This window comes from Enterobacter sp. Ag1 (assembly GCA_000277545.1).
GTDB lineage: Bacteria > Pseudomonadota > Gammaproteobacteria > Enterobacterales > Enterobacteriaceae > Cedecea.
In genome coordinates, this window is sequence record AKXM01000057.1 from 115344 (window position 1) to 164770 (window position 49427).

Annotated in this window: 50 protein-coding genes (1 of these 50 only partly in view); 24 read left to right on the plus strand and 26 right to left on the minus strand. The window is 57.7% G+C overall.

All coding sequences use genetic code 11. The features are described 5' to 3' along the window. Nucleotides 1–1277, plus strand: partial view of a phenylacetate--CoA ligase PaaK gene (paaK, locus tag A936_RS21220; protein ID WP_008461419.1) — the 3' portion only. The gene continues 40 nt to the left of window position 1, outside the view; the window shows 1277 of its 1317 coding nt (coding positions 41–1317); its start codon lies off the left edge, out of view; its stop codon occupies nt 1275–1277. 69 nt (nt 1278–1346) lie between these two features. On the opposite strand, the gene A936_RS21225 is transcribed toward paaK, so the two are convergent. The 9 genes from A936_RS21225 to A936_RS21265 all read right to left on the minus strand — a co-directional run bounded on the left by A936_RS21225 (nt 1347) and on the right by A936_RS21265 (nt 10189). Further along, the gene (locus tag A936_RS21225; RefSeq protein WP_008461420.1) at nt 1347–2438 is read right to left on the minus strand and encodes an alkylhydroperoxidase domain protein; all 1092 of its coding nucleotides are present in this window, start codon (nt 2436–2438) and stop codon (nt 1347–1349) included. Next, entirely contained in the window at nt 2435–3481 is a 1047-nt protein-coding gene (locus A936_RS21230; protein ID WP_008461421.1) for a putative FMN-dependent luciferase-like monooxygenase, read from the minus strand. Before A936_RS21230 ends, A936_RS21225 begins: the two co-directional genes overlap by 4 nt. Continuing rightward, a complete protein-coding gene (locus A936_RS21235) occupies nt 3478–5097 on the minus strand; it encodes a dipeptide ABC transporter ATP-binding protein (protein ID WP_008461423.1) in 1620 nt (539 codons plus the stop codon). Before A936_RS21235 ends, A936_RS21230 begins: the two co-directional genes overlap by 4 nt. Then, nucleotides 5094–5954, minus strand: a complete 861-nt coding sequence (locus A936_RS21240) for an ABC transporter permease (RefSeq protein WP_008461424.1) — start codon at nt 5952–5954, stop codon at nt 5094–5096. Before A936_RS21240 ends, A936_RS21235 begins: the two co-directional genes overlap by 4 nt. Continuing rightward, on the minus strand, nt 5951–6895 hold the full coding sequence (locus tag A936_RS21245; RefSeq protein ID WP_008461425.1) for an ABC transporter permease: 945 nt from the start codon (nt 6893–6895) through the stop codon (nt 5951–5953). The genes A936_RS21240 and A936_RS21245 overlap by 4 nt, the downstream gene beginning before the upstream one ends. A gap of 9 nt (nt 6896–6904) precedes the next feature. Further along, nucleotides 6905–8530, minus strand: coding sequence for a TIGR04028 family ABC transporter substrate-binding protein (locus A936_RS21250; protein WP_008461426.1), 1626 nt, complete (start codon nt 8528–8530; stop codon nt 6905–6907). Between the two features lie 118 nt (nt 8531–8648). Then, a complete protein-coding gene (locus A936_RS21255; protein ID WP_008461428.1) occupies nt 8649–8888 on the minus strand; it encodes a DUF2554 family protein in 240 nt (79 codons plus the stop codon). Nucleotides 8889–9206: 318 nt separating this feature from the next. After that, on the minus strand, nt 9207–9530 hold the full coding sequence (locus tag A936_RS21260) for an AzlD domain-containing protein (RefSeq protein ID WP_008461429.1): 324 nt from the start codon (nt 9528–9530) through the stop codon (nt 9207–9209). Continuing rightward, nucleotides 9530–10189, minus strand: coding sequence for an AzlC family ABC transporter permease (locus tag A936_RS21265; protein ID WP_008461430.1), 660 nt, complete (start codon nt 10187–10189; stop codon nt 9530–9532). The genes A936_RS21260 and A936_RS21265 overlap by 1 nt, the downstream gene beginning before the upstream one ends. 106 nt (nt 10190–10295) lie before the next feature. On the opposite strand from A936_RS21265, the gene A936_RS21270 reads away from it, so the two are divergent. After that, nucleotides 10296–10844, plus strand: a complete 549-nt coding sequence (locus A936_RS21270; protein WP_008461431.1) for a helix-turn-helix domain-containing protein — start codon at nt 10296–10298, stop codon at nt 10842–10844. A 42-nt stretch (nt 10845–10886) separates the two neighbouring features. Here A936_RS21270 and A936_RS21275 read toward each other — a convergent pair whose 3' ends face one another. Beyond that, nucleotides 10887–11216 carry an SMR family transporter gene (locus A936_RS21275; RefSeq protein WP_008461433.1) on the minus strand — a complete coding sequence of 110 codons (330 nt, stop codon included), beginning with the start codon at nt 11214–11216 and terminating at the stop codon, nt 10887–10889. A 316-nt stretch (nt 11217–11532) separates the two neighbouring features. Between A936_RS21275 and nfrB the strand changes: the two genes are divergently transcribed. From nfrB to A936_RS21290, 3 genes are read left to right on the plus strand one after another with little or no spacing between them, the layout of a single operon-like run. Beyond that, the gene (gene nfrB, locus A936_RS21280; RefSeq protein ID WP_008461435.1) at nt 11533–13758 is read left to right on the plus strand and encodes a cyclic di-3',5'-guanylate-activated glycosyltransferase NfrB; all 2226 of its coding nucleotides are present in this window, start codon (nt 11533–11535) and stop codon (nt 13756–13758) included. Next, nucleotides 13755–16139: an NfrA family protein gene (locus A936_RS21285; RefSeq protein WP_008461437.1), complete on the plus strand. Its 2385-nt coding sequence runs from the start codon at nt 13755–13757 to the stop codon at nt 16137–16139. Before nfrB ends, A936_RS21285 begins: the two co-directional genes overlap by 4 nt. After that, a complete protein-coding gene (locus A936_RS21290) occupies nt 16139–17053 on the plus strand; it encodes a DUF4434 domain-containing protein (RefSeq protein ID WP_008461439.1) in 915 nt (304 codons plus the stop codon). The genes A936_RS21285 and A936_RS21290 overlap by 1 nt, the downstream gene beginning before the upstream one ends. Nucleotides 17054–17091: 38 nt before the next feature. On the opposite strand, the gene A936_RS21295 is transcribed toward A936_RS21290, so the two are convergent. From A936_RS21295 to A936_RS21305, 4 genes are all read right to left on the minus strand, one after another. After that, nucleotides 17092–17379 (minus strand): YdgH/BhsA/McbA family protein, encoded by a 288-nt coding sequence (locus A936_RS21295; RefSeq protein ID WP_008461440.1) that lies wholly within the window; start codon nt 17377–17379, stop codon nt 17092–17094. Nucleotides 17380–17547: 168 nt separating this feature from the next. Continuing rightward, nucleotides 17548–17670, minus strand: coding sequence for a DUF2474 domain-containing protein (locus A936_RS23100; RefSeq protein ID WP_008461441.1), 123 nt, complete (start codon nt 17668–17670; stop codon nt 17548–17550). Beyond that, nucleotides 17670–18683 carry a cytochrome d ubiquinol oxidase subunit II gene (cydB, locus tag A936_RS21300; protein ID WP_008461443.1) on the minus strand — a complete coding sequence of 338 codons (1014 nt, stop codon included), beginning with the start codon at nt 18681–18683 and terminating at the stop codon, nt 17670–17672. Before cydB ends, A936_RS23100 begins: the two co-directional genes overlap by 1 nt. Then, nucleotides 18683–20077: a cytochrome ubiquinol oxidase subunit I gene (locus tag A936_RS21305; RefSeq protein ID WP_008461445.1), complete on the minus strand. Its 1395-nt coding sequence runs from the start codon at nt 20075–20077 to the stop codon at nt 18683–18685. The genes cydB and A936_RS21305 overlap by 1 nt, the downstream gene beginning before the upstream one ends. A gap of 156 nt (nt 20078–20233) precedes the next feature. Here A936_RS21305 and A936_RS21310 point away from each other — a divergent pair, with 156 nt between their 5' ends. After that, a complete protein-coding gene (locus tag A936_RS21310) occupies nt 20234–21016 on the plus strand; it encodes a chitosanase (protein ID WP_008461451.1) in 783 nt (260 codons plus the stop codon). A 39-nt stretch (nt 21017–21055) separates the two neighbouring features. Here A936_RS21310 and A936_RS21315 read toward each other — a convergent pair whose 3' ends face one another. Genes A936_RS21315 through A936_RS21325 form a run of 3 tightly spaced genes read right to left on the minus strand, consistent with a single transcriptional unit; the run spans nt 21056 to nt 23610 of the window. Continuing rightward, nucleotides 21056–21817 (minus strand): inositol monophosphatase family protein, encoded by a 762-nt coding sequence (locus A936_RS21315; protein ID WP_008461453.1) that lies wholly within the window; start codon nt 21815–21817, stop codon nt 21056–21058. Nucleotides 21818–21826: 9 nt separating this feature from the next. Continuing rightward, nucleotides 21827–22831, minus strand: a complete 1005-nt coding sequence (locus A936_RS21320) for a LacI family DNA-binding transcriptional regulator (RefSeq protein ID WP_008461455.1) — start codon at nt 22829–22831, stop codon at nt 21827–21829. Nucleotides 22832–22839: 8 nt separating this feature from the next. Further along, the gene (locus A936_RS21325) at nt 22840–23610 is read right to left on the minus strand and encodes an MBL fold metallo-hydrolase (protein ID WP_008461458.1); all 771 of its coding nucleotides are present in this window, start codon (nt 23608–23610) and stop codon (nt 22840–22842) included. 161 nt (nt 23611–23771) lie between these two features. Between A936_RS21325 and A936_RS21330 the strand changes: the two genes are divergently transcribed. The 12 genes from A936_RS21330 (at nt 23772) to A936_RS21385 (ending at nt 35315) form a co-directional block, all read left to right on the plus strand. Beyond that, the gene (locus A936_RS21330) at nt 23772–24797 is read left to right on the plus strand and encodes an ABC transporter ATP-binding protein (protein ID WP_034810126.1); all 1026 of its coding nucleotides are present in this window, start codon (nt 23772–23774) and stop codon (nt 24795–24797) included. A 27-nt stretch (nt 24798–24824) separates the two neighbouring features. Next, nucleotides 24825–25964 (plus strand): ABC transporter substrate-binding protein, encoded by a 1140-nt coding sequence (locus A936_RS21335; RefSeq protein ID WP_008461460.1) that lies wholly within the window; start codon nt 24825–24827, stop codon nt 25962–25964. A 56-nt stretch (nt 25965–26020) separates the two neighbouring features. Further along, nucleotides 26021–26854, plus strand: coding sequence for an ABC transporter permease (locus A936_RS21340; RefSeq protein ID WP_008461461.1), 834 nt, complete (start codon nt 26021–26023; stop codon nt 26852–26854). Beyond that, entirely contained in the window at nt 26851–27666 is an 816-nt protein-coding gene (locus A936_RS21345; RefSeq protein ID WP_008461462.1) for an ABC transporter permease, read from the plus strand. The genes A936_RS21340 and A936_RS21345 overlap by 4 nt, the downstream gene beginning before the upstream one ends. 105 nt (nt 27667–27771) lie before the next feature. Further along, a complete protein-coding gene (locus A936_RS21350) occupies nt 27772–28074 on the plus strand; it encodes a hypothetical protein (protein WP_052045593.1) in 303 nt (100 codons plus the stop codon). Between the two features lie 182 nt (nt 28075–28256). Continuing rightward, nucleotides 28257–29132: a carbohydrate ABC transporter permease gene (locus tag A936_RS21355; protein WP_008461472.1), complete on the plus strand. Its 876-nt coding sequence runs from the start codon at nt 28257–28259 to the stop codon at nt 29130–29132. Continuing rightward, complete coding sequence (locus A936_RS21360) at nt 29122–30009, plus strand: carbohydrate ABC transporter permease (protein WP_008461474.1); 888 nt, start codon at nt 29122–29124, stop codon at nt 30007–30009. Before A936_RS21355 ends, A936_RS21360 begins: the two co-directional genes overlap by 11 nt. A gap of 11 nt (nt 30010–30020) precedes the next feature. Next, nucleotides 30021–30845 (plus strand): glycerophosphodiester phosphodiesterase GpdQ, encoded by an 825-nt coding sequence (gene gpdQ, locus A936_RS21365; RefSeq protein WP_008461475.1) that lies wholly within the window; start codon nt 30021–30023, stop codon nt 30843–30845. Between the two features lie 5 nt (nt 30846–30850). Beyond that, complete coding sequence (locus tag A936_RS21370) at nt 30851–31924, plus strand: ABC transporter ATP-binding protein (protein WP_008461476.1); 1074 nt, start codon at nt 30851–30853, stop codon at nt 31922–31924. A 7-nt stretch (nt 31925–31931) separates the two neighbouring features. Beyond that, nucleotides 31932–33239: an ABC transporter substrate-binding protein gene (locus A936_RS21375; protein ID WP_442892833.1), complete on the plus strand. Its 1308-nt coding sequence runs from the start codon at nt 31932–31934 to the stop codon at nt 33237–33239. Between the two features lie 131 nt (nt 33240–33370). Next, nucleotides 33371–34798 (plus strand): aminotransferase-like domain-containing protein, encoded by a 1428-nt coding sequence (locus A936_RS21380; RefSeq protein ID WP_008461481.1) that lies wholly within the window; start codon nt 33371–33373, stop codon nt 34796–34798. Next, nucleotides 34785–35315: a GNAT family N-acetyltransferase gene (locus A936_RS21385; protein WP_008461482.1), complete on the plus strand. Its 531-nt coding sequence runs from the start codon at nt 34785–34787 to the stop codon at nt 35313–35315. The genes A936_RS21380 and A936_RS21385 overlap by 14 nt, the downstream gene beginning before the upstream one ends. 27 nt (nt 35316–35342) lie before the next feature. On the opposite strand, the gene A936_RS21390 is transcribed toward A936_RS21385, so the two are convergent. After that, on the minus strand, nt 35343–36215 hold the full coding sequence (locus A936_RS21390) for an MBL fold metallo-hydrolase (RefSeq protein ID WP_008461484.1): 873 nt from the start codon (nt 36213–36215) through the stop codon (nt 35343–35345). Between the two features lie 145 nt (nt 36216–36360). Between A936_RS21390 and A936_RS21395 the strand changes: the two genes are divergently transcribed. Further along, nucleotides 36361–37152: a polysaccharide lyase family 7 protein gene (locus A936_RS21395; protein ID WP_008461485.1), complete on the plus strand. Its 792-nt coding sequence runs from the start codon at nt 36361–36363 to the stop codon at nt 37150–37152. 45 nt (nt 37153–37197) lie between these two features. On the opposite strand, the gene A936_RS21400 is transcribed toward A936_RS21395, so the two are convergent. After that, the gene (locus A936_RS21400) at nt 37198–37626 is read right to left on the minus strand and encodes a TOBE domain-containing protein (protein WP_008461486.1); all 429 of its coding nucleotides are present in this window, start codon (nt 37624–37626) and stop codon (nt 37198–37200) included. A 281-nt stretch (nt 37627–37907) separates the two neighbouring features. On the opposite strand from A936_RS21400, the gene patD reads away from it, so the two are divergent. The 4 genes from patD to A936_RS23105 all read left to right on the plus strand — a co-directional run bounded on the left by patD (nt 37908) and on the right by A936_RS23105 (nt 40962). Then, on the plus strand, nt 37908–39332 hold the full coding sequence (gene patD, locus A936_RS21405; protein WP_008461490.1) for an aminobutyraldehyde dehydrogenase: 1425 nt from the start codon (nt 37908–37910) through the stop codon (nt 39330–39332). Between the two features lie 67 nt (nt 39333–39399). Beyond that, nucleotides 39400–39846, plus strand: a complete 447-nt coding sequence (lysM, locus tag A936_RS21410) for a peptidoglycan-binding protein LysM (RefSeq protein ID WP_008461492.1) — start codon at nt 39400–39402, stop codon at nt 39844–39846. A gap of 131 nt (nt 39847–39977) precedes the next feature. Continuing rightward, nucleotides 39978–40706 carry a YnfC family lipoprotein gene (locus A936_RS21415; RefSeq protein ID WP_008461494.1) on the plus strand — a complete coding sequence of 243 codons (729 nt, stop codon included), beginning with the start codon at nt 39978–39980 and terminating at the stop codon, nt 40704–40706. Between the two features lie 82 nt (nt 40707–40788). Continuing rightward, entirely contained in the window at nt 40789–40962 is a 174-nt protein-coding gene (locus tag A936_RS23105) for a GhoT/OrtT family toxin (protein WP_008461495.1), read from the plus strand. A gap of 11 nt (nt 40963–40973) precedes the next feature. On the opposite strand, the gene A936_RS21420 is transcribed toward A936_RS23105, so the two are convergent. Next, nucleotides 40974–41957 carry a nickel/cobalt transporter gene (locus tag A936_RS21420; RefSeq protein ID WP_008461505.1) on the minus strand — a complete coding sequence of 328 codons (984 nt, stop codon included), beginning with the start codon at nt 41955–41957 and terminating at the stop codon, nt 40974–40976. 151 nt (nt 41958–42108) lie between these two features. Between A936_RS21420 and A936_RS21425 the strand changes: the two genes are divergently transcribed. Next, nucleotides 42109–43737: a dipeptide ABC transporter ATP-binding protein gene (locus A936_RS21425; protein ID WP_008461507.1), complete on the plus strand. Its 1629-nt coding sequence runs from the start codon at nt 42109–42111 to the stop codon at nt 43735–43737. Here A936_RS21425 and A936_RS21430 read toward each other — a convergent pair whose 3' ends face one another. From A936_RS21430 to A936_RS21455, 6 genes are all read right to left on the minus strand, one after another. Continuing rightward, on the minus strand, nt 43738–44553 hold the full coding sequence (locus tag A936_RS21430; RefSeq protein WP_008461508.1) for a sulfurtransferase: 816 nt from the start codon (nt 44551–44553) through the stop codon (nt 43738–43740). After that, nucleotides 44543–45538 carry an ornithine cyclodeaminase family protein gene (locus tag A936_RS21435; RefSeq protein ID WP_008461511.1) on the minus strand — a complete coding sequence of 332 codons (996 nt, stop codon included), beginning with the start codon at nt 45536–45538 and terminating at the stop codon, nt 44543–44545. The genes A936_RS21430 and A936_RS21435 overlap by 11 nt, the downstream gene beginning before the upstream one ends. Nucleotides 45539–45540: 2 nt before the next feature. Continuing rightward, a complete protein-coding gene (locus A936_RS21440) occupies nt 45541–46539 on the minus strand; it encodes a 1-aminocyclopropane-1-carboxylate deaminase/D-cysteine desulfhydrase (RefSeq protein WP_008461513.1) in 999 nt (332 codons plus the stop codon). Nucleotides 46540–46575: 36 nt separating this feature from the next. Next, complete coding sequence (locus A936_RS21445) at nt 46576–47910, minus strand: M20 family metallopeptidase (RefSeq protein ID WP_008461515.1); 1335 nt, start codon at nt 47908–47910, stop codon at nt 46576–46578. Next, a complete protein-coding gene (locus tag A936_RS21450; protein WP_008461517.1) occupies nt 47907–48821 on the minus strand; it encodes an ABC transporter permease in 915 nt (304 codons plus the stop codon). Before A936_RS21450 ends, A936_RS21445 begins: the two co-directional genes overlap by 4 nt. Beyond that, nucleotides 48821–49427: ABC transporter permease (locus A936_RS21455; protein WP_008461519.1), on the minus strand; the 607-nt coding region annotated here is incomplete at its 5' end. The genes A936_RS21455 and A936_RS21450, both read right to left, overlap by 1 nt.

The window sequence follows — 49427 nt, forward strand, 5'->3', positions numbered from 1 at the left end:
CATCGCTGGATGAGCTTCATGCCCTGCAGACGCAGCGCCTGAAATGGACGCTGAATCACGCCTACAGTAACGTCCCGATGTATAAGCGCAAATTTGACGCCGTGGGCGTGCACCCTGACGATTTTAAAGAGCTGAAAGATATTCGCCTGTTCCCGTGCACCACCAAGCAGGATCTGCGCGATAACTATCCTTTTGACACGTTCGCCGTGCCGATGGAGCAGGTCGTTCGCATTCATGCCTCCTCCGGCACCACGGGCAAACCTACCGTTGTGGGCTACACCCAAAACGACATTGATACCTGGGCTAACCTTGTGGCGCGTTCGCTGCGTGCCGCAGGCGGAACGCCAAAAGATAAAATTCACGTCTCCTACGGCTACGGGTTGTTTACCGGCGGGCTGGGGGCGCACTACGGCGCAGAGCGCCTCGGGGCGACAGTGATCCCGATGTCCGGCGGCCAGACGGAAAAACAGGCGCAGCTGATCCGTGATTTTAAACCAGACATGATCATGGTCACGCCGTCCTGGTGCCTGAACCTGATTGAAGAGCTGGAACGGCAGATGGGCGGCGACGCCAGCGGCTGCTCGCTCCGCGTCGGGGTCTTTGGTGCGGAGCCGTGGACCAAAGCGATGCGGGCGGAAATTGAACGTCGCTTGGGCATTACCGCGCTGGATATCTACGGCCTGTCGGAAGTGATGGGGCCGGGCGTGGCAATGGAATGCCTGGAATCCCGGGACGGCCCGACGATTTGGGAAGACCATTTCTACCCGGAAATCGTTGACCCGCAGAGCGGTGTCCCGCTGGACGACGGCGAGCACGGCGAACTGCTGTTCACCACGCTGACCAAAGAGGCGCTGCCGGTGATCCGCTACCGTACCCGCGATTTAACGCGGCTGCTGCCGGGCAGCGCTCGTACCATGCGCCGAATGGATCAGATAACCGGCCGTTCAGACGATATGCTGATTATCCGGGGCGTGAATGTGTTCCCGTCCCAGTTGGAAGAGGAGATCCTGAAATTCCAGCACCTTGCACCGCATTATCAGCTGGAGGTGCATCGTCGCGGGCACCTGGATACCCTGGCGATCAAGGTGGAATTGAAGGAAAGCAGCCTGTATCTCAGCCACGAACAGCGCTGCGCAGTTTGCCATGAGCTGCGCCACCGCATTAAGTCGATGGTGGGGATTTCAACGGATATCACCATTGTGAACTGCGGCAGCCTGCCGCGTTCAGAAGGAAAAGCTATCCGGGTGTGCGATCTTCGTCAGGCGGCGAATCATTAATCATCCGTGACGGTTTCACTTAAGCGTGCCGGTGGATCATAATTCCACGGCACGTTTGCCTGCCTGCAATCAGTTAAACGGCTCGCCCAGGGTCAGCATCAGACGGTTGGCCCATGCGAAAAAGGCCGTGGACTGCACCAAATCCAACAACTCAAGCTCGCTTAATCCCAGTTCCCTCAGGGCATGTATCTGTTGCGCATTGGCGCTTGCCGGAGTGGCGGATAATGCCGCCGAAAAGTTAATTTCCGCCTGCCAGCGAGGGGATTGCCCGTCGCTCAGCGTCCCGCCAGGTTCGATGGTCAGTAGACGTTCAATCGCTTCGTTATGTTTTGACAGCTGGCTGGCCTTGCGGGCGTGCACGGAGGCGCAGTAAATGCAGCCGTTGATCTTGCTGGCAACCGTGGCGGCAAGTTCGCGCTCGGCGCGGGGCAAACCGCCCGGCGTATAGAAAATGCCTTTATCGGTGAGCGTGCGCTGTTCCAGTACCGGCAGATTGCGGCCCAGCAGGCGGAAATAATCCGAGTCCTGGTGCCCAAAACGTTTCAGGGTTTCCTGCTCTTCCGGGGCGAATTCCGCGTAAGGCAGGGCGGCTATCCAGGGTTCCCAGTTAAGCTCGGCCTGGGTAAACGTCACCGGAGCGGATTTGCCGCTGGCGGTTAACGGCTGGCGGTGCCACTCGCCGGCGGCAGGAATGCGAACCTGTTCGCCGTTTGCCTGTTGGCCGCCAATCAGGCGCAGGCCGCGCAGCAGTCGGCTCTGGAAGGCCACAAAGCCAATAATTTGTGACAGTGTCACCACTTCTTCTTCGCTAAAGCCCGCCTGAATCAGCGTCTGGACGTCCTGCGGGCCTGCCTGCACCGGCTGGAAACTCAGTCTTTCGGCATGATCGAGCCAGGCGCTAAAGCGTTCGCTGGCGGGTTGGCCAGCCAGACGCTGGGCGTAATGGTCCGTGAGCCGGGCATCGTCGTGCCAGTCCGCCACTCGCCTCGCGAGATGCAGCCTTTCTGGCAGGCTCAGGCCACTTGAACTGGCCTCACCGAAAAGCGCCTCATAGCTGCCCTGCGCGTGGGCTGTGGCAGCGTCGCGGATTTCCCGCGCTTCCGCAAGCGCGGTGCCGGGAATAACGCCCGCCAGATGATTGAGCAAATCCGAATGACTCATAATGACTCCTTAGACAATGACGAGGTAGAGGTTGGGCGGGCGCTGCTGCGAACCCAGCCGAGCGCCGGGGCAACCTGCTGCGCCAGCAGTTCAATAGACCGCAAAATGTAGGCATGCGGCGGATCGATGGAGTGCACCTGGAACGAAAGGTCGGTCACGCGCTGGAGCGTGCTGTCGCGTGTCAGCGAGGCAATGACCTGCTGCGGCGTCCCCAGATGAACGTCAAACGAGGCAATATGGCTATCCAGCGTCTCGCCCAATACCGGATGCCCCTGCGCCCGGTGCTGCTCTGCCTGCTGGCGCAGCCCTTTGGCAGCTAGCTGCTTTGCCAGCTCGCCGTCGTCGGTGACAAACCCGGTTCTGGAGCCAAGGATGCGAGGCTCAACGCCCTCGGGCAAGGCGTCCAGATAGGCATCGATGATCGGGTTTTGTATCTCATCCAGCGGGGTATTCAGCGCGTCAGCCGGGCGAGGCTGAGTGCGGGAAAGCATCAGCCCGTCGCCCGCTTTTCCTGCCCGCGCGCCGCCGTCAACGGAAAAAGTCGCCTGCCAGATGCGGTTTTTTAGCTGCGGGGAGGCCGGGTAAAGATGGTTATCCGTGCCCACCAGCGGCTCGTCGTTCAGGGCTGAGCGCAGCAATGAGAGGTTGTCGGCGTAAATTTTGCCCCTTTCCGCGCTTTGTAACCCAAATGCCGGAAAGGAGCCCGGTGTGCCGCCGGAGCCGACGCCAAGTTCAAAGCGCCCGCCGCTCAGCAGATCCAGGACAACCGCGTCTTCGGCCACGCGCAGCGCGGATTCCATCGGCAGGGTAATAATCCCTGTGCCAAGGCGGATGCGCCGGGTATGGGCCGCCACGTGGCTGAGAAACACCAGCGGGGCGGGAAGGCCGCCTTCGGCTTCGTGGAAGTGGTGCTGCGCCACCCAGGCGGCATCAAAACCGTGCCATTCGGCGTGAATAATTTGTTCCGTTGCCAGCCGGTAGCGTTCGGCTGCCGGGGCATGGTCAAGCAGGCGGGTAAAAAAGCCCAGTCGTTTAATGGTCATGCAACGTCCTTATGGCCAAAGCCAATATCGGGAATAGCGTTTAGCAACTGCCAGGTGTAATCGCTGGCCGGGGCGTTAAATACGTCGGCAATCGGGCCGTTATCCACCAGTTCTCCGGCGCGCAGCACCGAAACGCTGTGGGCCAGCTGGCGCACGGTGGCGAGGTCGTGGGAGATAAACAGGTAAGTCAGGCCGAGCTGCTGCTGCAGGTCGTCGAGCAGGCGCAGAATTTGTGCCTGTACCGTGACATCCAGCGCAGAGGTGGCCTCATCCAGCACCAGAATTTGTGGCTCAAGAATCAGCGCGCGGGCTATAGCCACGCGCTGCCGCTGCCCGCCGGAAAGCTCACGAGGTTTGCGGGTCAACGCCTCCAGCGGGAGCGCCACGCGTTCGGTAATCGCCTCTACTTTGGCGCGCCGCTCGGCCTTCGACAGCTTGCCGAAGTTAAGCAGCGGCTCCTCGATGATACGAAAGAGCGTCTGGCTCGGGTCGAGTGAGGCAAAGGGGTTCTGGTACACCAGCTGAATTTTCTGCCGGAGCTGACGGCGCGCTTCCGGGCTGAGATCGGTGGTGTCGATGCCGTCGATCAGCACTTGCCCGCTGTCCGGCTTCTGGAAGCCAAGCAGAATGCGCGCCAGCGTGGATTTACCTGAGCCTGACTCGCCAACCAGCGCGTGGGTGGTGCCTTTGGCTACGGTAAATGACACGTTGTCCAGAGCCCGGAGCGTCTGGTCACTGCCTTTCCCCAGGGAGAAGTGCTGGCTTAGGTTACGGATTTCGATGGCCGCCGTTTGCGGGGCGCGTAAAGGCCAGGCTCGCAGCGTGCGCGACAGCCCTGGCGCATCGGCAAACAGCTGGCGCGTATAGGGGTTTTTAGGCTGTCGAACGACGTCATTCGTGGGGCCCGCCTCCTGGATTCGCCCGTCGCGGAGCACCAGAATACGGTCGGAACGCTGGGCGGCCAGCGCCAGGTCGTGGGTGACGAATAGCACCGCCGTACCGGACTCGCGCCGCAGAGTATCCAACAAATCAAGAATGCGTTTCTGCACCGTAACGTCCAGCGCGCTGGTCGGCTCATCAGCGATAATCAGCGCGGGTTTCAGGGCGATAGCCATGGCGATCAGCACCCGCTGCTTCATCCCGCCGGAAAGCTGGTGCGGATATTGCCCCGCGCGCTGCGCCGGGTGACTCAAGCCCACTTTTTCTAGCAGGGCCACAACCTGGCTTTCCCGCTCGGCTTTTGGCAACCGCGCGTGAAGTTTCAGTACCTCTGCCACCTGTTCGCCGATGGTTTTTACCGGATTCAGGGAACTGCCCGGATCCTGCGGGATCAGGCTGATGCTGGCTCCGCGCAGGGCATCGAGCTGGCGTTCAGACCAGCGGCTGATGGCTTCCCCGTTGAGCTGAATTTCACCGGATTCAATTACGCCGTTGTCGCCCAGCAGCCCAATAATCGACTGGGCGAGGGTGGTTTTCCCTGAGCCGGATTCGCCCACAATCGCCAGCACCTCGCCAGCGTTCAGGCTAAAGGAGGCGTTATGCACCACGCGTTTGTTACCGCCGCGCTGGCGCCAGGCGATGCTGAGGTCGGTGATTTTTAGCAGCGGTGTATTCATGACGATCTCCGGGCAAAAGGGTGGCTAAGACGATTGACGGCAAGCACGACGGCCACGACAACCACGCCGGGGAAGGTGGAAAGCCACCAGGCCGTTGCCAGATAGTTCCTACCTTCGGCAATCAACAGGCCCCATTCCGGCGTCGGCGGTGGCGTGCCATAACCCAGAAAACTCAGCGTAGACAGCGCCAGAATAGCGGAGCCGAACTGCAGCGCGGCAAAGGCGAACACGGAGGTCAAAGCATTCGGCAAAATATGGCGCCACAGCACCTGCAGGAAGGTGCCACCGCTGCCGACCGCAGCCTCGACGTAATCGCTGTGGCGAATACGAATCACTTCCGCGCGGGCCAGGCGGGTAAAGTTCGCAATAGACGTCACGCCCACCGCGATGGCGGCGTTTACGGTGCCGAATCCAAGCAGAATAATCACACTGAGCGACAACAGCAGACCGGGGATCGCCAGCAGGACATCCACGCCTCGCATGAGCGCGTGTTCCGTTTTGCCGCCGGTTGCCCCGGCCAGGACGCCAAGTGCAGTACCGACCACCAGCCCGAGCGCTACCGCGACCAGCGCGCCGGAGAGCGAATGCGATGCGCCCCAGACGATTCGCGCGTAGAGATCGCGGCCAAGCTGATCGGTGCCCAGCCAGTGTCCGGCCTGAGGTGCAAGACGCTGCGCGCCCGGGACGCCTTCGGTTGGGCTCCACTGAGTGAATAGCGCCGGGAACAGCGCCCAAAGTGTGACAATAATCAGCGTTAACCAGGCTAGCCAAAGACCGGGCTGAATGTTAGCGCGCAGGCCCGAAAAGCGGCTTACCGCACGGCGCGACAGCGGAGTATTAATATCAACGGTCGTCATGCGGTGACTCCCCGAATAGATTTAAGGCGCGGATCGAGCAGGGGATAAAGCACATCCACCAGCAGATTAATGACCACGAAGCTCAGGGCGGAGATCATCACCACCGCCTGCAGCACGGCGACATCCTGATTATTCACCGCCCGCTGCGTCAGCTGGCCCAGGCCGTTAAGGCCAAAGACGGTTTCGGTGATCAGCGCCCCGGCAATCAGCTCGCCCAGCAGCAAACCGGCCACGGTCAGCACCGGCAACAGGGCGTTGCGGGCCACGTGCCGCCACAGTACCCCGGCGCGGCTGCCGCCTTTTGCCCTGGCAACGGCGACGTACGGCTGGGTCAGCACCTGGTCGATATTTCGCATCAGCAGCTGGGCCAGCGGGGCGCTAATGGGCACCGCAAGCGTGGCGACTGGCAAAATCAGCCCCTGCCAGAAACCGGGATTGATCACCGGAATCAGCCGCCACTGGAAGGAAAACAGCTGAATGAGCGCAATGCCGAGCCAAAATGTCGGGACGGCAATGAACAGCGCCGGAAGGTTGGCAAAGAGCGTTCTCAGCCAGCGAAGTGGGGCCAGCGTAGAGGCCGCTGAAATGCCCACGGCAAGAATAATTGCGGCGGCAAAACCCAGCCCGGCCAGCCGCAGCGTCGAAGGAAGGTTGGCGGCAATCAGCTGGCTGACGGACACTCCAGCCTCGATGGAGTAGCCAAACTCACCGCGCAGCATATGGCCGAGCGTCGTCAAATATTGCTGCCAGAGCGGGGTGCTTTCGCCATAGATCACCCGCATCTCCTGAATTTGCTCGGCGCTCAGGCCGAGATCCGGGTTCTGGAATTTGATCAGGACGGCATCGCCCGGCAAGAGCTGCAGAAGAATGAACGACACGCTATAGGCCGCCCACAGTACCAGTAACGCCTGGGCTATGCGCCCGGCCAGATAACGTGTCATGGTTGCCCCTTAGTGCTTTTCAAGCCAGGCGGCGTAGAACGACGGGCGTCCGACCGCTTCAAACGCCACGCCTTTCAGCCACGGTGCACCGGCAAAGACCTGCGGCTCTTCAAAGATCGGGATGACGTAGGCCTGGTCGATAAGGTAGCGCTGGGCATCGCCCGCCAGCGCCAGGCGCTTCTGCGGATCCACTTCGGAAGAGATCCCCACCAGCAGGGCGTTCAGCTTGTCGTCGGTAAACTGGGAGGCGGCGCTGAGGCCGCCTTTTTGCAGCAGGGCATCGCGGTTGGCCGGATGGAACTGGCTTTTGATCACGTCCGGGTCAGCGCGACCTACTTCGATGACGTTAACCCCGGTTTTATGCGGATCGTTGGTATCCAGCACCCGGCTACCGGCATCACCGGCGCGCACGCTCAGGCCCACGCCGATTTGCTTCCACTGCTGGGCAACCAGCTGTAGCACTTCTTTGTTCTGCGGCTGCGGCAGGGATTCGTAAATGGTCAGCGCTAGCGGCTTGCCGTCTTTCTGGCGAACGCCGTTGCTGCCTTTTTTCCATCCGGCTTCATCAAGCAGTTTGTTTGCCAGCGCCGGGTCATATTTCAGCTTGTCGCGCAGGTCAACATAGCCCGCTGCGGTGCTGGCGATCACCGACGTAGCAACCGGATAGTTGGCGGAAAACAGGGTGTCGACAACCTGCTGAGCGTTGGTGCCGTGCAGCAGCGCCTGGCGAACTTTAACGTCAGCGACCAGCGGGTTATCCGGGCGCAGCGCTATGCCGTCGTTCACGCCTCGGGTCGGGGCGGCGTAAAGGGGGAACTTCTGATCTGTGGCCTGTTTTTCGTCATAGGCCTGCACCTGGCGAATAAAATCCGCCTGGCCCGCCAGCAGCGCGCCGATGCGCACGCTGTCCTCCGGCGTCACCAGAATCTTAATGCCGTCGAGGTTAGCTGGCCCTTGCTGCGGGCTGTTTTTCGGCCCCCACTGGTAGTCTTTCCGTGCGACCAGATCGACTTCCCGGCCCAGGGTTTCGTTTTGCACCACGAACGGGCCGGAACCGATGATATTGCGGGCATCGCCCAGTTCGTCAAAGGTGCGCGACAGCGTTTTCAGGGAAACCAGGCCGGAGCCGATGGTTGCCGTGCCCTGTAAAAAGCCCGGCGACGGTTTTTTGAAGAAAAATTTGACGGTCAGCGGGTCAACAACCTCGCTATGGTCGTAGTTGTTGATCACCTCAGATACCGGCAGGCGCAGGGCTTTGTTGCCGAGACCGTAGGTATCAAAGTTTTTGGCCACGGCATTGGCATCCAGAGGGCTGCCGTCGGAGAAAGTCACGCCAGGGCGCAGCTTGAAGGTGTATTCGGTTTTGTCGGCATTGCTGGTCCAGGATTCGGCGATCCACGGTTCCACTTCCAGCGTTTTGGGGTTTTGCCAGGTCAGTTTGTCGGTAATTTGGTTCAGGATGCCGCCGTTCGGGTAAAAGCCCCCGGCCGGAGGATAAAGGTTAGTGTGAGCCTGTTGTTCCAGGTAGACCAATTCCCCGCCTTTTACCGGGGCGGCGCTGGGGCTGAAAGCAGCAAAGGCTGCTGCTAATGCCAGACCGCGAGCGATCGTATTCTGGCGAGGCGATGATGGCATGGTGTTATCCTTTATTGTCTGATTGTTAGCGGCGCACGCAGCGCCTTGAAACCCATAACAACTCAGGCAATAAAGGATGAGAACGAAGAAAATTTACTAACGATTGTTGAAAATCGACTTAACGTAAATAGGTGGCTGGCCGTCTGTGGGTGACCGCATGATGGTGTTCGCGAAAATCATCAGCGGAATCTTCTGCCGCCTGGCGCAGTTCGTCGCTGTCTGCCTGGTGGCTAAGCTGAATGTCCATCTCTTTCACCACGAAGTATTCATGTCCGTGACGTTCAGCCATGGTCTGGCCGGAGAAGAGTGCGGTAACAATTAATAACAGGATAATGTTGAGCGGTTGTTTTATTGCCATCTTGCCACGCCTCGTGGTTTTTTTTCTTGAGCCATTGTTGTTTGCGCCCCTCACCCTAACCCTCTCCCCAAAGGGGAGAGGGAATAAAAACCATGCGCAGTTTGTTTTCTCTCTCTCCCTTTTGGGGATAAGGCCGGGATGAGAGGCAGCGTCAGCACGCAACCTGGCTACTCTAGCGATAATCCCCGCGCGAAACTATTCGGTGAATCAAAAGTGATTTAAAGGTTTGTCAGCAAGGTAAAAACGGGCAAGGAAGGCGTTTTGTTGCGCTGCGGTTAAGGCGGAATATGCGAAGGGCCGCGCAAAAGCGGCAGCCCATCAGTGAAGACCGGCGAGGCGCAGGAGCGCGGTAACCAGCGCCGCGGCGATAATGACAAAAATCAATGGCACTTTGCGCCAGGCAAGGAATACGGCCACGGCAACGCCTGCAAACCTGGCGTATCCGGCGAAGTGCGCACCTTCGAAAAAAGTGGTTGCCAGCGCCACCGAAAACAGCAGGGTCGTTGCCCCGTCGTTAAGCAGCTTTTGCGAGCGTTCGGAAAGCGCCAGCTTGCTGCCGAGCTTTGCGCCACTGAAGCGCATCAGCCATGTTCCTGCGGAAAGCACTGCCAGGCCGGCAAGCACGGTGAATGTATTGGTCATTATTTTTTCCTCGCCAGCAGGCCCAGCATTGAAAGCAGTACCGGCAGGCCAACGGGGGCGAAAGGCGTGGCGGCAAGTGAAATGGCGGCCCCGGTCGAGGCGCGAACCAGGGTGGTACGGCTTTTAAACGCCGGGATCACCAGCGCCAGCAGGATAGCCGGGAATACAGCATCCAGCCCGATAACCTCCGGCGAGGGAAGCAGGCTGCCTACGCCTGCGCCAAGCAGCGTTCCTGCGGGCCAGAAGATCGCGACGCCAGCCCCGCAGAGCCAGTAGGCGGCTTTGCGTTTTTCAGGCGTGGCCTGGGACAGCCCGAACACCACGCTTTCGTCGTTCATGATATGGCAGCCCAACAGGCTTAGCAGGCGTGTGCCCACCAGTTCCCGCACGGCGACGCCAAACGGAATATGTCTGGCGTTGACCAACAGACCGGCCATCGCGGCGGCAAAAGGATTCCCGCCGCTGGCAATAATACCGATAAACATAAATTCGGATGCCCCCGCCAGCACAACAAAAGAGGCCAGAACCGGCAGCCAGAGTGGGAACCCGTAGGCCATCGCCAGCGAGCCGTAGGAGACGCCCACGACGCCGACGGCCAGGCAGACCAGAAATATCGCTTTTTTGGTGTCTCCGGGCAGGGTACGGAGATGTTCTCGCATCATCTTATGTTTTCCATATCGAACGAAATCGCCATTATAATGACCGCAATCTGTTACCATATCAAGCGAACGAATCGTTCATTTTAACGAACAGTGGGGGAGTTTTATGACCCAGCCAATAGACACCATCGCAAAAAGTTTGGTGCGTGAACGTGGGCGGACGGGGCTGTCGCTGGCGGAAGTCGCCCGCAGGGCCGGGATTGCGAAATCCACGCTTTCACAGCTGGAAGCCGGGAACGGTAATCCTAGCCTGGAGACGCTCTGGGCGCTGTGCGTGGCGTTAAATATTCCGTTCGCCACGCTGCTGGAGCCGCAAAGCGCCCGGACGCAGATTATTCGCCGGGGTGAGGGCAGCCGCATTGCCGCCGAACAGGCTAATTATGTCGCTATTTTGCTGGCAACCTGTCCGCCAGGCGTGCGTCGGGATATCTATCTGGTCGAAGCGCAGCCCGGCACGCCAAGGCTTTCAGAGCCGCATCCACCGGGTTCGGTGGAGCATATGATTGTGACGCAGGGGCGGGCTCTGGTCGGCCTGACGGAGTCTGCCGCAGAGCTGGGCGTCGGGGACTATATTTGCTACCCGGCAGATCAGCCGCATATTTTCCGGGCGCTGGAGCCGGACACGATGGCCATTATGGTGGCCGAGCAAAATTAACAGACCCGGGCTGCCGTGATAAGACAGCCCGGACGGCGCTCGTTAATGTGCAACGGATTTAGAAAAGAGGTTAATAACCAGCACACCGAGTATAATCAGCGCCATCCCTGCCAGGGCAGGCCAGTCGAGTTTTTGCCCGAGGAAAAGCCAGCCAATCATACCAATGAGCACGATGCCGGCGCCGGACCAGATGGCATAAATGATCCCGGTTGGGATAGTGCGCATGGTAATAGATAGCGCGTAAAATGCGACAGCATAAAAAAGAATCGTGACGACGCTTGGCCACAGGCGGCTGAAACCATCGGAAAGTTTTAACGCGGTGGTAGCAATCACTTCGGCAACGATTGCGAGAATAAGCCAGCTGTAGGTCATGTCGGTGTATCCAGTGAGAGACGGCGGTTGCGGAGCGCTATTCTGACCTGGTGCCGTATTTTTCGAAAGACGGCCAGGTAAAAAGGCGAACGCATCCTGATGAATGTTTATGAACTGTTTAATTTGTTAATTAAAGAATCTTGAGCTGGTTATATGGTTAATGAGCAGTGCCTTTAATGTTGAGGAAAGAAAATAGCAAAATATTATCCTTTGTAGGATTTTTCTGATCAACTATGATACCGGTAACATTTGAGGGTGACCGTATGCCTGCGATGTCGTGTAGTGTCGTTAACGATAAATAACCTCGGGGTGAGGCATGGACTGGTTAGTAGACTATTTTTCTACTTATCTGTATGGGTTGAAGGTCATAGCGATCGGGTTGGCGATTCTGATGCTTATCAGCGGAATCGACGATCTGTTTATTGATATTGTGTTCTGGCTCCGCCGCTTTTGGCGCGCCTGTACCGTTTATCGTCGTCATAATCATTTAGGCTATAAGCAGCTGTATGAACCGCAGGAAAAGCCGCTTGCTATCATGGTGCCGGCCTGGAATGAAACCGGTGTTATTGGCAATATGGCGAGCCTTGCGGCAAGCACGCTTGACTACGAGAATTACCATATTTTTGTCGGTACCTACCCCAACGATCCTGACACGCAGCGCGACGTCGATGAGGTGTGTGCCCGTTTCCCTAACGTGCACAAAGTGGTTTGTGCCCGCCCAGGCCCAACCAGTAAAGCTGACTGTCTGAATAATATCCTTGATGCGATTTTACAGTTTGAGCGTAACGCCCGGTTCTCCTTTTCAGGGTTTATTCTGCACGATGCAGAGGATGTTATCTCTCCGATGGAGCTGCGGCTGTTCAACTACCTCGTTGACCGTAAAGATCTGATTCAGATCCCGGTTTACCCCTTCGAGCGCCGCTGGACCCATTTCACCAGCCTGAGCTATCTCGACGAGTTCTCCGAGCTCCACGGCAAGGATGTCCCGGTGCGTGAGGCGCTGGCAGGCCAGGTGCCAAGCGCTGGCGTCGGCACCTGCTTCAGCCGCCGCGCGGTGCTGGCGCTGCTTGCCGATGGTGACGGTATCGCCTTTGATGTGCAAAGTCTGACCGAAGACTATGACATCGGTTTCCGCCTGCGGCAAAAAGGGATGGAGGAGATATTCTGTCGCTTCCCGGTGGTGGATGACACCGATCGTTCCGCAAGGCCGTTCGGCCAGCGTAAACGCACCGCAAAAGTAATCTGCGTGCGCGAATATTTCCCGGATACGTATACGACTGCGGTGCGCCAAAAGTCCCGCTGGATTATTGGTATCGTTTTTCAGGGATTTAAGACGCATCGCTGGAGCAATAACTGGGTACTTAACTACTTCCTGTGGCGCGACCGGAAAGGCGCCGTGGCTAACTTCCTGAGTTTTGCCGCCATGCTGGTGATGCTGCAGCTGGTGGCGCTGTTAATTTATCAGCGCAGCGTAGAAGGCGCCTGGCAGTTCCTGTCGATCTTTGTCGGTGGCGCATGGCTCAGCACTCTGCTGTGGATAAACTTTTTCCTGATGGCCAACCGAATTTTACAGCGAATTATCTTCGTCACCGGTTACTACGGCTTAGGGCAGGGACTGATGTCCATTCCACGCCTTTTCTGGGGCAACTTAATCAACTTTATGGCCAACTGGCGTGCAATTCGTCAGGTGATCCAGCATGGTGATCCGAGGCGCGTTGCCTGGGATAAAACAACCCATGACTTCCCGACAGTCAATACCCGCAACCGTGCTCTTCGTCCGCTGGGTGAAATTCTGGTCAGCCAGGGCGTTATCAGCGAAGAGCAACTGATGGAAGCGCTGCAAAACAGAGTACCTGGCCTCAAACTTGGGGGGAGCCTCGTTAATCGCGGGGTGATTACGGCCCAACAGCTAGCGAATGCTCTGGCGGAACAGGCAAGCGTGCCGATGGAAATCATCGACAGCCGTCGTTTAGATGAGGCGCTGGTTAAATCGGTGCCGGCAAATGTGGCGCTGCACTACGCGGTGCTTCCGCTACGCGAGGAGCAGGGGACGCTGATTTTTGCCAGCGAAAGTGCCATTGATCCCGTCTCTCTTGCTGCGCTGGGGCGCAAAGTTCAGCGTCCAGTAAGTTACGTTATCGTGCCGCGAGGTGAAGTTGTGGTGGGGCTACGTCGCTGGTATCTCCAGTCTGAAAACGACCCGTCGGAACTGCTCTCCAGAGCGGTCAATGCGGAAATGTTAACTTCGGATCAGGCCGAGGCTATCTGGCAGGAATATGTCTCCGGGCAAATATTGTTTGCCGAAGTGCTGATTACGGAAAGTCACCTGGATGAGGCTGTACTGAAAGCGGTACTGCTGCGCTATGAGCGCAGTGAAATGCAGTTTGGTGATTTCCTGGTGCAGGAACAAGTTGTCGACCAACACGCGGTCGATCGTGCGCTGGAACAGCAAAAAATACTCCAGCCTTCTTTAAATGGGCTGATGCATAAAGCCGGGTTGAGCAGCCTGCAAATCTCCAGCCTTGCAGGAGAAATAGCATGAAGTTCAGCCTTAAACCGTTAGCTATTTTGACATGCGGCCTGATGATCGCCGGGTATTCCCTGGCGGCCACCGAAGGTTCGAAAGAGGATCTGGGGTTAAGCGATTACCGCTACTTCAAGGTGTATCCACACATTGAGCGCGCGCAAAAGGCGCTGAAAGCCAACGATGAGCAGCGTGCCATCAGCAGCTTTCAGCACGCCCGCGAGCTGGCCCCGGATAGCGTCCGACTGACGCTCTGGCTTGCCGAAGCGTATCGCCATTTTCACCATGACGATAAAGCGGCTGCGCTGCTGAATGAGCAACTACGCAAAACGCCCGACAACGCGCAGGTCCGTCGGGCGCGGGACGCTATTCCCCTTCCTGCTAAAAATGTGACAACGCGTGAGCAACTGCTGGCGTTTAACGACGAATGTAACGCTTCTCCTTCCGTGGTATGCCGCGCCGAAGTGGGTAACTTTGCCGTTAAGCTTGGGGCGTTGGATATCGCGCTGCAGCAGTTTAACGACGATGCGTTTCGCACCTCGCCTGCGGGGCACACGTTGATTAACAACCTGACTCAGCGCGCTATTTATCTGCAGGACTGGCAAACAGCCGATCGCGGCTTTGCCCTGCAGGACCGGCTGGCGACGCTGAGTGAAGAGCAGTATCAGCAGTGGTTTGCCATCCTGCTTCATCTTGGGCGCGATCGCCGTATTCTGGATCTCCAGCAGCAGGGCGTCATGAACACGCCGGGTATGCAGCTGGCCTACGCGCAGTCCCTGGCGGAGCGCAAGAAACATCCCGAACTGGAAAATTACCTGTCCAGCCACAAGCCTGCCTTTGATACGGACAGTGAGAAACATAACTGGCGCTATCTGATGGTGACGTGGGGCGGGCTGAAGCTACCAGAGGCAACGCTGCCGGTTGTGAAGCCAAAACCGCTTTCCGCCGCTGAAATTCGTATGGCGCAGGCGCGCGTGCTTAAAGACCAGTGCGATAAAGTTATCACCATCCTGGGCGACATGTCGCCGCAGTACGATGCGCAGAGCTGGTCGCACCTCGCGGAATGCTACCAGCAAACCTCGCCGGGAATGGCGCTGTATGCCGCCCAGCAGGCTCAATCCCGCGATGCTAATCCTTACTACGCGCGGCAGGTGGCTTATCTGGCGTTTGCCGTAGAAGACTACGCGCTGGCGCAAAGTAGCCTGCGGAGCGTGCCGGTTAAAACGCTTAGCGATGAAGACATCCGTGCCGCAGCTCGCAGCGCCTGGCTGGCGAAAGACAACGCCGCGCTTGACTACTGGCGACAGGTGGCCTGGCAGCGAGCCATGCCGGAGCTGAACTTTGAGACCCCGCCGGAGCAGGATCACGCCACGCGCGGTTTTGCGCTGTTTAAAGCGGGAGATATGCCCGGCGCGCGCAGCGAGCTGGAGCAAGCGTTGCAAACCATGCCTGACTCGCCGGAAATCCTGCGACAGATGGTTTATATCAACCAGCGGCTGGATGACAAGCCTCAAACCAAACGTTACAGCGAACGCGTTGTGGATGATATCGACAACACGCTGACCCCGTCCAAAGGCTTAACCGACGCGCAGCAAAAAGAGCGCTTCGCCTTCCGCCGCGTGCACGAAGATAGCCAGCGGCGCTGGACGTTCTCCTTTGACAGTTCGCTGGGCCTGACTTCCGCCTCTAAAAATGAAGCGGGCGCAGGCGGCGGCGTCTCACGAGATAAAAGCAACCGTAGTTATGGCCAGGCTGAAGCTGAATACCGCATTGGCCAGAATCAAATTCTGGATGGCGATCAGCTTTCGGTTTATACCCGACTGTTTGGCGGCAGCGCAGGGCACAGCAATATCGCGCCTGTCTATCAGCCGATGGTGGGAATGGGCGTTCGCTGGAAGCCATTGCGTGAGCAGGTTATTTATCTGGCGGTGGAGCAGCAGCTTCCTCTCGATAAGGCGGACGATGCCCGGACGGATATGATGCTGCGAGCCAGCGCTTCGTTCCTGAACGGCGGGGAGTACAGCGATGACTGGCACCCGCTGGGTAAAGGCTGGTTTGCGCAGAACCTCTATCTGGACGCGGCGCATTTCGTGAAATACGACTATCAGCTGTACACGGCCGATTACCGCCAAAGCTGGCACCACAAGGTTTCGGCGCGACACACGATCGAACCTTACTGGCATGTGCAGTACAACAACCAGACGCGGCATTCACGCAGTATGGATAACAGGCTCGGCGGCGTAGGCGTTCGCTATAACACCTGGTTTGGCGAAACACATTATGATGCTTATCCCCACAAGGCGAGCGTGGGGCTGGAATACCAGCGGGTATTCGACGGCCGTAACCGCGATATAGATTCCAAAAACAGTCTGTTCCTTACCATAGGAGTGCGTTGGTAATGAAATTTACTCCGGCATTAACGCTGGCGGCCGTGCTGTTTTGCCCGGCGACTGCCTTTGCCATTAACGCGGTAATGTATCAGCCCCAGCTGCGTGATATGTCGATGACCGACCAGCAATGGACCACGATGCTGGCGCAGCTGAAGCAACAGGGCATTGATACTCTGGTCTTTCAGTGGAGCCGCTATGGGGACGCCTTCGCCGGCGGGGAACCGCAAAACTGGCTGGAGGGCAAGGCTCGCCTGGTAAAAAACAGCGGGCTGAAGCTGGTGCTGGGCCTGGCCGCGGACGATAAATTCTTCGAACGGCAAAATCAGCCGCTCACTGCGCTGGAAAGTTACTTTAACCTGCTGCGCGCCCAGGACGTGGCGGTTGCCACGCGCTGGACGCAGGTGCTCGGGGCTGAAAACATTGCGGGCTGGTACATCAGCAGCGAGCTGGACGACCGCCGCTGGCGAAGCCCGGATATGCAGCAGGCCGCGCTGGCATGGCTGACAAAAACCCATGAGTCTCTCGCCTCGGTGGCCGATAAACCGGTTGCCGTCAGCAGCTTCTTTGCCGGCAATATGTCGCCGGATGGCTACCAAAAATGGGTGACCACCCTGAGCCACAGCGGGGTGAAAATCTGGGTGCAGGACGGGGCCGGGACGGGCGTGTTAACGCCCGCTGCGCGAGCGCTGTACCGGCAAACGCAAAGCAGCGGTGAGGTGATCGAACTCTTCCGTCAGGATAAAAATACTGCTCACTTTAGCGCCGAGCCTGTTTCTACTGCCGAGCAGAAGCGCTTAATGTCTGTCAAACCCGCAGTGGGGCAGGACAGAGTGTATTTTTCGCTGCGTTATTTAGATGTTGCCGCTGGAATATTACAATATCGTAATGTGCCGCAGGCCAGTGTGAAAACAGAAGTGAAATAAAAATGAATGACGGCCCTGTTTTAGGGCCGTCTGGTTATTTATTTCTTAAAGACTTCGATATTAATATTTTTATGATTAGACTCGTCGCCGGTGGCGGCGATTATCACATAAAAGCAGTCGGCAGGCTTCACGTTGGACGCTTCACACTTTTGATTTACCTCTTTGGATAAATCCTTGTGTCCGACGGTCGGGGTCCCGTCTTGTTCCAGGGAAAGATCGCCAACTTTTGTATAACCAGATGATTCTTCATGAGTAATTTGTTTTGCCGCAAAAACAGGTGATGAAACTAACAGCGTTAAAGCCAGTGCGGGTAGCATATATTTCATCTTTGTCATCCTCTGAATGTTTCATTGAAATGGTTAACTGTTTTTCCTCATTAACGCATTAAAGAATTAGCACAGTTTTAAAGAAAATCAATTTCTTCACCATAGATTCAGAATGAGTTAGCGGGAAGGACTGAACATATTCCTTCCCACGACGCACGGCCCAGCGAATTAAGATTTAAAGCCTGCGGCGGTCATCAGCAGGCGAAATCCCATCCCCACTGCGGCCAGCGCAAATACGCTGACGCTCCATAGAATAACCATCCACATGACACGTTTAGCGGTCTCTTTCATCAATGGTAGCCCTCGCCAGGCTGCACCTTCCCTCGGAATACGTAATAGCTCCAGAAGGTGTAAACCAGGATTATCGGAATAATAAACAGCGCGCCAACCAGCATAAAGCCCTGGCTTTGCGGTGGCGCAGCGGCCTGCCACAGCGTGATGTCCGGCGGAATGATGTTTGGCCAGATGCTGATGCCCAGCCCGCTAAAGCCCAGAAAAACCAGCCCCAGCGTCAGCACAAACGGTGTGGCGTGCAGGCTGTCGGTTGCCCGCACGCTGCGCCAGAGCCACAGGCTGAAGAGCACGACAAGCAGCGGGACCGGCAGCAGGAACAGCAGATTTGGCAGGGAGAACCAACGCTCTGCAATATTCGCGTGGCGAAGCGGCGTCCAGAGGCTGATCGCCGCTATCACGGCCAAAAGCGCCAGCAGCAATGCTGGGGTCAGGCTCCGCATTCTTCTTTGCAGCGGATCTTCGCTTTTCATCACCAGCCAGGTGGCACCCAGTAAAGCGTAGGCTATGACCAGACCCAGGCCGCAGAACAGGTTGAACGGCGTCAACCAGTCAAGCTGGCTACCGGCAAAATGCCGCCCGCTGACTGAAAAGCCTGAGATAACGGCGCCGACGGCGATACCCTGGCAAAAAGTCGCCAGAATCGATCCCCCCAGGAACGCTTTGTCCCAGAAGGGGCGATGCGCCGGCGTGGCCTTAAAGCGGAACTCGAAGGCGACGCCGCGAAAAATCAGCCCCACCAGCATCAGCGTGAGCGGAATAGTCAGGGCATCGACGATAACCGCATACGCCAGCGGGAAGGCACCAAACAGGGCAGCCCCGCCCAGCACCAGCCAGGTTTCGTTCCCATCCCAGACCGGTGCCACGCTGTTGACCATCACATCGCGGTCTTCAGCGTCGCGAATAAACGGAAACAGAATACCAATCCCCAGATCGAAACCGTCCATCACGATATACATCAGGGTGGAGAAGACGATAATCACAAACCAAATAACAGATAAATCGATGCCCATTAGCGCGTCTCCTCAAGTGATTCAGCGACCGCGGACAGCGGGCGGGATGGGGTGCCTTGTGCCGGATGGTCGTCGAACGGCTGCGGGCCTTTTTTGATGAGCCGAATCATGTAGCCGTAGCCGACGCCAAACACCGACATGTACACCACAAAGAAAGCGGCCAGGCTGAGGCTCATTTGCAGCGTACCGTGGGCAGACACGGCATCTTTGGTGCGCAGCAGGCCATAAACGACCCAGGGCTGGCGGCCAACCTCCGTCGTAATCCACCCGGCGAGAATGGCAATCAGCCCCGAGGGCCCCATCCACAGCGCAAAGTGCAGGAACGGGCGGCTCTCAAACAGCCGGTCGCGGTAGCGAAGCCACAGGCTGGCGACGCCGAGCAGGATCATCAGCATGCCTAAGCCCGCCATCACGCGGAACGACCAAAAGACAATCGGCGAGTTAGGGCGGTCCTCTTTCGGGAACTCTTTCAGGGCAGGCACCTGTTTTTCCAGACTGTGGGTGAGGATCAGGCTGCCGAGCGCCGGGATTTCCAGGCCAAAGCGAGTGCGCTCCTGGTCCATATCCGGCAGTCCGAACAGCAGCAGCGGCGTCGGCTCGCCGGGACGGTTTTCCCAGTGTCCCTCAATGGCGGCGATTTTAGCCGGTTGATGCTGGAGCGTATTCAGGCCGTGCATGTCGCCGATCATTGCCTGAAGGGGGGCGACAATCACCGCCATCCACAGGGCCATTGAAAACATGGTGCGAATGGCTGGCGTGTTATTGCCGCGCAGCAGGTGCCAGGCGGCGGAGGCCCCAACAAAGAAGGCGCTGCTGAGGAACGCCGCCACGGACATATGCAGCAGGCGATAAGGGAATGAGGGGTTAAAGACCACCGCCAGCCAGTCCACCGGGACGACCTGTCCGTTGTGGATCTCAAAGCCCTGAGGGGTTTGCATCCAGCTGTTTGAGGCGAGGATCCAGAAAGTGGAAATGATTGTCCCGAGCGCCACCATGCAGGTGGCGAAGAAGTGCAGACCCGGGCCAACGCGGTTCCAGCCGAACAGCATCACGCCCAGAAAACCGGCTTCAAGGAAGAAAGCGGTCAGCACTTCGTAGGTCAGCAGCGGGCCGGTGATGCTGCCGGCAAACTGCGAGAACCCGCTCCAGTTGGTGCCGAACTGGTAGGCCATGACCAGCCCGGAGACCACGCCCATGCCAAAGTTGACGGCAAAAATCTTCGACCAGAAGTGGTACAGCGAGCGGTAAACCGGGTTTTTAGACTTAAGCCAGAGCCCCTCAAGTACCGCGAGGTAGCTGGCAAGCCCGATGGTGATGGCCGGGAAAATAATGTGGAAGGAGACAGTGAAAGCAAACTGGATCCTCGCCAGGTGAAAAGCGTCTAAACCGAACATGCAGAACTCCGCATAGCAAATTATTCGGCTCGATTGTAGGCCGCGCCACGTCTGGGATGTAGAAACAGAGGGGCACGAAAAAGGGATAACAGTTTGACTGAGAACTAATTCGAAACTTTCCAGTCTATATCGCGAATGCTCTTTTAGGGGAACAAGATGCTGTCATCGAAGTTTGGCGTATTTTTACTGATTGGACTCTGCCTGGCATCCCAGGCTTTTGCCCTGGATCTTTTGTCCCCCGCCAAAAGAGAGATCGCCATGCAGCTGGTGTCCAGCGCGGAAAACTCCTCGCTGGACTGGCGAAAACAGTATGCCTATATAGAAGATATCGACGACGATCGCGGCTATACCGCTGGTCTGATCGGTTTTACTTCCGCCAATGGTGATATGCTCGACGTTGTGGAGCGCTACACGTCAAAGCGGGCGGCCAACCCGCTTGCGAAGTATCTGCCAGCCTTAAAAAGGCTCGCGGAAGAAGAAAGCAGCGCCCATACCGGACTTGATCCTGATTTTGTCCGCGCATGGAAAAGTGCCGCCAGCGATCCCGCCTTCAGGGCCGCGCAGGATGAAATTCTGACGGAGCAGTATCTGGAGCCCGCCGTCGAGCAAGCGAAAGAAGACGGGCTGAGCACGCTCGGGCAGTTTATCTACTATGATGCGCTGGTGATGCATGGGCCGGGTGATCAACGGGAGGCGTTCGGTGGCATACGCGCGGCGGCAAGTAATGTTGCTCAAACACCCGCACAGGGTGGCAGCGAGCAGGCCTGGTTGAACGCGTTTTTAGATGCACGGGTGACGATTATGCGGGAGGAAAAAGCCCATGAAGAAACGTCGCGAATTGAGCTTGAACAGCGCCGCTTTCTCAGGGAACGGAATTACAGCCTGTCGCCCCCGCTGCGCTGGCGCACCAACGACGAAGACTTTGTGATTGAGCATTGAGAAGATAAAACCCGCGAAGTGGGCAGCGGGTTTTATCGTTTAGGCTTCCAGCAGCGCCATCAACCTCTCCTGCACGCTGGTGCAGCCGGCCAGTACCAGATTACCTTGCAACAGGCCGCCGTTGGCGAGAAATGCAGTGCTGCTGCCGCCCGCCTCGGTGATCAGCAGCAGCCCGGCCAGCGCGTCCCAGCTGTTCATATGCTCCTCGTAGTAGGCGTGGACCTGGCCCGCGGCAACGTGCGCCAGCATCAGCGCGCCTGCGCCAAAACGCCGGTACTCCATGCCGTCGTTCAGCACATCTTCTATAGTGCGCGCATAAAGTGGAACCGGCGCGCGGCTGGAACGGCCCAGGCCGATGACCACGCCTTCCGGGGACGGATCGTGAAGCTTGAGCGGTTTACCGTTCAGGAATGCGCCCGCGCCGTGGCGGGCAAAAAAGAACTCATCTCGGTCGGGGGCGTAGATAATCCCCAGCTCAATCACGTTCTGCCTGACGTAAGCGAGGGAGACGCACCAATAGTCCATGCCAAGAATAAAGTTAGTGGTGCCATCAACCGGATCGAGCACCCAGACGCCGCGTTCACCTTCCTCCAGGCCGCTTTCTTCCCCCAGAAAGCCGTCCTGCGGGCAATGCGTCCGCAGCCAGCTTTTAATCTCTTGCTCAACCAGAATGTCCGCCTGTGAGACGAAATCCTGGCGACCTTTTTTTTCCACGCTTAAGCCTGCATCGCGCAGCGCCTGGGCGCGGGCGCCGGCTTCGCGGATTAACGTGCATAACGCCTGTAGCTGTTGTTCGGTCATGTTTTGCTCTTAAGTAAGGGAGATTGACGTGTGTCGGTGAATCAGGTTGACCTTCACCCAACTGGTGCGTGAAGGCTGTGCAGGCGTTCGGGCGCGCTCCAGCAGGTGAGCCAGCGCCAGCCGGGAGATTTCCGCCACATCCTGGTTGAGGGTGGTGAGTCGGTAGCTGTACTGCGCCGTTTGTGGCGTGTTGTCGAAGCCGATCAGCTGAAAATCCTGTGGCGCATATTTGCCGCGCTGGCGCATCCCGTCGAGAAAGCCACATGCCAGCTGAGCGTTGGCGCAGAAAATACCGTCGGGGATCTGCGTTACAGCCGCTGCAGCCTGCCAGCCGCCTTCATAGCCTTCCTCTTCACAAAGCAGCGAAGCAAGGTTTTGCTCAACTACACCACGTTCGATCAGCGCCTGGCGGAACGCTTCGCCGCGCATTCTGCCGGCCCAGGTAGAAGAGTGATTATTGAGCCAGCCAAAATGTTTGCACCCGCTGTTGACCAGCTGTTCGGCGGCCAGCACCGCCCCGGCTGCGTTATCCGAACAGACGTAATCCACGCCGGGAATGTCGGGCTGGCGGTTGATGCCAACCACCGGAATATGCTGCTGCACGCACTCGTTCACCAGCGCTTCGGGAGGCTTGCCGGAGGTGACGATGACGCCGGAGACGCGAAACTGAGTGAAGTGGCGCAGCGTTTCCGCCAGCTCCTGCTCAGAGCGGATCTCTGTCACCAGAGCCTGAAAGCCGTTGCGCTGAATTTCGCCTAGAAGGCCGTCAAGCAGGCTGCTGCGAAACGGATCGTTGATGCGCGACACGATGACGCCAATCAGATGGCTGCGGCGGCGGTTAAGGCCCTGGGCAAGAAAATTGACCTGATAACCAAGCTCTTCGGCTACCTGCAGCACGCGTTCCCGTGTGGCAGGGGAAATACTGCCGTTGTTGCTCAGCGCCCGGGAAACCACGGCGCGCGAAACGCCCGCCCGGCGGGCCACATCTTCGGCGGTCACGCTTTGTTTATGCATCGACGAACTCAAGGCAAATAATCCTCAGTGTAAAACCGCTGCTGATGGAAGTCGTACTGCAGCCCGTCCTGGCTGACGAACAGCCCGGCGTGGGGGCGGCAGGCCAGCTTTAGCGCGGGCAAAATGGCATCGTTACAGTGATACAACCCCAGCGACGGCAACCCCAGCGATGTAAACAGTTTCAGGCAGTCGGGGAAGTCGCCGTGAGAGGAGTCTTCCGCCAGTTCAGACAGCGAGGCGCACTCCTGAAACGCCAGGTCCACGCCGGCCATCAGCGCGATGGAAGCTTCGGTGGGCCGCCCGTCGCCGCTATAGAACAAAGCATATTCCCGGATATCCACGCGCAGCGCCAGGTTGGCCATTTCATGGCGGGTTGGGGCGGTGCGAATCCGCCAGTGATGCCAGTGAAAATCAGCTTCGCTGTCGCGCCATTCGATGGGGAAACAGAGCGAAGGTTCTGGCCAGTTGGCGAGCGAGGCCAGCTGCATCAACACTTCGCGCTGTGCCGGCTGGCTGTAGATCTCCAGCGGCTTTTGGCGGGCACAACTCTTCCAGTGATTGAGCAGCGCCGTTAACCCGGTGCAGTGGTCGGGATGCACGTGGGTGAAAAACAGCACGTCGATGTCGTTGATGCCGCCGCCGCGCTGCCACAGCGCACGAGGAATGGTGGGGCCGCAGTCGACAAGCCATTGCCGGTTTTCGTCATCAACAATCCGCAGCGCGGAAGTATTTTGCCAGCGGGAGAAAGCGCTGCCGCAGCCAAGCACGTCGATTTTCATTGCCCCTCGCTAAAAATTTATCGCGGTTAATTAAAGTGTCACAAAGACACGCCACAGTAGGCTCACATCATCTCTGAGCGGCGTTTCATTTTTTTTACAGCGAAATGAACACGTGTTCATTCAGAGCAAAAAAGACGTAAACAAACATGTCGGATACCGTTATGAGCTACCTGGAAATGGCGCACCTGCAAATTAGTTACGGCGAAAAGGTGGTGCTAAAAGAAATTAATCTTGCCGTGAAGAAAGGCGAGATGATTGCATTGCTGGGCCCGTCCGGCTGCGGGAAAACAACGTTATTGAACGCGTTGTGTGGGTTTATTCCTGTTAAGCAGGGCCACATTGTTGTGGCCGGGAATAATATTACCCAAAGCCCGCCGGAGCAGCGAAATATCACCATGGTATTTCAAAGCTATGCGCTGTGGCCGCATTTAACGGTGGAACAAAATATTGGTTATGGCCTGAAGCTACGCAAGTGGCGGCGGGACGCGATTCAGGCCAGAGTGCTTGAGCTATTACAGATGGTGAATCTGACCGGCCTTGCCGGGGCTAAAATTACCGAACTTTCCGGCGGGCAGCGGCAGCGCGTGGCCCTGGCGCGCGCGCTGGCCATTGAGCCAGACGTACTGGTGCTGGATGAGCCGCTGTCGAATCTGGATGCCAAAGTCCGGCTGAACGTGCGCCACGAAATCAAGCAACTGCAGAAAAAGCTGGGTTTCACCTCGGTGATCGTCACCCACGACCAGCAGGAAGCGCTGGTGATGGCCGACCGCATTGTGGTGCTGAATAATGCCCAAATCGAGCAAATCGGCACCCCGGAAGAGATTTATCAAAAGCCCGCCACGCCCTTTGTGGCTGATTTTATGGGAGCCGATAACCGTATTACGGCGGAAGAAATAAATACCCTGGGCCTGGCCTCGATAAATAATAGCGGTGACCAGGAAATCTATTTCAGAAGTTCGGATGCAGCGCTTTCATCATTAAATAAATCTTTCCCGGAGGGTGGATTAACGCTTGAAGGGGTGGTTGAGCAAAATGCTTTTATTGGCCACAACTATCGTTACGCCATTCGCTATCGGCAGCGTCTTTTCCATGCCGACTCCGTTGATAATTTGCCGTTGAATACAAAAGTCAGGCTGCATGTGCCTGAGTCAGCCCTGCATATTTTTAGTTCGTCCCACACAGCTTGAACCAGTCTATTTTTCTGAGGGGTAATTATGTTTACTAAAACCAGACTTGCCGCCGTCACGGCGCTGTTTTTAAGTTATGGCGTACAGGCGGAAACCGTTTTAAACGTGGCCACCGCCGGTGACCAGAATATGGTGGATTACGTCAAAACCTGGCTGGGGCCAAAGTTTGAGGCCGCGCATCCGGGGGTGAAAGTGCGCGTGGTCGGCACCGGACCGGGGGACGCAGGCTCGAATAAAATCATCGAAAAACTGAGTGCTCAGCAGCAGAGCGGGGCCAAAACCTGGGATATCGACGTGGCGGTGGTTCACCAGAAAGTGGGCGGCGAACTGGTGGAAAAAGGGCTGCTGGAAAAATACCGACAGCACATCAAAACGGGCGAAATGGTCTCCGCGGATAACGCGAAAAATGCGCTGGGCGTGAACGTGGACGGCTATGTGATGCCGATGTTCCTGAGCCAGACGGCTATCGCCTGGAACAGTGAAACCATGACAGCGCCGCCGACCTCTTATGACGAGCTGGTTGAGTGGGCGGCGAAACACCCGCAGGCGTTCGGCTACAACGGCATTAAAAACGGCATGTCCGGCGTCAGTTTTGTCGTTGGCTGGATCTACGCCTACGGCACCGACGCCCAGCGTTTATCCGCCTTGCCTTACGATAAGAGCGTAGAGAAAAACTGGTCGCAGGCTTTTGAGAAGCTGAAAGCGTTTAATAAGAACGTGACCTTTACGCCGGGCAACGCCGGTACGCTGGATATGCTGACCCGTGGGGAAATCGCCATGGGACCGGTCTGGGTGGATATGTTCTACACCTGGAAAGATCAGGGCAAGCTGCCGCCGTCCATCAAGCTCGCTTTGCTTTCACCGGGCATGCCGGGGCAGCCGATGTACTACGTCACGCCGGCCAAAGCGGCACAGCCTGAACTGGCGCGCGAGTTCATTGCGCTGGCAACCAGCCCGGAAGTGCAGGCCGACGGGATCGTGAAGCAGTTCAACTGGTATCCGGGCATTGACGCTAAGTACGTTAAACCGAAGCTGGATGACGCAACCTGGAGCAAACTGTTTGCCGAGATTTCCCCGAAAGCGCTCGCCGATTACGGCAAAAGCTTCCCGATAGCGCCTTACTTTGACGACATCAAAGAAGGGTACGAAAGCCAGGTGTCTAACTAATCCTTTCCCGGCGCCCGGTTCAGGTCGGGCGCCACGCTCAAGTTCAAAGGTTTGCTATGCGCGTTTCGTTAAACTATCTGCTGCTGGTGAGCCCCGCCGCGCTGATGATTGTGGTGCTGTTTCTGTACCCGCTGGGATTTTCTCTGGTGGCTGCCTTTACTTCGGACGCCGGGGCGCTGACGTTACAGCACTTTGCCAAAGTCCTGGCGCTGTACTCCAACGATATCCTGTTCACGGTGTTTATCGTGCTGGTGTCGGTTGCGCTGCTGGCCACGTTATCGATAACGATCTCGGCGGTGATCGCGCTTTCTGCCTGCCGCCCTGTTATTCGGTTGCTGGGCATGCTTTACCGCCTGCCGCTGTTTATTCCGTTTATCGTTGCCGCGCAGATGATGCGCACGTTTCTGGCTAAAAACGGCCTGATGAATAACCTGCTGGTTGCCAGCGATTTGGTGCAGCCGCTGGACACGATCTCCTGGCTCGGCTGGAAAGGGATCATCATTACCTTTGTCTGGAAGCAGCTGGCGTTTGCCACCTTACTGATTTGTGGGGCGATGGCGGCACTGGAGCCTTCGCAGGTGCTGGCTGCCAGAAACCTGGGGGGTTCGCGAGTTCGCATTCTGTTCGACATTATTTTACCGCAGGTGTTACCGGCTATTGGCGTCGCGCTGGTGCTTTCCACGGTGACCATGATGTCCGTGCTGTCCGTGCCGCTGATGATTGGCACCGGAACGCCAACGATGCTGACCGTCGACATGGCATTCCGCGTTAACTCCTACAGCGATTATGCGGTGGCTAACGCGCTGGGCGTGATCTCCCTGCTGATTTGCGGGGCGCTGTCATGGTTTTATCTGCGCCACAGCCTGCGCCAGAAAGGAGGGGAAGCATGAGCCTGATAAAAGGCCGATTCGGCCTGCCGCTGCAGGTACTGCTGCTGGCCTTTATGCTGTTTGCGATGTTCGGCCCGTTGCTGAACCTGCTGATCTGGACGGTGGCGGAAAGCTGGTTTTATCCGCATACCTTGCCGAGCCAGTGGGGATTAAAGTACTGGTATCAGGTGTTTAGCCCGTACAGCGATGTTTCCGGCTCGCTGCTGACCAGCGTGTTTATTGCCGTGCTGTCGGTGCTGGTTTGCCTGCTGATTTCCGTTCCCGCCGGCTACGCGCTTTCCCGGCGCGCGATGCCGTTCCGGGTGGTGTTTATGCTGCTGTTTTTGATCCCTCAGGCGTTTCCAAACCTGACGGTGTATATGAACATCGCGCGGCTTTTCTATCAGTGGGGGCTGAACGGCACGGTAGCTGGCGTGGTGCTGGTGCACAGCGTACATGGCCTGATGTATTCAGTCTGGATTTGCGTAGCCGCGTTTTCGGCTGTTGACCCGCTGCAGGCGCGGGCGTCCCGTAATTTAGGGGCAGGGCCGCTGTTTACCTTCTGGCACATTGTGCTGCCTCAAGCTTTACCGGGGATCATGGCCGCCGGGATTTTCGTGTTCCTGGAATCGCTGGATGAGTTTACCGGCACCTTTTTCGTCGGCGCGCCGGATATCACCACGCTGCCGCTGCTGCTTTACAACGCCAGCATGTCCGGGAATTACCAGGTATCGTCGATTACCGCGCTGATTTTGCTGGTACCGTCGCTGCTGTTTATGCTGGTCATCCATAAGTTTATGCGGCCTGAGATGCTGTCGAAGCTGGGCAAGTGATACAGGCATTGGCTATACAATACAGATAATTCCGGGCGGATAATGTTTTAGATTATCCGCCTGAGGGGAGTGAAAGCCCGTTATCCGTTTGTTTTCGAGGTGTCCATGAAGAAGCGATATGCTCTCGCCGCAATTCCGGTTTTATTGACGACCTTTAGCAGCCTGGCTTCCTCGGAAGCGGCCTGGCAGCAGTTGGACAAAGACGTGCAAAAAAGCTGTCTCGCCATCAGCGCCCTGCAGGAGAAAAAGATAGAAGGGAAGCGCACTGACTTCAGCGACGAGGTCGGTTACTCGGCGGTGGTGATTTCAGGCAACTACAAATTTAAGAACAGCCAGCCGGTGCCTGGCAAAGAACTGTGTCTTTATAACCGCAAAACGAAAAAGGCCAGTCTGGAACAGATGCAGTAGCATTTTTGCACGGTTAAAGAATATATCCCTGCAAAGACAATCTCTTTGAACGACAGACAGTTATCCCTCAGCCGGGACGCTGCCTGTTTTATCTGGCGCAAAACTGCCATTTCCCCGTCACGTTTCTGCCATAAACCCCTCCCATACTGACTGACTTCTTACCCCTGACAGGTTTGCAGACAATGGCAAAACGTCCCTGGCTTCCGTGGCTGATCCTCACGCCATCTTTGATCTTTTTACTGCTCTTTACCTGGTTCCCGCTGATCCGCTCGGTGTACGACAGCCTGTTTGATACGCGTCTGGCGGGCGAGGCCGGCGCGTATGTGGGCGCAGGTAACTATGTTCGCCTTTTTGCCGACGCGGTTTTCTGGAAATCGCTGGTGAATAATCTGTTCTATATTGTGCTGACCGTGATCCCCGGCGTGGCGCTCGCGCTGCTGCTGGCGGTTGCGCTGTGGGAAAATCATCGCGTTAACCGCTGGCTGCGGACGGCATTTTTCTTCCCGATGATCATTCCCATGGTCAGTGCTGCGGCGCTGTGGTTGTTCATTTTTATGCCGGGCATGGGGATGCTGGATTACTACCTGGCGAAGCTGTTCGGGCCGATGAATAACAACTGGCTCGGCCGCAGCAACAGCGCGCTGTACGCCCTGGCGCTGATTGGTGTCTGGAAGTTCGCGGGCTATTACATGCTGTTCTTCCTCGCCGGCTTACAAAGCCTGCCAGCCTCGGCGCGAGAAGCGGCGATCATGGAAGGGGCAACCTCCACGCAGGTATTCTTCAAAGTCACTTTACCGCTGCTTCGCCCGACGCTGAGCTTTGTGGTAACCACGGCGCTTATCTACTCGATTACGCAGATTGACCACGTGGCGGTGATGACGCGCGGCGGGCCGGATAACGCCACCACCGTGCTGCTGTACTACATCCAGAGTCTCGCCTGGGACACCCATGATTTAGGCAAAGCTTCTGCCGCCACCTTCCTGACGCTGGCCGGGCTGTTTGTCTTCTCGTTCGTTAACCTCAAACTGCTGGAAAGGGGCGCCCACCATGAGCGTTGAGTTTTCTGGGTCCGTTGTCAACGCGCGTAGCGTACCGCAGCCGCTGTGGTTGCGCCTGCGAAAATCAAAGGGCGTGACGCTCACCGTGCTGATGTGCTGCCTGGCGCTGCTGTGGGTTAGTCCGTTTATCTGGATGCTTTCATCGGCTTTTAGCGCCAGCACCTTCGGGGAAGGCATGGCCTCAATATTGCCGCGTTTTCCGCTCACGCTGAATAACTTCCGTGATGCGTGGCAGAGCGCCGACTGGCTCAGTTTGTACGCCAATACCCTGATTTTCAGCTTCGGTACTTTCTTCGTGCAGCTCATCACCATCACCACCGCCGGGTACGTTTTTGCCTGCCATGAGTTTCGCGGCAAACAGACGCTGTTCCTGCTGTTTCTGGTGCAGCTGATGATCATGCCCGTCGTGATGATGGTGCCGAACATGATGACGCTCAAAGCGCTGGGCCTGCTCAATACGCTGACCGGCGTGATGATGCCGTATTTCACCTCCGCGTTCGGCGTGTTCCTGATGCGTCAGGCGTTTCTCGCCATCCCGAAAGAGCTGGAGGAGGCCGCGCTCATGGAGGGCTGCCGCTGGTGGCAGGTGCTTTACCGCGTGCTGCTGCCGATGTGTTGGCCGTCGGTGCTGGCTTTCGCCACCGTGAGTATTACCTACCACTGGAACGAGTACCTCTGGCCGCTAATGATGCTCAATGACCCGGACAAGCAGGTGCTGACGGTCGGGCTCGTTTCGTTTGCTATGGGCGCCGAATCCGGCGGCCAGTGGGGCACCATCAGCGCCGGGACCATTATGGTTTGCCTGCCGCTGATGCTCGCCTTTATCGCCTTCCAGAAGCAGTTTCTGCGAAGTTTTGGTTTTTCAGGTATCAAGTAAGGAGTTGAGTGATGTTATTGGCCCATATTTCCGACACCCATTTCCGCAGTCAGAACCAGAAACTGTACGGCTTTATCGACATCAACGCGGGCAATGCCGACGTGGCCTCGCAGCTGAACGCGCTGCGTGAGCGCCCGGATGCGGTCATCGTCAGCGGGGATATCGTCAACTGCGGGCGCCCTTCAGAGTACGAGGTCGCGCGCCAGGTGCTCGGCACCATCAAGTCGCCGCTTTATTTGATCCCCGGCAACCACGACGATAAATCGCATTTTCTGGAATACCTGCGCCCGCTTTGCCCGCCGTTGGGGAACGACCCGGAAAACATCCGCTATGCGGTGGACGACTTCGCTACCCGGCTGCTGTTTATCGACTCCAGCCTCGCCGGGCACTCTAAGGGCTGGTTGACCGACAATACCGTGTCCTGGCTTGAAGCGCAGTTAACCACGAGCGGCGACAAGCCCACGGCGGTCTTTATGCACCATCCGCCGCTGCCGCTGGGCAACGCGCAAATGGACAAAATCGCCTGCGAAAACGGGCACCTGCTGCTTGATTTGGTCGCCCGTTTCCCGGCGCTGGTGCGTATTTTCTGCGGCCACAACCACAGCCTGACGATGACCCAATACCGCCAGGCAACGATAGCGACGATTCCCGGCACGGTTCACCAGGTTCCGTATCACTTTGAGGACAGCCGCCCGTATTACGATCTGTCGCCGCCGTCTTGCCTGATGCACCGCCAGGTGGGCGACCAGTGGGTCAGCTATCAGCATTCTCTGGCGCATTATGCTGGCCCGTGGCTGTATGACGCGGCGATCAGTTGCCCGACGGATGAGTATTAATCGCTATGTTAAGACTGAATCAGGTAAGCAAGCAGTTTGAAGGCAAAGCGGCGCTGAACGCGCTGTCGCTCAGCATCGACGAAGGCGAGTTTGTGGTTCTGGTCGGCCCGTCCGGCTGCGGCAAAAGTACGCTGTTGCGGATGCTGGCGGGGCTGGAAGAGGTTAGCGGCGGCGAGATTTGGCTCGGCGGCGAGAACATTACTGCGATGTCGCCGCGTGAGCGCAACTTCGCGATGATCTTCCAGAACTATGCGCTGTTTCCGCACCTGACGGTACGGGACAACATCACCTTTGGCATGAAGATCCGTAAAGAAGATAAAGCCAGCTGGCAGCCGCGCCTCGAGCAGGTGGTCACGATGCTGCAGCTGGGTGAAATGCTCGACCGTAAACCGGCCAAGCTGTCCGGTGGGCAGCGTCAGCGTGTGGCAATGGCGAGAGCCATTGTGCGCAATCCGCGTCTGTTCCTGATGGATGAACCGCTCTCTAACCTGGATGCCCGCCTGCGCACCGAGGTGCGCGACAGCATCATGGCGCTGCATCATCAGCTTAAAACCACCACCATCTACGTCACCCACGATCAGACGGAAGCCATGTCGATGGCGGATCGCATAGTGGTGATGAACGGCGGCGTGGTGCAGCAGGTGGGCGAGCCGGAGCACCTTTATGCCCATCCAGCCAACCTGTTTGTTGCCGGTTTTATTGGCTCCCCGGCCATGAATTTGGTTTCTCTGCCTTGTGAAAACGGCCGCGTTTTGCCCGCCACGATGAATTTGCCTCTGCCGCCTGCTGCGGAAAAAGCGCAAAGCGTCTGGTTCGGGATCCGCCCCGAGCACCTCACCGACAGGCCAGAAAACGGGCACCTGACGCTAACGGCGACGGTGCTGCAACGAGAACTGATGGGCGCAGATTATCTGCTCCATGTCAGTACCCCCCTGGGAACGTTACGCTACACCCGTCGCCACCGCGGCGAGGTACCAGAAAAAGGCGATACGCTTACCCTCGGTTTTTCTTCATCGGATATACACCTTTTCCACACAGACCTTCACCACAACTTACACCAGGAGATTGACCATGTTTAACCCCCTGATGCATAAATGGCGGGCGCTTGCCGTTTGCTGTTCGCTGGCCGTGAGCGGCGCAGCGCTGGCAAAAGAGAAAATTGATTTTATGTTCCCGGCGCCGGTCGACGGCAAGCTGACAATGGAGATGACCCGCGTCATCAAGGCGTTTAACGATTCGCAGCAGGACGTCGAAGTCCGCGGTATTTTTACCGGCAGCTACGACACCACCAAAATTAAAGCGGAATCCGCCCAGAAAGCCGGGCAGCCGCCGGCGCTGGTCATTATGTCGGCCAACTTCACCACCGACCTTGCGCTAAAAGACGAAATCCTGCCGATGGACGAGCTGTTTAAATACGGCAACCGCAAGGCGGGCGATTTCCTGATGAACGATTTCTGGCCAGCAATGCACAAGAATGCCCAGGTAATGGGCGTGACGTACGCGATTCCGTTCCATAACTCCACGCCAATCCTGTACTACAACAAAACCATGTTCGATCAGGCAGGCATCAAGCAGCCGCCGCAGACCTGGGCCGAAATGCTGGCCGATGCGAAGAAGCTGACCGACGCCAGCAAAGGGCGGTGGGGCATCATGCTGCCGTCCACCAACGACGATTACGGCGGCTGGATCTTCTCCTCGCTGGTTCGAGCCAATGGCGGTAACTACTTCAACGAAAACTATCCGGGCGAAGTGTATTACGACTCGCCGACCACCATTGGCGCGCTGCGCTTCTGGCAGAACATGGTTTACCGCGACAAAGTGATGCCGTCCGGCGTGCTTAACTCCAAGCAGATCAGCGCTGCGTTCTTCAGCGGTAAACTGGGCATGGCGATGCTGAGCACCGGCGCGCTGGGCTTTATGCGCGAAAACAGCAAAGATTTTGATATGGAAGTGGCGATGATGCCCGCCAAAGAACAGCGGGCGGTGCCTATCGGCGGCGCGAGCCTGGTCAGCTTCAAGGGCATTTCCGACGCGCAGAAAAAGGCGGCTTATCAGTTCCTGACGTATCTGGTTAGCCCGCAGGTTAACGGCGCGTGGAGCCGTTTCACCGGGTATTTCTCCCCGCTGAAGGCCTCCTACGACACGCCGGAAATGAAAGAATACCTGCAGAAAGATCCGCGGGCGCAAATCGCGCTGGATCAGCTGAAATATGCCCATCCCTGGTATTCGACTTATGAAACGGTTGCCGTTCGTCAGGCGATGGAAAACCAGTTGGCGGCGGTGGTGAACGATCAAAAGGTGACCCCGGAAGCGGCAGCGAAATCTGCCCAGCAAACGGCGGACAGCCTGATGAAGCCGTATGTTGAGAAAACCGCGCTGGCCGATGTGAAGTAAAATCCCCACGTTTACCTTTTCACGGGCGGTTTTACCGCCCGCTATCTTCGTGTTAAAAACTCACTTTCTGACTATAACAGTTGTACAAAACAGCGTATTTTTAGCGCTGTGATATAGACAGGGAGCAGCGCATGAAAAAGTACCAGCAGCTGGCACAGCAGATCCTCGACCAGATTGCCCTCGGCGTCTGGCAGCCGGGGGATCGTTTGCCGTCGCTGCGCGAGCAGGTCGGCCACAGTGGCATGAGCTTTATGACCGTCGGCCACGCCTATCAGATGCTGGAAAGCCAGGGGGCGATTGTGGCCAGGCCGCAGTCCGGCTACTACGTTGCGCCCCGACCGGTGGCACGCACCGCGCCGCCTGCGGTGCAGGTCACTCGCGCGGAAACCGTCGATATCAATACCTATATTTTTGATGTGCTGCAGGCAAGCACGGATGCTTCCGTGGTGCCGTTTGGCTCTGCGTTCCCGGATCCTCGCCTGTTTCCGCTCCAGTCGCTCCACCGTTCAATGGCGGCGGTCAGCAAAACGGCGACCGCCATCAGCGTGATTGAAAGCCTGCCGCCGGGCAACGAAGCGCTGCGCCACGCCATCGCCCAGCGCTACGCCCAGCAGGGGATGCATGTTTCACCGGACGAAATTGTTATCACCGCCGGCGCGCTTGAGGCGCTCAACCTCAGTCTGCAGGCGGTGACCGAGCCGGGTGACTGGGTAATTGTCGAAAACCCTTGCTTCTACGGCGCGCTGCAGGCGCTGGAGCGTCTGAGGCTGAAAGCGCTCTCGGTCGCCACTGACCCGGTAAGCGGGATCGATCTCGATGCCCTGGCGCAGGCTCTGGCCGAATACCCGGTCAAAGCCTGTTGGCTAATGACCAACAGCCAGAACCCGCTGGGCGTGACGCTGCCGCCGGAAAAAAAAGCGCGGCTGGTGCAACTGTTGCGGGCACATAACGTCACGCTGATTGAGGATGACGTGTACAGCGAGCTTTATTACGGGCGGGAAAGGCCGCTGCCTGCCCGGGCGTATGATGCCCACGATATGACTCTGCATTGCTCCTCGTTTTCAAAATGCCTGGTGGCCGGATTTCGCATCGGCTGGGTCGCCGCCGGGAAGCACGCCCGCCGCATTCAGCAGTTGCAGCTGATGAGCACCTTGTCCACCAGTTCGCCGATGCAGCTGGCGCTGGTCGATTTTCTGGCTACCCGCCGCTATGACACACACCTGCGCCGCCTCCGGCGGCAGCTGGCAGAACGCAAGCAGCAGGCCTGGCAAACGCTAAGTGAGCTTTTCCCTCCTGAAGTCAAAATCCACCGCAGCGAAAGCGGCTATTTCCTGTGGATTGAACTGCCGGAGGGGCTGGATACCAGCCTGCTTAACGAGCGGGCGCTGGCGCATAAGATAAGCATCGCCCCGGGGAAAATGTTCACCACCGGCAGGGCATGGGATAACTATTTCCGCTTCAACGCCTCGTGGAACTGGGGCGAAAGAGAGCGCCAGGCCGTGGTGACGTTGTCACGTTTAATCAAGGAATTGATTGAGGAACACCATGTACAAGACTGAACGATTGCTGCTGAGAGCGTGGCGAGACGAGGACTTGGTTCCGTTTGCCGAAATGAACGCTGACCCGGAGGTGATGCGCTATTTCTTGCAGCCCCTGACGTCGGAAGAGAGCCAGCGTTACCTCGAGACATTCCGTCAGCGTATGGCTGAAAACGGCTTTGGCTTCTGGGCGGTGGAAGAGCAACGCAGCAGTGAGCTGGTCGGGTTTGTGGGCCTGAATCGCCCTGGCTACTCGCTGCCGTTTGGCCCCTGTGTCGAGGTCGGCTGGCGGCTTCGAAAAGCGTTTTGGGGCAAAGGGTACGCGCCTGAGGCCGCGAGGGAAGCGCTGCGCATTGGTTTCGACGAATACGATCTGGACAGCATTGAGGCTTTTACCGCGCTGCCAAATTTGCCGTCTCAGCGGGTGATGGAGAAGCTGGGCATGCGCCGAAGCGGAGAGTTTGACCATCCCATGGTGCCGGAGCAGCATCCGCTGCTCCGGCATGTCTGGTATCAGATTCACCGGCAGGAGGTTTAAAAGCCGGCGAACCGGCTTGTGTCACCGCTATTCTGTCGGTTGAAAAACGTAATGGTCGCCTTTAGCCACAATATGCCCGACGCCCGGGAACGGGAAGTGCGGGGCAAAAATCAGTTCACGATCGGCGGCCAGTCTGGCCAGCAGCGCTTTGCGGTTGGCTATGCCTTCCTGGCGATCGTTGTCATAGGCAATCGCCCATTCGGGCTTCGTCAGCGACACAATCGAGCTGTGCGCCGAGTCGCCAATGTCTAAAAGTCGCTGCTTGCCGGAGACAATCTGGTAGCCAACGTGCCCCGGCGTGTGGCCCGGCAGCGGCACAGAGGTAATCCCCGGCAGCACCTGGTCGCCTGGCTTAAAGGTTTTCACCTGCGGCTGGATGGCCTCAGCCAGTGCCTTCATCTTCGGCAGCGTTTGCAGCCATGCCCAGTCCGGGGCGGAGATTTGCACCGTGGCGTGGGGGAATGCCTGCTTGCCGTCCGCCGTCAGCAGCCCGCCAACATGGTCGCCGTGAACGTGGGTGATCAGCACATCGGTTACCTGCTCTGGCTTATAACCCGCCTTTGCGAGGCTCTCAACCAGCTGGCCCTGAGCGTTGGGGCCAAGCCCGGTATCCAGCAGAATGACTTTACTGCCGTCTTTCACCAGCAGGGCATCGACGCTGAGCTTAATCTTGTCCGTCGGCGCGCCCGCCGCAGACAGCACTTCGGCCACCGATTTTTCTCCCACGTCGACGCCAATCACTTTGCCATCGTTGGGCAGGGTGTTGTTTTTATCGTGCAGCGCGGTTAGCTCAAGCTTGCCGAGCGGAAAAGTTTTAAACGCCGCGCCTGCGTTATCCGCCAGCGCGAAGGCGGAGTAGCTGGCCGCAAACAGAACTGAAACGAGCAGTTTTTTGATCATGACTGTTCCCTTTATGCATCAGGTTAATTACCGGAAACCCATTGTTACTACTGACATGTTACCGCAACAGATTTTAAGTAAAGCATCTACGCTGATTAGTGGTTAGCTGCTTGGGCGGGTTTACATTTTGCATTGGGGGTTAAAGATGAAGCGTAAAACACTAAGTTACGGGCTGCCTGTCAGCCTTTTTTTGGCGGCGCTGAGCGGTAGCGCATGGGCCGAGAGCGGCCAGACCGCGCCGGGTGAAAACTACCCGGTGCTGACAAAGGACTATCTGCTGCAATCCTTTGATGGCAGTGAAAAACCGAATGAAGTGAAGATCACGTCGGGGCTGCATAACCGCTATTTCTACAGCAACTGCGGTGGGGACAAAAGCTGTGATTCTGCCATTCCGGCGGGGGCGATGGTGTTTAAAGCCCCGTCCGGGTTTGGATCTACGCCGCACAGTGAATTTCCTCGCGTCGAGCTGAGAGCCACGCACAATTTTGTTAACGGCAGCGAGTTTGACAATGAGCAGCGCGGGTCGGTGTATACCGTCAAAAATCCGTCCACGCGCTCAATTATTTTTGCTCAAATTCACGGCGACAAACCCGGCGGCTCAGAGATGCTGAAACTGCGCTGGGAAGACGGCGCGATAGTGGCGGGCGTGAAAGAAAACTACGGCGACCCGGAAAAACGCACCACGCTGCTTTCGGGCGTCGGGCTGAAAGACAAAATTGATTACAGCATCAAAGCCAAAGGCACGGCGAGCGGCATGAAGGTGACGGTGGAGGCCAGCGCCGGAGGCAAAAAGGCCAGCCAAACCTTTGACTATCCGAAGCAGGGCTGGGAAGGGATCCAGCTATACTTCAAGGCGGGCAACTATAACCAGGACAAAAACAAGGATGGTTCTGAATCGGTGGTGGCCTACAGCAAGCTTGACGTACGCTACAAGTAAGCGAGTTAAAACCGGCAGCCGGAGTGGCTGCCGGACGTTATGGCGTTATTTTTTTACCGCAATCAGCACGGATGAGGCTTTCACCAGTGCCAGCAGGCGAGACCCCACCTTCAGCGCCATTTCATCAGCGGCTTCGTTAGTCACCACGGCGGTTAATGCAAAACCCGCGTCCGTTTGAATATGCACGGTGGTGTTCACCGCGCCTTCCGCGATGGCTTTCACCGCGCCTGGGAACTGGTTCCGGGCGGAGAAGTGATAGCCGCAGTCTTCGCTGGCCAGCACCACCCACGGGGCTTTGATCAGGGCCAACGCTTCTTTGCCGTTAACCAGGCCTAAGGCTTCCTTGCTGCTGCGGGTCACCACAGCGACCAGCTTGCCGCCGCCGTTCAGGGTTAATTCTATTTCGTCGTTAACGGCGCCGGCCGTGACGTTGCTGATGGTGCCGGTTAACTGATTGCGGGCGGAAATACTCATGGTGCCTCCTGGCGGTGAACTAAGAAAAAGACTGCCTAAAGCATAGGGGGATCCCGCCTTCTTTTCATATTAATTTTCAATAGATACCTCATTTGCGCCGCGGCCTGTTATACCAAAGGGGAGCGCCGGGACAGGCTTACTGCGCAGTGCATCACAACCTGGTGAAAATCACCGCCCGGCACCGCTGCCGCCGTCAAGCCGACGCTATGCTTTTTACTTCAGTCCTTTTAAGCCAGAACGCCGCTGGGGCCATGATTATCAGAACGGGAAAGGAGATAGGGATGCAAAGTCAGTTATTGATTAACGGCCTGCTTGTGGCTGGCCTTGGAGATAAGCTGCCTGTCTACAACCCGGCCACGGGGCAGGTGCTGCTGGAGGTGGCGGAAGCCACGGCTCAGCAAGTTAACGATGCGGTCCTGGCGGCGGATAAAGCTTTTGCCGCATGGGGGCAGACGACGCCGAAAGAACGTGGCGAACATCTTCTGGCGCTAGCGGACGCCATCGAGCAACACGCGGAAGCCTTCGCCAGGCTGGAGTCGCAGAACTGCGGCAAACCTTTCCACTGCGTGCTTAACGATGAGATCCCGGCGGTGGTGGATGTCTTTCGCTTTTTTGCCGGGGCGAGCCGCTGCCTGGGCGGTCTTGCCGCCGGAGAATATCTGAGCGGGCACACCTCGATGATCCGCCGCGATCCGGTCGGCGTGGTGGCGTCTATTGCTCCCTGGAACTATCCGCTGATGATGGCGGCCTGGAAACTGGCTCCGGCGCTGGCCGCCGGGAACTGCGTGGTGATCAAACCGTCCGAAATTACGCCGCTGACCGCGTTTAAGCTAGCCGAACTGGCGAAGGATATCTTCCCGGCGGGCGTGATTAACGTGCTGTTTGGGCGCGGGCAAACCGTCGGCGATGCGCTGACCGGGCATGAAAAAGTGCGCATGGTGTCGCTCACCGGGTCTATCGCCACCGGGGAACACATTATTAGCCACACCGCCCCGTCAATTAAGCGCACGCACATGGAACTGGGCGGCAAAGCGCCGGTTATCGTGTTCGACGATGCGGATTTACAGGCGGTGGTCGAAGGCGTGCGCACCTTTGGCTATTACAACGCCGGGCAGGACTGCACCGCCGCCTGCCGGATTTACGCTCAAAGCGGGATTTACGACCGGCTGGTTGAGCAGCTTGGGGAAGCCGTGGCCAGTCTCAAATATGGGCCTCCTGAGGACGAAAGCACCGAGCTGGGGCCGCTGAGTTCAGAGGCACATCTTGAGCGAGTCAGCCAGGCCGTGGAAGACGCCAAAGCGCTGCCGCATATCCAGGTGATTACCGGCGGCAGTAAAGTCGCAGGCGACGGCTATTACTACCAGCCTACGCTGCTGGCCGGGGCTAAGCAGGGCGATGCCATTGTGCAAAAAGAGGTGTTTGGCCCGGTCGTCAGCGTCACAAAATTTGACGATGAGCAGCAGGTGCTGGCGTGGGCCAACGACTCCAGCTACGGCCTGGCCTCTTCGGTATGGACGCAGGACGTGGGCCGGGCGCATCGCCTGAGTGCCCGATTGCAGTATGGCTGCACCTGGGTGAACACGCACTTTATGCTGGTGAGCGAGATGCCACACGGCGGGCAAAAACTGTCCGGCTACGGCAAAGATATGTCGCTTTACGGGCTGGAGGATTACACCGTTATTCGGCACGTGATGATTAAGCACTGAGCTTGCGACTGGCGGTTTTGGCTTCTTTTGCCAGGCTTACAGGGACCAGTAAACAGGAGAAAAGACCATGGGATTATTTGATTTTGTCAAAGACGCGGGCGCCAAACTTTGGGACTCGCTGAAGGGGAACGAAGGCGAGCAGGGCAGCAAGCTTGAGGAGCATTTGAAAAACAGCGGCATTCCGGGCGCTGACAAAGTGAATGTTACCGTAGAAAACGGCAAAGCGGTGATCTCCGGGGGAGACGGGCTGACTCAGGCGCTGAAAGAAAAAATTCAGGTGGCGGTAGGTAACGTGGCCGGTATCAGCAGCGTTGAAAATAATATTCAGGCGACGGATGCTGCGCAGGAAGCCACTTACTATACGGTGAAATCAGGCGACACGCTGAGCGCCATTTCTAAACATGTCTATGGCGATGCCAACAAGTACAACACCATCTTTGAAGCGAATAAACCGATGCTAAGCCACCCGGATAAAATTTACCCCGGACAGGTACTGATTATTCCTAAGCTGTAAGTGCCCTAAAAACCCACTTCGGTGGGTTTTGTTTGGTGGATCGCGTAAAGTGTCACGTTAAACCTCAGAATTAATCTGTTTATTTTCTGCTATTTGCCGACGAGGTGTTGGCCTGCTTTCAAGGATGATGTATGACGTTGAAAAGAGCCATTCTGCTGGCAATCCCACTTGTTTTCTGTTCTTTCGCTTATGCCCAAACGGCAAGAAACCCGGTTATCGCCAACCTGGCGACAATGTTTGATTTCAATGCCCCGGCAGGCAACGTGCGCGAAATGCATACCGTCATGAAGCATCCGTCAGGGGAAGTCAACTATGAGAACCGACTAAAGGTAGACCGTACCGGGTGTGTGACCAGCCTCGATATCAGAGACTCGGCGCAAAAAATGGTGCTACAGCTTCACCGCGAAGGCAGCGCGCTAACGGGGACCCAAAACGGCAAACCGTTAACCCTCAAGCTTGATGAACAGTGTCTGGTGAAAAAGAGAAAAGATGAGCTGGGCGAAGTGAAATATGCCTACTGGCCTGGCGGGCTGCTGAAGGATATTTTTTTCATGCCGGGCGGGCAGCGCATCGCTCACCATGAATACGATGTTAACGGTCTCCCTCGTCAGATCGATTTTTACCTGAATGACAAAGTGGCTTCGCAAACCAAAGTCAGCTACGAGAATGCGGAGCGCCGTCCGTTTGACTACAAACTGGTGACTGAAACGATGAGAACGCCGTTCCTGACGATGGAAAGCCACTGCCGCTACGACGAGCACTTGTCACCCATCGCCTGCGATATCACGCTGGTGACCGGCATCGGGAAAACGCAGCAGACCCAGCGGCAGCAGGTGACGACGGAAGTCAGCTATTACTGAGTAAATAAAGTTTCTAAACTTGATCTGCGTCATAAAAAAGAGCATATTCTGCAAAAAATTTTAACAAGTAGTAATGTCTTGTATGACGCTTTATCAACACATGCTGGTTTTTTACGCCGTAATGGCGTTAATCTGCGCCGGGATCACCTGGCTGCTCGCCAAAGACTCTAAACGCATTAAGCTGCTTTGTTCAGTGCTGATTGGCGCCACCTGGCCGATGAGTTTCCCGGTCGCGCTGCTGTTCTCTCTGTTCTAACCCGTTCTGAACTAACAGCCTGCCGCGATAAAGTCGCCGTTGGCGCTAACGGGAATCGTGGTGATAAATAGCACCGCGGCAAAAAGCACGATCAGCAAGCCGCCAAGCACTTTCAGCCCGGTGGTGATAATGCGAACCTGAGTAGGAGTGCGCGAAAGCCAGAGTTTGCTCACCGAGTCGCGGGTGCGGGTGACCAACACGGACAGCCCGAGTATCGACAGGGCTGTACCGAAAGCCATAGTCATCACCGCGGCAATGCCCCAGCTAATAAATCCCAACGCATTCGAAAACACCAAAATCATGATGGCCCCGCTGCAAGGCCGAGCGCCAATCGCCAGAATGACGCCCAGGTGCGTGAGCCAGTTGCCGCCCCGGGCATCGTAGCCAACGCCGTGGTTGTGCCCGCAGCCGCACCGATCATCGTGTGAATGATGATTCAGCGTTGGTGCATCACTGCTTATCGGCGTGAAGGATTTCATCCTGAGCGGCGCTTGCTGTCGCAGCGCTTTCAGCACAATATAAATCCCGAAACAGCCAATCATCACCGCGCTTATTTTTTCCACATACCAGCGACTTTCGCTGAGATCGCCGCTGGACAAATTAAGCGCAATCGCCAGCACAAAGACAAATACGATGGCGCTCACGCCCTGCATCAGGCTGCCGAGAAACGGAACCACTCGTCCGGCGAGAGGCGTTTCCTGGTTGGTACTGAGGTAGGTTGTGACGATAAATTTACCGTGCCCAGGGCCGATGGCGTGGAGTACGCCGTAAAAGAAGCTGCCGACCAGCAGCCAGACGCCGCCGATGTACTGGTGGTTGTTGATTTGCAGTAAATAGAAGACCAGGTAGCGGTGCAGGCTGATCTGCATACTCAGGCACCATTGAATAAAAGCGCTCCAGTGATAGCTGATAAACACCAGCGCCAGGGTAGTTATCAGCAAGGCCAATAAGCCCGCAGGCAGCGCCCAACGGCGGGGAAAAGTTTGAGTTGTCATGGCGGCAATCACATCAGGTCAGCATGACTAAAGTATAAATAATGCCGGAGAGTAAGACCAAATGAATAAGCTATCAGCAAATCATCTTGTCGCACTGGGGCAGATATTATAGTCTCAAAAATCACGCTGTTAGCACCCGTCTGGAACCCGTATGACCGATCAAACCCCGCTGTTAACCGTTAATTCGCTTTGTATCAGTACGCTGGAAGGTAAACCTCTGGTGAAGGACGCTTCATTCAGCGTTGCACGCCGGGAGGTTGTTGCGCTGGTAGGCGAATCAGGCTCAGGGAAAACGTTAACCTCGCTGGCGGTTATGGGTTTGCTTCCGGGGGGCGTGCGGCAAACGGGCGGTGACGTAACGTTTAACGGACAGGTTGTATCGGCTGTGGGGAAAACCTATCCGCGCGAGCTTCGCGGGCAGCAAATCGCCACGATTTTTCAGGAGCCGATGAGCAGCATGAACCCGGTGCTGAAAGTGGGGGAGCAAATTGCGGAAGTGCTGGTGCGCCACCAAAAGCTCAGCTGGAAGCAGGCGCACCGTGAGGCGGTCGCATTGTTGGACAGGGTCGGGATTGTGAACCCTGAGCAGCGGGCAAAACAGTATATTCATCAGCTTTCCGGCGGCATGCGCCAGCGCGTGATGATTGCCAGCGCCATTAGCTGCAAACCTGCGCTTCTGATTGCCGACGAACCCACCACCGCGCTGGACGTCACCATTCAGGCGCAAATCCTGACTTTGCTACAGGAACTGCAGCAGGAAATGGCGATGGGCATTCTGTTCATCACCCACGATTTAAGCGTGGTGGCTCGCTATGCAGACCGTGCCTGCGTGCTGTATCAGGGCAATATTGTTGAGCAGGGCGATGTGCCAACGCTGCTGACCGCGCCGCAGGCCGACTACACCCGTCGGCTGATTGCCGCTTCTCAGCCGGAGCCTCAGCCCGCCAGGCGCAAAAACGTTACCCGTTCGCCGCTGGTGCAGCTGTCGCAGCTCACCAAAAGCTACCCGCAGGCGCATACGCTGCCTTTTTTCCCGGACAGCCGCCAGACCGTGCTCAAGCCAACCAGTCTCGAAATCGAACGAGGCGAGATCGTCGGGCTGATCGGCGAGTCCGGTTCGGGTAAAACGACGCTCGGCAGGGCGGCTATAGGTTTAATTCCGGCCGACAGCGGCACCATTATTTTTGATGGTCTGGACGTTCGTCGCGCCAGCCGTGAGCAGCAGCGGGGGATGCGCCGCCGGGCGCAGATTATTTTCCAGGATCCCTACGCCAGCCTCGATCCCAAAATGCCGGTGGGTGAGCAAATTGCCGAACCGCTGCGCGTGCATAAATTGAGACCCGCGGGGGAAGTTCAAAGCCGCGTTCGCGAACTACTGGAGCTGGTCGGGCTGGATGCTGCGGCGGCGAATCGTCTGCCGTCGGCTTTCTCCGGCGGGCAGCGGCAGCGCATTGCCATTGCGCGGGCGCTGGCGCTTGAACCCGAACTGTTGGTGGCCGATGAAGCCGTTTCGGCGTTGGATCTTTCGGTGCGAGGGCAGATCCTCGCCTTGCTCGCCGATCTGCGTGACCGTCTGGGTCTGACCGTGCTGTTTATCAGCCACGACCTTGGCGCCGTACGTCAGGCGTGTGACAGAGTGGTGGTGCTGTATCGCGGTGAAATTGTGGAGACGGGGGCCACAAAGCAGGTGCTGGACAAGCCACAGCATGAATACACGCGGCAGCTGATTGCCGCCGCGCCGGATATTCAGCAGGCGCTGAAGCTGCGGAAGGTGGGGTGATTATTCCCCACTAAGCAGCGGTAATTCCTGGTGACTCGCCCATTCATGCCAGGAGCCGACGTAAACGGCCACGTCCTGGTAACCTGCAAGTTTGAGAGCCACCAGAACCGTGGCGGCGCGAGCGCCACGGTGGCACCAGGCAATCACTCTTTTTGACGGCGTAAATCCGGCTTCGGCGGCAAGGCTTGCCAGCGCTGCAGCGGATTTGAACCGGCCATGCTCGACTGCATCTTCCCAGAAAAGCAGTTTTGAGCCAGGAATACGTCCCGCTCGCGCGCAGCATTCATGCACAAAGCTGCCGTTATATTCCGTTGGCCTGCGGGCGTCCAGCAGTAAGGTTGATGCCGGATCGGCGTCGATCGTTTCGGCGCGGGTGGCGGCCAGCTGAGGCATGGCCGGTTGACATTCAGGGGCTCCGGCGTCAGAAACAATCGCAGCTGAACCTTTCCCCGGCGTTAATTTCCCCCCGGCGTCTCCCCAGGCTTCTACACCGCCGTCCAGAATCAGTCCTTCTGCACCCAGTGCAAACCACAAAAACCATAATCCACGCGGAGATCGCATGCCCACGGTTTGCTCGAAGAATACCGGCGTAGCCCCGCTCGCGATACCGAGCTGTTGCCAGGCATGAACAAATGCCCCGGCCATCGCGGCGTAACCTTTCGGGGTCGAGTCAGACACAAAATAGTCGTAGACGTTAAGATTCAGCGCGCCCGGTAGGGAGGCCGTTTGCCAGGCTTCTCGTTCACGGACATCGATCAGCGCGAATATCTCGCCGTTCTCGATTCGTTTTACCAGATCCGGCGCGTTAATCAGCATCGGTGGTCTCCCAGCCAAAAGGCAGATTGCTGCCCTTGCCCTGTTCGGCAGCAGCCCTTAGAACGCGGGCGGCGAGGGCGATATCAAACACGTTGAGGCCGAAAGAAGAGAAATAAACCTTGTCCGTTTCCGCAGGCCGCCAGCCATCGACCAGTAAATTTGTTAAATCTGCAGAGACGTTTTGCTCATCAAAAAGCCCGGCCCGGTACATTTGAAACAGGCTTTTGGCGCTGGTCAGCTTGAAGTCTCCCCAAAGGTCGACCACTACCTTGTCGGCGGCGGCAATCGTCTCAAAGGCCACTTCGTGATAGCCGATTTGCAGCACCAGGGTGCCGGCCCGCCAGATGCCAGGGCGTAAAAACGGCTCGCTGGCGCTGGTGCAGGTAATCAGCGCGTCCCAGTGCTGGCGCAGCGCATCGTTTAGTGTTTCAAACTGGGTGACAGGCCAGGGGAGTTTGTCGGCATGGCTGAGCATGTCGGCGAGAGGCTCCGGCGTTTTGTTCCAGCAATAGACCATGTCCAGATCGGGAAAATGTGCAGCCAGCATCTCAAGATGAGCGCGGGCCTGCACGCCAGCGCCGAGCAATAAAACACGTGAAGGGCGGCGGGGAGCCGCCAGCTTCAAGGCGAGGGCCGACACGGCGGCGGTTCGGGTCGCGGTCAGGCTGCCACTTTCGACCAGGCCTATCGGCAAACCGTTGTCTGCGCGATTAACCAGCGTGGTGGCCATCGCCTGTGGATAGCCGTCGTTGGCGCGAGGTCGATGCGCCGTCCATTTTACGCCCGTCGCATTGAACCGCCCGCCGACTCTGGCCGGGAGGGCGTAAACCTTCCCCAGCGGCGTATCGAGGTTGACGTGGGTTTCGGCGGGCATCGCTGCCTCGCGGCGCCTCAGCAACCGCACGGTGTCCTCGATGTCCTGCAGAGCCTGTACCGGATCATTCCCCCCAAGGTCGGCCACCTGCTGACGGTTCACTATCTGCATGATCAGTGCTCCAGAAGTTTTTGAGCGAACGGGTAAAGCGCCGGAGAGCCCCCGCAGTGCATAAACACTACGCTGCTGCCGGCGGCAATACGGCCTTCTTTCGCGAGGGTGATTAAACCGTGCATCGCTTTACCAGTGTAAACCGGATCCAGCAGCACGCCTTCCTGCTGCGCGACCTGATAAATCGCTTCAATGCCGCCGTCAGAAGGCACGCCGTAGGCACTGCCAACAAATCCGTCTTCGATCAGGATATCCTGCGGCTGCCAGGTTTGATCCCAGTCGAGCAGGCGAGCGCAGTCCTCGGCCATGGCGGAGATTCGGGTCTGGAACCAGTCGGCTTTGGCGCTGACGCTGATGCCGATAATCTTCGTTTTCGGCCAGTAACGGCGAGCGCCGACATACAGCCCGGCCAGCGTGCCGCCGGAGCCGGTGGGGGCGATAATCACGTCCGGGGCAGATTCGCCCGCAGCGCGAAGCTGGGCATCCATCTCTTCAACGGCGCGAACATAGCCCAGCGCACCTAGCGCCGTGGCCCCCCCCAGCGGAATGATCATCGGCTTTTCGCCGCGAGCCGTGGCCGCATCGGCATGGGCCTGCATCGCGCCTTCAATCTGGGTGAAATAACCTTCCGGGTCGAGGAACTGCAGCTCTGCCCCAAACAGTTTGTCCAGCAGGAGATTACCCTGATAAGTCTGTGGCTCATCGCCGCGTAAAACCAGTACCGGCTTCATGCCAAATTTACGGGCGGCCGCCGCGACCATGCGCGCGTGGTTAGACTGGTGACCGCCGGTGGTTATCACCACTTTCACCCCTTTGCGGCAGGCTTCGGCCATCAGGTACTCCAGCTTGCGGACTTTGTTGCCGCCGCCGCCAAAACCGCTGTAGTCGTCGCGCTTAATTTTTATGTTAACGCCTAGCGTTTCGCTCAGACGAGGTAAAGATTCCAGCGGCGTGGGGAAGAATCCGAGCGTAACACGTTCAAAATCATTGACGTTTTTCATGCATTATCCTGTCTGGTTCCCGGGTGCTGGCCGTATTTAAAAGGCAAGTAGCCAGTCATTAAGCGATTGTTGGTAGCGTTGTAAGCCCTTGAGCGTGACGAATTCGTTCACGCCGTGGGCGTTGCCGCCGTAGCCCAGGCCGCCGATCAGGAAGGCTGGTGCCACAGGGGCGAAGGCGTAGGCCGGGGCGCAGCCTGGCGCCCAGGGCCAGATTTGCGGTTTTGCCTGCTGCTGGTGATAGCTCGCCATCAGCTCAAGCACGCCGACGTCATCAATGCTGAAGCGGTAGCCGGGGTAGCTGTCCCCCGGCTCGAGCACCGCTCCGGCAAGTGCCGGGCTGGCAAGCTGTTCTTTTATGCGCCGCATCAGGCGTTCGCCATCGACGACGGGCGGTGTTCTTAACACCACATCGGCGAAGGCTTCCGGAGGGATCACGCCCTGAGCACCGCGCGGCAGGCTGGCTATCTCCGACACGCTTAGCACCGCGCTGCCCAGCAGGTATGCCAGGTTGCTGAAACTATCGCCAGTGATGGCGTATTTTTCGCTGCGGCGGAAGGTCAGTTCGTCCGCCAAATTAAATTCCCGCGCGAGGTCGTCCAGAATGGAGCTGGCTTCTTCGTCCAGCTCGCCCGTTTCGAGCACGCCGTTGGCGTGAGGCGGGGCAAGAGTGCTTAACGCCTGCACCAGCCGCCAGACCGGGCTATCGATCCATGCGGCGTTACTGGCGTGAATCGCCGCTTTCGGGCCGCCCCAGCTGCCGCCTTTGACTACCAGACGGCCACCGCTGCGGCCGGTGAAGCCGAGGTAAATGCGCGGTGCGCCGCCACCGTATTCGCACAGGGAAGGGAAAAGCACTGCTTCTGCCGGGGCAACCGGGCAAGGCTGCCGGGCGAGGTAGCGGCGCAGGTTGCCGCTGCCAATCTCTTCTTCGCCTTCCAGCAGGATTTCAACGTTGGTATGCAGGCGGCCCGAGTGATAGAGATCGCGCACCACCCTCAGCATGCCTGCCAGCGGGCCTTTGTTGTTCTCCGCCCCGCGAGAAATAAACACATCGCCTTTATCCGACCAGTGTTTGAGGCCGCCCACGAACGGGTCGACCTCCCAGCCGTCTTCTTCGGCGGGCATCACGTCGTACATGTTGTACAGCACGAGGGTTCGTGGCGAGCCGATATTAATTCGCACGTGTACCAGCGGCGGTGCGTCGTCCTGAGGCTGCTGGCTGACCGGGTACAGCACTTCAGCGTCAGTTTCTTCAATTAACCAACGCTCAAGCCACTGCGCCAGGTCGCGCTGCTGGTCGATATTGCCCGCCACGCTTCGGAAAGGCGTCAGCTGGTGCAGGAGATCCAGCGTTGCATCGAGTGACTTCATAGCCGGATCCTCGGGTTCAGTACCACGTACAGCAAATCAATGATTAGGTTCACCACCACAAACACCAGCGCGGCCAGCAGGACAATAGCCTGCACCAGCGGGAAGTCACGGTTTTGAATGGCCTGCACCGCAAGGCGGCCAATGCCGGGCCAGGCAAAAATAATTTCGGTGACCAGCGCGCCGCCCAGCAGGGAAGCGAAATACATTCCCTGCACGGTGACGACCGGGATCAGCGCATTGCGCAGGCCGTGGCGAATCAGGATCCGCCACGAACTTAGCCCCTTGGCCTGCGCCGTGCGGATGTAGTCCTGAGCCAGCACGTCGATCAGGCTGGCACGTACCAGGCGCGCAATGGCGCTCATGTAATAGGCCCCAAGACTGATGGCGGGCATGATCAGATGGCTGAAGGTGCCGTAGCCGCTGGAGGGCAGCCAGCGTAGATGCAGGCTGAACCAGATGATCATCAACAGACCCAGCCAGAATACCGGCACGGCCTGGCCGCTGAAGGCAAACAGGCGGGCGAGTAAGTCCCAAACGCTGTTGCGCCAGACCGCGCTCACCAGGCCAAGCAGCAGGCCAACCAGGGTGCTCCACGCCAGGGCAGAAACGGCCAGCAGCAGCGTGGCAGGCACGCGCTGGGCGATAAGTTCGGTCACCGGCTGATCATAGCGGAGCGACAGGCCAAGGTCGCCGTGCAGCAGGCCGGTCAGGTAATGGCCGTATTGCCAGAGCAGCGGACGGTCAAAACCCATTGCGTGGCGGAAGTTGTCTATTTCTTGCTGGGAAGAACCGGGCGGCATCATCACCGCGGCAGGATCGCCGGTCAGGTGCAGGCTGTAAAAGATCAGCAGTGAGACGCCAAACATCACCAGCACGGCCTGCGCGAAGCGGGAAAGAATGTAGCGCAGCATCAGTCGAGCCTCGTGTGGGTTTTACGCAGCAGGCTGTCGCCGAGCAGGTTACAGCCGACCACCAGCGCTGCGATAATCAGCCCCGGCCACAGCACCAGCCATTCCGCCAGCAGCATGTAGGAACGCCCCTCACCAATCAGGTTGCCGAGCGTAGGCGTTGGCGGCTGGATCCCCATCCCGAGAAAGCCAATGGAGGCTTCGAGGACAATCAGCCTTGGAATATCCAGCGTCAGCAGAACAACCAGCGGCGTGGCGAGGTTAGGCAGAATATGTCGCAGCAGAATACGCGGCGTGGAAAAGCCCATGGCGCGAACGGCTTCGATGTATTCCAGTTCGCGTAACTCGAGCGTTTTGGCGCGCGCCACGCGGGCGTAAATCGCCCAACTGGTCACGCCCATGATCAGAATAATGTTTTCCAGTGAAGTGCCGAACAGCGCCATCACCAGCAAAATTAGCAGAATAAACGGCACCGCCAGCTGGATGTCCATCAGGCGCATGATAACGGCATCCAGCCAGCCGCCAACATAGCCTGCCAGCATGCCCAGCAGGGTACCGATAACGGCGGCAATAGCCGCCGCCAGTAACACCACCGTCAGGGATAGGCGG

Coding starts and splice junctions, on each gene's coding strand:
- A936_RS21225 (WP_008461420.1), bottom strand. CDS start 2,438: ATGAGTCATTCGGATTTGCTCAATCATCTGGCGGGCGTTATTCCCGGC.
- A936_RS21230 (WP_008461421.1), bottom strand. CDS start 3,481: ATGACCATTAAACGACTGGGCTTTTTTACCCGCCTGCTTGACCATGCC.
- A936_RS21235 (WP_008461423.1), bottom strand. CDS start 5,097: ATGAATACACCGCTGCTAAAAATCACCGACCTCAGCATCGCCTGGCGC.
- A936_RS21240 (WP_008461424.1), bottom strand. CDS start 5,954: ATGACGACCGTTGATATTAATACTCCGCTGTCGCGCCGTGCGGTAAGC.
- A936_RS21245 (WP_008461425.1), bottom strand. CDS start 6,895: ATGACACGTTATCTGGCCGGGCGCATAGCCCAGGCGTTACTGGTACTG.
- A936_RS21250 (WP_008461426.1), bottom strand. CDS start 8,530: ATGCCATCATCGCCTCGCCAGAATACGATCGCTCGCGGTCTGGCATTA.
- A936_RS21255 (WP_008461428.1), bottom strand. CDS start 8,888: ATGGCAATAAAACAACCGCTCAACATTATCCTGTTATTAATTGTTACC.
- A936_RS21260 (WP_008461429.1), bottom strand. CDS start 9,530: ATGACCAATACATTCACCGTGCTTGCCGGCCTGGCAGTGCTTTCCGCA.
- A936_RS21265 (WP_008461430.1), bottom strand. CDS start 10,189: ATGCGAGAACATCTCCGTACCCTGCCCGGAGACACCAAAAAAGCGATA.
- A936_RS21270 (WP_008461431.1), top strand. CDS start 10,296: ATGACCCAGCCAATAGACACCATCGCAAAAAGTTTGGTGCGTGAACGT.
- A936_RS21275 (WP_008461433.1), bottom strand. CDS start 11,216: ATGACCTACAGCTGGCTTATTCTCGCAATCGTTGCCGAAGTGATTGCT.
- nfrB (WP_008461435.1), top strand. CDS start 11,533: ATGGACTGGTTAGTAGACTATTTTTCTACTTATCTGTATGGGTTGAAG.
- A936_RS21285 (WP_008461437.1), top strand. CDS start 13,755: ATGAAGTTCAGCCTTAAACCGTTAGCTATTTTGACATGCGGCCTGATG.
- A936_RS21290 (WP_008461439.1), top strand. CDS start 16,139: ATGAAATTTACTCCGGCATTAACGCTGGCGGCCGTGCTGTTTTGCCCG.
- A936_RS21295 (WP_008461440.1), bottom strand. CDS start 17,379: ATGAAATATATGCTACCCGCACTGGCTTTAACGCTGTTAGTTTCATCA.
- A936_RS23100 (WP_008461441.1), bottom strand. CDS start 17,670: ATGAAAGAGACCGCTAAACGTGTCATGTGGATGGTTATTCTATGGAGC.
- cydB (WP_008461443.1), bottom strand. CDS start 18,683: ATGGGCATCGATTTATCTGTTATTTGGTTTGTGATTATCGTCTTCTCC.
- A936_RS21305 (WP_008461445.1), bottom strand. CDS start 20,077: ATGTTCGGTTTAGACGCTTTTCACCTGGCGAGGATCCAGTTTGCTTTC.
- A936_RS21310 (WP_008461451.1), top strand. CDS start 20,234: ATGCTGTCATCGAAGTTTGGCGTATTTTTACTGATTGGACTCTGCCTG.
- A936_RS21315 (WP_008461453.1), bottom strand. CDS start 21,817: ATGACCGAACAACAGCTACAGGCGTTATGCACGTTAATCCGCGAAGCC.
- A936_RS21320 (WP_008461455.1), bottom strand. CDS start 22,831: ATGCATAAACAAAGCGTGACCGCCGAAGATGTGGCCCGCCGGGCGGGC.
- A936_RS21325 (WP_008461458.1), bottom strand. CDS start 23,610: ATGAAAATCGACGTGCTTGGCTGCGGCAGCGCTTTCTCCCGCTGGCAA.
- A936_RS21330 (WP_034810126.1), top strand. CDS start 23,772: ATGAGCTACCTGGAAATGGCGCACCTGCAAATTAGTTACGGCGAAAAG.
- A936_RS21335 (WP_008461460.1), top strand. CDS start 24,825: ATGTTTACTAAAACCAGACTTGCCGCCGTCACGGCGCTGTTTTTAAGT.
- A936_RS21340 (WP_008461461.1), top strand. CDS start 26,021: ATGCGCGTTTCGTTAAACTATCTGCTGCTGGTGAGCCCCGCCGCGCTG.
- A936_RS21345 (WP_008461462.1), top strand. CDS start 26,851: ATGAGCCTGATAAAAGGCCGATTCGGCCTGCCGCTGCAGGTACTGCTG.
- A936_RS21350 (WP_052045593.1), top strand. CDS start 27,772: ATGAAGAAGCGATATGCTCTCGCCGCAATTCCGGTTTTATTGACGACC.
- A936_RS21355 (WP_008461472.1), top strand. CDS start 28,257: ATGGCAAAACGTCCCTGGCTTCCGTGGCTGATCCTCACGCCATCTTTG.
- A936_RS21360 (WP_008461474.1), top strand. CDS start 29,122: ATGAGCGTTGAGTTTTCTGGGTCCGTTGTCAACGCGCGTAGCGTACCG.
- gpdQ (WP_008461475.1), top strand. CDS start 30,021: ATGTTATTGGCCCATATTTCCGACACCCATTTCCGCAGTCAGAACCAG.
- A936_RS21370 (WP_008461476.1), top strand. CDS start 30,851: ATGTTAAGACTGAATCAGGTAAGCAAGCAGTTTGAAGGCAAAGCGGCG.
- A936_RS21375 (WP_442892833.1), top strand. CDS start 31,932: ATGCATAAATGGCGGGCGCTTGCCGTTTGCTGTTCGCTGGCCGTGAGC.
- A936_RS21380 (WP_008461481.1), top strand. CDS start 33,371: ATGAAAAAGTACCAGCAGCTGGCACAGCAGATCCTCGACCAGATTGCC.
- A936_RS21385 (WP_008461482.1), top strand. CDS start 34,785: ATGTACAAGACTGAACGATTGCTGCTGAGAGCGTGGCGAGACGAGGAC.
- A936_RS21390 (WP_008461484.1), bottom strand. CDS start 36,215: ATGATCAAAAAACTGCTCGTTTCAGTTCTGTTTGCGGCCAGCTACTCC.
- A936_RS21395 (WP_008461485.1), top strand. CDS start 36,361: ATGAAGCGTAAAACACTAAGTTACGGGCTGCCTGTCAGCCTTTTTTTG.
- A936_RS21400 (WP_008461486.1), bottom strand. CDS start 37,626: ATGAGTATTTCCGCCCGCAATCAGTTAACCGGCACCATCAGCAACGTC.
- patD (WP_008461490.1), top strand. CDS start 37,908: ATGCAAAGTCAGTTATTGATTAACGGCCTGCTTGTGGCTGGCCTTGGA.
- lysM (WP_008461492.1), top strand. CDS start 39,400: ATGGGATTATTTGATTTTGTCAAAGACGCGGGCGCCAAACTTTGGGAC.
- A936_RS21415 (WP_008461494.1), top strand. CDS start 39,978: ATGACGTTGAAAAGAGCCATTCTGCTGGCAATCCCACTTGTTTTCTGT.
- A936_RS23105 (WP_008461495.1), top strand. CDS start 40,789: ATGACGCTTTATCAACACATGCTGGTTTTTTACGCCGTAATGGCGTTA.
- A936_RS21420 (WP_008461505.1), bottom strand. CDS start 41,957: ATGACAACTCAAACTTTTCCCCGCCGTTGGGCGCTGCCTGCGGGCTTA.
- A936_RS21425 (WP_008461507.1), top strand. CDS start 42,109: ATGACCGATCAAACCCCGCTGTTAACCGTTAATTCGCTTTGTATCAGT.
- A936_RS21430 (WP_008461508.1), bottom strand. CDS start 44,553: ATGCTGATTAACGCGCCGGATCTGGTAAAACGAATCGAGAACGGCGAG.
- A936_RS21435 (WP_008461511.1), bottom strand. CDS start 45,538: ATGCAGATAGTGAACCGTCAGCAGGTGGCCGACCTTGGGGGGAATGAT.
- A936_RS21440 (WP_008461513.1), bottom strand. CDS start 46,539: ATGAAAAACGTCAATGATTTTGAACGTGTTACGCTCGGATTCTTCCCC.
- A936_RS21445 (WP_008461515.1), bottom strand. CDS start 47,910: ATGAAGTCACTCGATGCAACGCTGGATCTCCTGCACCAGCTGACGCCT.
- A936_RS21450 (WP_008461517.1), bottom strand. CDS start 48,821: ATGCTGCGCTACATTCTTTCCCGCTTCGCGCAGGCCGTGCTGGTGATG.